48 protein-coding genes and 1 rRNA gene (1 of these 49 running past the window's edge) are annotated in these 43,921 nt (G+C 70.6%); 22 read left to right on the top strand and 27 right to left on the bottom strand.

The window, feature by feature from the left end:
* Both rrf and AB0K28_RS30485 read left to right on the top strand, forming a co-directional pair.
* Positions 1–82, top strand: a 5S ribosomal RNA gene (rrf, locus tag AB0K28_RS30490); the annotation flags it as partial.
* 493 nt (positions 83–575) lie between these two features.
* Entirely contained in the window at positions 576–1,436 is an 861-nt protein-coding gene (locus AB0K28_RS30485; RefSeq protein WP_364376831.1) for a serine hydrolase, read from the top strand.
* A 136-nt stretch (positions 1,437–1,572) separates the two neighbouring features.
* Here AB0K28_RS30485 and AB0K28_RS30480 read toward each other — a convergent pair whose 3' ends face one another.
* From AB0K28_RS30480 to pstS, 5 genes are read right to left on the bottom strand one after another with little or no spacing between them, the layout of a single operon-like run.
* On the bottom strand, positions 1,573–2,298 hold the full coding sequence (locus AB0K28_RS30480) for a response regulator transcription factor (RefSeq protein WP_364376828.1): 726 nt from the start codon (positions 2,296–2,298) through the stop codon (positions 1,573–1,575).
* Positions 2,298–3,074, bottom strand: coding sequence for a phosphate ABC transporter ATP-binding protein PstB (gene pstB / locus AB0K28_RS30475; protein ID WP_364376825.1), 777 nt, complete (start codon positions 3,072–3,074; stop codon positions 2,298–2,300). Before pstB ends, AB0K28_RS30480 begins: the two co-directional genes overlap by 1 nt.
* A 15-nt stretch (positions 3,075–3,089) precedes the next feature.
* Complete coding sequence (gene pstA, locus AB0K28_RS30470; protein ID WP_345389661.1) at positions 3,090–3,965, bottom strand: phosphate ABC transporter permease PstA; 876 nt, start codon at positions 3,963–3,965, stop codon at positions 3,090–3,092.
* The gene (pstC, locus tag AB0K28_RS30465) at positions 3,962–4,942 is read right to left on the bottom strand and encodes a phosphate ABC transporter permease subunit PstC (protein WP_345389658.1); all 981 of its coding nucleotides are present in this window, start codon (positions 4,940–4,942) and stop codon (positions 3,962–3,964) included. Before pstC ends, pstA begins: the two co-directional genes overlap by 4 nt.
* 7 nt (positions 4,943–4,949) lie before the next feature.
* A complete protein-coding gene (pstS, locus tag AB0K28_RS30460) occupies positions 4,950–6,062 on the bottom strand; it encodes a phosphate ABC transporter substrate-binding protein PstS (RefSeq protein ID WP_345389655.1) in 1,113 nt (370 codons plus the stop codon).
* A 176-nt stretch (positions 6,063–6,238) separates the two neighbouring features.
* Between pstS and AB0K28_RS30455 the strand changes: the two genes are divergently transcribed.
* On the top strand, positions 6,239–6,712 hold the full coding sequence (locus tag AB0K28_RS30455; protein ID WP_345389652.1) for a low molecular weight protein-tyrosine-phosphatase: 474 nt from the start codon (positions 6,239–6,241) through the stop codon (positions 6,710–6,712).
* Complete coding sequence (locus AB0K28_RS30450; RefSeq protein ID WP_364376819.1) at positions 6,699–7,484, top strand: fructosamine kinase family protein; 786 nt, start codon at positions 6,699–6,701, stop codon at positions 7,482–7,484. The genes AB0K28_RS30455 and AB0K28_RS30450 overlap by 14 nt, the downstream gene beginning before the upstream one ends.
* Here AB0K28_RS30450 and AB0K28_RS30445 read toward each other — a convergent pair.
* Complete coding sequence (locus AB0K28_RS30445; RefSeq protein ID WP_364376816.1) at positions 7,481–8,314, bottom strand: TetR/AcrR family transcriptional regulator; 834 nt, start codon at positions 8,312–8,314, stop codon at positions 7,481–7,483. The genes AB0K28_RS30450 and AB0K28_RS30445 overlap by 4 nt on opposite strands.
* 58 nt (positions 8,315–8,372) lie before the next feature.
* Between AB0K28_RS30445 and AB0K28_RS30440 the strand changes: the two genes are divergently transcribed.
* On the top strand, positions 8,373–10,073 hold the full coding sequence (locus AB0K28_RS30440; protein WP_364376813.1) for a right-handed parallel beta-helix repeat-containing protein: 1,701 nt from the start codon (positions 8,373–8,375) through the stop codon (positions 10,071–10,073).
* On the opposite strand, the gene hisN is transcribed toward AB0K28_RS30440, so the two are convergent.
* Complete coding sequence (hisN, locus tag AB0K28_RS30435) at positions 10,063–10,860, bottom strand: histidinol-phosphatase (RefSeq protein ID WP_364376846.1); 798 nt, start codon at positions 10,858–10,860, stop codon at positions 10,063–10,065. The two genes, AB0K28_RS30440 and hisN, sit on opposite strands and share 11 nt — an antisense overlap.
* 89 nt (positions 10,861–10,949) lie before the next feature.
* Between hisN and AB0K28_RS30430 the strand changes: the two genes are divergently transcribed.
* Complete coding sequence (locus tag AB0K28_RS30430; RefSeq protein ID WP_364376810.1) at positions 10,950–11,405, top strand: DUF4442 domain-containing protein; 456 nt, start codon at positions 10,950–10,952, stop codon at positions 11,403–11,405.
* A gap of 178 nt (positions 11,406–11,583) precedes the next feature.
* Here the strand turns inward: AB0K28_RS30430 and rsgA are convergent, their stop codons facing one another.
* Together rsgA and aroA are read right to left on the bottom strand one after the other, a co-directional pair.
* Positions 11,584–12,651 carry a ribosome small subunit-dependent GTPase A gene (gene rsgA / locus AB0K28_RS30425; protein WP_364376843.1) on the bottom strand — a complete coding sequence of 356 codons (1,068 nt, stop codon included), beginning with the start codon at positions 12,649–12,651 and terminating at the stop codon, positions 11,584–11,586.
* 383 nt (positions 12,652–13,034) lie between these two features.
* Positions 13,035–14,333 carry a 3-phosphoshikimate 1-carboxyvinyltransferase gene (gene aroA, locus AB0K28_RS30420; protein ID WP_364376840.1) on the bottom strand — a complete coding sequence of 433 codons (1,299 nt, stop codon included), beginning with the start codon at positions 14,331–14,333 and terminating at the stop codon, positions 13,035–13,037.
* Between the two features lie 140 nt (positions 14,334–14,473).
* Here aroA and AB0K28_RS30415 point away from each other — a divergent pair, with 140 nt between their 5' ends.
* Entirely contained in the window at positions 14,474–15,220 is a 747-nt protein-coding gene (locus tag AB0K28_RS30415) for an SOS response-associated peptidase (RefSeq protein WP_345389634.1), read from the top strand.
* A 156-nt stretch (positions 15,221–15,376) separates the two neighbouring features.
* Positions 15,377–15,709 carry a TraR/DksA C4-type zinc finger protein gene (locus AB0K28_RS30410; protein ID WP_345389631.1) on the top strand — a complete coding sequence of 111 codons (333 nt, stop codon included), beginning with the start codon at positions 15,377–15,379 and terminating at the stop codon, positions 15,707–15,709.
* 48 nt (positions 15,710–15,757) lie between these two features.
* On the opposite strand, the gene AB0K28_RS30405 is transcribed toward AB0K28_RS30410, so the two are convergent.
* The gene (locus AB0K28_RS30405; RefSeq protein ID WP_345389628.1) at positions 15,758–16,498 is read right to left on the bottom strand and encodes a methyltransferase domain-containing protein; all 741 of its coding nucleotides are present in this window, start codon (positions 16,496–16,498) and stop codon (positions 15,758–15,760) included.
* A gap of 233 nt (positions 16,499–16,731) precedes the next feature.
* Between AB0K28_RS30405 and AB0K28_RS30400 the strand changes: the two genes are divergently transcribed.
* The 7 genes from AB0K28_RS30400 (at position 16,732) to AB0K28_RS30370 (ending at position 23,163) form a co-directional block, all read left to right on the top strand.
* Positions 16,732–17,337 (top strand): sigma-70 family RNA polymerase sigma factor, encoded by a 606-nt coding sequence (locus AB0K28_RS30400; protein WP_345389625.1) that lies wholly within the window; start codon positions 16,732–16,734, stop codon positions 17,335–17,337.
* Entirely contained in the window at positions 17,334–17,600 is a 267-nt protein-coding gene (gene rsrA / locus AB0K28_RS30395; RefSeq protein WP_345389622.1) for a mycothiol system anti-sigma-R factor, read from the top strand. Before AB0K28_RS30400 ends, rsrA begins: the two co-directional genes overlap by 4 nt.
* A 10-nt stretch (positions 17,601–17,610) precedes the next feature.
* Complete coding sequence (locus tag AB0K28_RS30390; RefSeq protein ID WP_345389619.1) at positions 17,611–18,552, top strand: NAD-dependent epimerase/dehydratase family protein; 942 nt, start codon at positions 17,611–17,613, stop codon at positions 18,550–18,552.
* Positions 18,553–18,776: 224 nt separating this feature from the next.
* Complete coding sequence (locus tag AB0K28_RS30385) at positions 18,777–20,132, top strand: HD-GYP domain-containing protein (protein WP_355414767.1); 1,356 nt, start codon at positions 18,777–18,779, stop codon at positions 20,130–20,132.
* Positions 20,129–21,421 (top strand): HD domain-containing phosphohydrolase, encoded by a 1,293-nt coding sequence (locus tag AB0K28_RS30380; RefSeq protein WP_345389610.1) that lies wholly within the window; start codon positions 20,129–20,131, stop codon positions 21,419–21,421. Before AB0K28_RS30385 ends, AB0K28_RS30380 begins: the two co-directional genes overlap by 4 nt.
* Positions 21,422–21,553: 132 nt before the next feature.
* Positions 21,554–22,909: a biotin carboxylase N-terminal domain-containing protein gene (locus tag AB0K28_RS30375; RefSeq protein ID WP_345389607.1), complete on the top strand. Its 1,356-nt coding sequence runs from the start codon at positions 21,554–21,556 to the stop codon at positions 22,907–22,909.
* 41 nt (positions 22,910–22,950) lie between these two features.
* Positions 22,951–23,163 (top strand): biotin/lipoyl-binding carrier protein, encoded by a 213-nt coding sequence (locus tag AB0K28_RS30370; protein WP_345389604.1) that lies wholly within the window; start codon positions 22,951–22,953, stop codon positions 23,161–23,163.
* On the opposite strand, the gene AB0K28_RS30365 is transcribed toward AB0K28_RS30370, so the two are convergent.
* The gene (locus AB0K28_RS30365; RefSeq protein WP_345389600.1) at positions 23,153–23,536 is read right to left on the bottom strand and encodes a hotdog domain-containing protein; all 384 of its coding nucleotides are present in this window, start codon (positions 23,534–23,536) and stop codon (positions 23,153–23,155) included. The two genes, AB0K28_RS30370 and AB0K28_RS30365, sit on opposite strands and share 11 nt — an antisense overlap.
* Positions 23,537–23,780: 244 nt before the next feature.
* Between AB0K28_RS30365 and AB0K28_RS30360 the strand changes: the two genes are divergently transcribed.
* The gene (locus AB0K28_RS30360) at positions 23,781–25,436 is read left to right on the top strand and encodes a serine/threonine-protein kinase (RefSeq protein ID WP_364376801.1); all 1,656 of its coding nucleotides are present in this window, start codon (positions 23,781–23,783) and stop codon (positions 25,434–25,436) included.
* Between the two features lie 4 nt (positions 25,437–25,440).
* Here AB0K28_RS30360 and AB0K28_RS30355 read toward each other — a convergent pair whose 3' ends face one another.
* From AB0K28_RS30355 to AB0K28_RS30325, 7 genes are all read right to left on the bottom strand, one after another.
* Positions 25,441–27,087 carry an acetolactate synthase gene (locus AB0K28_RS30355; protein WP_364376798.1) on the bottom strand — a complete coding sequence of 549 codons (1,647 nt, stop codon included), beginning with the start codon at positions 27,085–27,087 and terminating at the stop codon, positions 25,441–25,443.
* A 59-nt stretch (positions 27,088–27,146) separates the two neighbouring features.
* Positions 27,147–27,938 (bottom strand): hypothetical protein, encoded by a 792-nt coding sequence (locus tag AB0K28_RS30350; protein WP_364376795.1) that lies wholly within the window; start codon positions 27,936–27,938, stop codon positions 27,147–27,149.
* Positions 27,935–28,591 carry a response regulator transcription factor gene (locus AB0K28_RS30345; RefSeq protein WP_345389588.1) on the bottom strand — a complete coding sequence of 219 codons (657 nt, stop codon included), beginning with the start codon at positions 28,589–28,591 and terminating at the stop codon, positions 27,935–27,937. Before AB0K28_RS30345 ends, AB0K28_RS30350 begins: the two co-directional genes overlap by 4 nt.
* Complete coding sequence (locus AB0K28_RS30340) at positions 28,582–29,742, bottom strand: histidine kinase (RefSeq protein ID WP_345389585.1); 1,161 nt, start codon at positions 29,740–29,742, stop codon at positions 28,582–28,584. The genes AB0K28_RS30345 and AB0K28_RS30340 overlap by 10 nt, the downstream gene beginning before the upstream one ends.
* A 79-nt stretch (positions 29,743–29,821) precedes the next feature.
* Positions 29,822–30,535 (bottom strand): dethiobiotin synthase, encoded by a 714-nt coding sequence (gene bioD, locus AB0K28_RS30335; RefSeq protein WP_364376791.1) that lies wholly within the window; start codon positions 30,533–30,535, stop codon positions 29,822–29,824.
* A gap of 24 nt (positions 30,536–30,559) precedes the next feature.
* Positions 30,560–31,279 carry a GntR family transcriptional regulator gene (locus tag AB0K28_RS30330; protein WP_364376788.1) on the bottom strand — a complete coding sequence of 240 codons (720 nt, stop codon included), beginning with the start codon at positions 31,277–31,279 and terminating at the stop codon, positions 30,560–30,562.
* Complete coding sequence (locus tag AB0K28_RS30325; RefSeq protein ID WP_364376785.1) at positions 31,276–31,671, bottom strand: hypothetical protein; 396 nt, start codon at positions 31,669–31,671, stop codon at positions 31,276–31,278. The genes AB0K28_RS30330 and AB0K28_RS30325 overlap by 4 nt, the downstream gene beginning before the upstream one ends.
* 58 nt (positions 31,672–31,729) lie before the next feature.
* Between AB0K28_RS30325 and AB0K28_RS30320 the strand changes: the two genes are divergently transcribed.
* Entirely contained in the window at positions 31,730–33,199 is a 1,470-nt protein-coding gene (locus tag AB0K28_RS30320; RefSeq protein WP_355414746.1) for a histidine kinase N-terminal domain-containing protein, read from the top strand.
* A gap of 47 nt (positions 33,200–33,246) precedes the next feature.
* Here AB0K28_RS30320 and AB0K28_RS30315 read toward each other — a convergent pair whose 3' ends face one another.
* Together AB0K28_RS30315 and AB0K28_RS30310 are read right to left on the bottom strand one after the other, a co-directional pair.
* The gene (locus AB0K28_RS30315; RefSeq protein ID WP_113705541.1) at positions 33,247–33,501 is read right to left on the bottom strand and encodes a WhiB family transcriptional regulator; all 255 of its coding nucleotides are present in this window, start codon (positions 33,499–33,501) and stop codon (positions 33,247–33,249) included.
* Between the two features lie 269 nt (positions 33,502–33,770).
* Entirely contained in the window at positions 33,771–34,736 is a 966-nt protein-coding gene (locus AB0K28_RS30310) for a diacylglycerol kinase family protein (protein WP_364376782.1), read from the bottom strand.
* Positions 34,737–34,826: 90 nt separating this feature from the next.
* Between AB0K28_RS30310 and AB0K28_RS30305 the strand changes: the two genes are divergently transcribed.
* Entirely contained in the window at positions 34,827–35,210 is a 384-nt protein-coding gene (locus AB0K28_RS30305; RefSeq protein ID WP_345389566.1) for a hypothetical protein, read from the top strand.
* A 43-nt stretch (positions 35,211–35,253) separates the two neighbouring features.
* On the opposite strand, the gene AB0K28_RS30300 is transcribed toward AB0K28_RS30305, so the two are convergent.
* The 3 genes from AB0K28_RS30300 to sodN form a co-directional block, all read right to left on the bottom strand.
* Positions 35,254–36,033, bottom strand: coding sequence for an RNA polymerase sigma factor SigF (locus AB0K28_RS30300; RefSeq protein WP_186404427.1), 780 nt, complete (start codon positions 36,031–36,033; stop codon positions 35,254–35,256).
* Positions 36,034–36,050: 17 nt separating this feature from the next.
* Complete coding sequence (locus tag AB0K28_RS30295) at positions 36,051–36,488, bottom strand: anti-sigma factor (protein ID WP_355414740.1); 438 nt, start codon at positions 36,486–36,488, stop codon at positions 36,051–36,053.
* 128 nt (positions 36,489–36,616) lie between these two features.
* Positions 36,617–37,018 (bottom strand): superoxide dismutase, Ni, encoded by a 402-nt coding sequence (gene sodN / locus AB0K28_RS30290; RefSeq protein ID WP_148442130.1) that lies wholly within the window; start codon positions 37,016–37,018, stop codon positions 36,617–36,619.
* 90 nt (positions 37,019–37,108) lie between these two features.
* Here sodN and AB0K28_RS30285 point away from each other — a divergent pair, with 90 nt between their 5' ends.
* Positions 37,109–37,438: a S24 family peptidase gene (locus tag AB0K28_RS30285; RefSeq protein ID WP_345389559.1), complete on the top strand. Its 330-nt coding sequence runs from the start codon at positions 37,109–37,111 to the stop codon at positions 37,436–37,438.
* On the opposite strand, the gene AB0K28_RS30280 is transcribed toward AB0K28_RS30285, so the two are convergent.
* The 4 genes from AB0K28_RS30280 to AB0K28_RS30265 all read right to left on the bottom strand — a co-directional run bounded on the left by AB0K28_RS30280 (position 37,375) and on the right by AB0K28_RS30265 (position 40,332).
* Positions 37,375–37,833, bottom strand: a complete 459-nt coding sequence (locus AB0K28_RS30280) for a CGNR zinc finger domain-containing protein (RefSeq protein WP_345389556.1) — start codon at positions 37,831–37,833, stop codon at positions 37,375–37,377. The two genes, AB0K28_RS30285 and AB0K28_RS30280, sit on opposite strands and share 64 nt — an antisense overlap.
* 67 nt (positions 37,834–37,900) lie before the next feature.
* Positions 37,901–38,644, bottom strand: a complete 744-nt coding sequence (locus AB0K28_RS30275; RefSeq protein ID WP_345389553.1) for an amino acid ABC transporter ATP-binding protein — start codon at positions 38,642–38,644, stop codon at positions 37,901–37,903.
* Positions 38,641–39,468, bottom strand: a complete 828-nt coding sequence (locus AB0K28_RS30270) for an amino acid ABC transporter permease (RefSeq protein WP_345389550.1) — start codon at positions 39,466–39,468, stop codon at positions 38,641–38,643. The genes AB0K28_RS30275 and AB0K28_RS30270 overlap by 4 nt, the downstream gene beginning before the upstream one ends.
* Positions 39,469–39,471: 3 nt before the next feature.
* On the bottom strand, positions 39,472–40,332 hold the full coding sequence (locus AB0K28_RS30265; protein ID WP_345389547.1) for an ABC transporter substrate-binding protein: 861 nt from the start codon (positions 40,330–40,332) through the stop codon (positions 39,472–39,474).
* A 559-nt stretch (positions 40,333–40,891) separates the two neighbouring features.
* Here AB0K28_RS30265 and AB0K28_RS30260 point away from each other — a divergent pair.
* The 3 genes from AB0K28_RS30260 to AB0K28_RS30250 all read left to right on the top strand — a co-directional run.
* Complete coding sequence (locus AB0K28_RS30260; RefSeq protein ID WP_345389541.1) at positions 40,892–42,076, top strand: transposase; 1,185 nt, start codon at positions 40,892–40,894, stop codon at positions 42,074–42,076.
* 184 nt (positions 42,077–42,260) lie between these two features.
* The gene (locus AB0K28_RS30255; protein WP_364376774.1) at positions 42,261–43,448 is read left to right on the top strand and encodes an NADP-dependent malic enzyme; all 1,188 of its coding nucleotides are present in this window, start codon (positions 42,261–42,263) and stop codon (positions 43,446–43,448) included.
* A gap of 265 nt (positions 43,449–43,713) precedes the next feature.
* Positions 43,714–43,921, top strand: the 5' portion of a protein-coding gene (locus tag AB0K28_RS30250) for a hypothetical protein (protein ID WP_364376771.1). The gene runs 1,151 nt beyond the window's last position; 208 of the gene's 1,359 nt are visible here — the first part of the coding sequence; it begins with the start codon at positions 43,714–43,716; its stop codon lies beyond the right edge, outside the window.

Below are 43,921 nucleotides of genomic sequence, written 5' to 3'. Positions count from 1 at the left end.
CATTCCGAACCCGGAAGTTAAGCTTCCCAGCGCCGATGGTACTGCACTCGGGAGGGTGTGGGAGAGTAGGTCACCGCCGCACAAACTTTCAAGGAAAGGGCTCCGACACCAGGTTCTGGTGTTGGGGCCCTTTCCGCATGTCCGGCCCCCCTTTTTTCTTCCGCATGCCCCGGGGTCTTTTGGGGGCTGGGGTCTTTCGGATGGCCGCTCATTCTCTTCGAGGGCCGGGACTTCTTCGGTGGTGCTGGGCTTGGGGCCGACCGTGCTGGAGACGGTTGGGGTGGCGGGTTGGTTGGTGATGTCGTGATAATGCTCGAATGGCCGGGGTTTGGGTGAAGGTGGTGGGGCTGCTTTTTGGGGTGGTGGGGTTGGTTGTGCCCTTAGCGGTGGCTGGTGAGGTGAGGGCGGCCAATGCTGGTGGGGAGCGGGAGCCGGTGAGTACGGGTCCAGTGGCGCCGGTGGGTGTGGGGCCGGTTCGGGGCAGTAAGGGGCCGAGTTCAGTGAGGGCTGTGCCAGGTCAGATGGGTGCTCGGGCGACTCAAGTTGGTGTTGGGGTGGGTCAGGTTGATGACCGGGTGAGCGTGGGGGTGGAAGGCGAGGCGGTGTTGCGGGTTGGGGGTGCTTGGGTGGGGTTAGGGAAGAAGGCGGCGGCCCGGCAACTGGTGGTGGGGCGGCGGCGGGTTGTTGAGAGGCCGGAGGTGCCGGCCAGGGTTATTTCGGAGCGGCTTGATCGGTATCTCGCGGGGCGGGTCGGGCGGGTTGCGGTGATGGTCGAGGAGATGGGGGCCGGGCGCAGTTATCGGTATCACGCGGGTGAGCGGATGATCACCGCCAGTGTGGCCAAGGTGCAGATACTTCTCGGGGTGTTGCTCAGGACCAGGTGGAAGGCGTTGCCGGCCGGGGTGCGGCGGGATGCTGAGCGGATGATTCGGTACAGCGACAACCATGCGGCCGATCGGTTGTGGGAGCGGATCGGCGGGGTGTCGGGGTTCGATGCGGTGGGCAGGAAGTTTGGGCTGCGGGACACGCGGGGGGTGGCGGGGACGTGCGTGGATCTGTACTGCTGGGGGATCACCCCGACGTCCGTCGACGATCAGGTGCGGCTCATGAGGGCGCTGGTCTCCAAGAAGGGGCCGCTTAAGGAGAAGGATCGCGCGCGGGTGCTGAGCCTTATGGGCGCCGTTGTGGACGGGCAGAACTGGGGGGTCAGTGCGGCCGCGTGCCGTGGGGAGGGGGTGGTGCTGAAGAACGGCTGGCTCAAGCGTGTGTCCAACAAGCGCTGGGCGACGGCCAGCGTCGGGCTGATCAGGAGCGACGGGCGGGACTTCGCGCTCGCGGTGCTGAGTGAGGGCAGCCCTCAGGTGGAGTACGGCATAGCGACCGTCGAAGGCGTCGCCGAGCGCGTCATGCGGGCTTTTCGGAACTGCCCGGAGTGACGGGACTGCCTGAGCCTGACGGGCTGCGCGGCCGGGTGCGCTGTGCGGGGTCCGCGGGCCTTCCCGGGGTGATGGGTATCGAGGTTCGGCGCTGTGCGGGGTTTTCGGAGGTGCCCGGGGTGCCGAGTTTTCGCTGTCAGGTGAGGGTTTTCGAGGTGGTTGGGGTGACGAGGCGGTAGCCGACGCCGCGGACCGTTTGGATGAGCTGGTCGTCCTCGTCGCCCAGGCGCGCTCGCAAACGTTTGACGTGGACCGCGATGGTGTTCGTCGAGGTGTTGGCGGCGGCGTGCCAGACGTGGCGCATGATCTGCTCGCGGGTGACCGTGCGGTCGGCGTTGCGCATGAGGTACTGCAGCAGCTCGAACTCGCGTAGCGGCAGGTGGACGGCGCGGCCGGCGACGCGTACCTGGTAGGCGTGGACGTCCAGCTCGACGCCGCCGACGGTGAGCACCTTGCGCGACTCGGGGGAGCTGGCCTGGATGAACGGCAGCAGTTCCGGCACCCGGTAGGGCCGGGCCACGCAGGCGGCGGCGCCGGCCGCGAGCGCGCGTACGGCCTGCTCGGCATGCCCCTCTCCGACGCCGAGCAGGACGGGTACGGTGCGCGCGCGGCGTACGGCGCGGACGAACTCGACCGGGTCGATGACCGGCAGTGTGGCCGCGACGAGCACCACGTCCGGCTGCAGGGCTCCGGCCTGCAGCAGCCCTTGGGCGCCGTCGGGCGCCCCGGTGACGGCCACGCCCTCGCGTTCGAGGGCGGTGGCGACGTCGTCCACCACGGAGCCGTCGGGGTCGGCGATGAGCAGTACGGGCTTGGCCCTCGTGTCCCCGTTCATCGTGGGCGCCGCCTGCTGGGGGGTCATCAGCCGAAGCGCCCCGTGATGTAGTCCTCGGTGGCCTTCTCTGAGGGGTTGGTGAACATGCGGGACGTCTCGTCCATCTCGATGACCTTGCCGGGCTTGCCCTGTTCGGCGAGGTTGAAGAAGGCGGTGCGGTCGCTGACCCGGGCGGCCTGCTGCATGTTGTGGGTGACGATGACGATCGTGTACTGGTCCTTCAGCTTGGCCATGAGGTCCTCGATGGCCAGCGTGGAGATCGGGTCGAGCGCCGAGCAGGGCTCGTCCATGAGCAGGACCTCGGGCTGGACGGCGATCGCGCGGGCGATGCAGAGCCGCTGCTGCTGGCCGCCGGACAGGCCGGCGCCGGGCTTGTTGAGGCGGTCCTTGACCTCGTTCCAGAGGTTGGCGCCCTTGAGCGACTCCTCCACGATGGCGTCGGTCTCGGATTTGCTGACGCGGCGGTTGAGGCGGAGCCCGGCGGCCACGTTCTCGTAGATCGACATCGTGGGGAACGGGTTCGGGCGCTGGAAGACCATGCCGATCATGCGGCGGACGGAGACGGGCTCGACGGTGGGGGCGTAGAGGTCGTCGCCGTCGAGCAGTACCTTGCCCTCCACGCGCGCGCCGGGGATGACCTCGTGCATGCGGTTGAGCGTGCGCAGGAACGTCGACTTGCCGCAGCCGGAAGGGCCGATGAACGCGGTGATCGACCGCGGCTCGATGGTCATCGACACGTCCTCGATCGCCTTGTGCGACCCGTAGTACGCGTCGAGGCCCGATACCTGGATCTGCTTGGACATTGTGGTGGTTACCCCCTATCGGCCCTTGGCGGGCGCACGCCACCAGGCGATGAGACGCGCCACCAGGTTGAGCAGCATGACGATCAGGATCAGCGTGAGGGCTCCGGTCCACGCCCGGTCGATGGCGGTGTCGTTGGGACGGGCCGCCTGGTCGAAGACGAAGAGGGGAAGGCCCATCTGCGGCCCGTTGAACGGGTCGTTGTTGATGGAGTTGGTGAAGAACACCGTCATCAGCAGCGGCGCGGTCTCGCCGGCGACGCGGGCCACGGCCAGCATGACGCCGGTGACGATGCCGGTGAACGCGGTCGGCAGCACGACCTTGACGATGGTGCGCCACTTGGGGACGCCCAGCGCGTACGCGGCCTCGCGCAGGTCGCCGGGCACCAGGCGCAGCATCTCCTCGGCGGACCTGACGACCGTCGGCATCATCAGGATGGACAGGGCGAGCGCGCCCGCCCAGCCGGAGTAGGGGAAGCCGAGGAACAGGATCCAGAACGCGAGGACGAACAGGCCGGCGACGACCGAGGGGATGCCGGTCATGACGTCCACGAAGAAGCTGATGGCCCGGCTGAGGCGGCCGCCCTGGCCGTACTCGACGAGGTAGATGGCGGTGAACAAGCCGATCGGGACCGAGATGACGGAGGCGAGCAGGACCTGTTCGAGGGTGCCGACGATGGCGTGGTACGCGCCGCCGCCGGCGTCCCTGGCGCCGATGCCGTTCATGGAGTGGGTGAGGAACTCCAGGTCGAACCGGGCCAGGCCGTTGGAGATGACCAGCCACAGCACGGAGACGAGCGGCACGACGGCGAGCGCGAACGCCAGGTAGACCAGGCCCTGGACGACCCGGTCCTTGATGCGGCGGCCGGTGGAGATGTGTTGGATCGAGGTCATGCGCCGGCCCTCGCGTACTCCTTGCGGCGGTTGATGACCACGCGCGCGCCCATGTTGACCAGCAACGTGATGAGGAACAGCACCAGGCCGGACGCGATCAGCGCGCCTCTGCCGATCTCGGTGGCCTCGCCGAAGCCGTTGGCGATGTTGGCGGCGATGCTGTTGGCGTGCGGGGTGAGGATCTCGAAGGTGATGTCGAAGGTGGCGGGGAAGATGAGCGCGACCGCGATGGTCTCGCCCATGGCGCGGCCGAGGCCGAGCATGGCGGCGCTGATGACGCCGGGGCGGCCGAACGGCAGGACGGCCATCCTGATCATCTCCCAGCGGGTCGCGCCGAGCGCGAGCGCCGCCTCCTCGTTCATCTTGGGCGCCTGGAGGAACACCTCGCGCGAGATGGCCGCGATGATCGGCAGGATCATGATGGCCAGCACGATGCCGCCGGCGAGCATGGTCTTGCCGCCGATCACGCCTTCGCCGGCGAACAGCGGGAACCAGCCGAGGTGCTCGTTCAGCCACTGCGACGGCGTCCGCATGAGCGGCACCAGGAACGCCAGGCCCCAGAGGCCGTAGACGACGCTGGGGACCGCGGCGAGCAGGTCGATGAGGTAGCCGAGGGGTGCGGCGAGCCTGCGGGGGGCGTAGTGCGAGATGAACAGCGCCACGCCGACGGCGATCGGGGTGGCGATGACCAGGGCGAGCGCGGAGCTGAGCACGGTGCCGAAGGCCAGCGCGGCGATGCCGAACACCTGCTGGCCGTTGGGGTCCCAGGTCAGCTCCGTGAGGAAGGACGCCTTGTTCGCCTGGAGCGCCGGGATGGCCTCGCCGATGAGGAACACGGCGATGGCCGCCATGATCCCCAGCAGGACGACGCCGGCGGCGGTGGAGGCGAAGCGGAAGGGGCCTTCACCGAGGCTGCGCCGCGAGGCGGACCGGCTGGTGTCCGGTCCGCCCTCACGGGTACGTACGTCGGTCGTCATCAGCTGCCTAGGAGATGGCCTCGACGGCGGTCCTGACCTTGGTGAGCAGCTCGCCCGAGAGCGGGGCGTAGCCCAGCTCCTTCAGCGCCGCCTGACCCTCGTCGCTGGCGGTGTAGGTGAGGAAGCTCTTGACGATCTTCTGCTGGTCGGCCGGCAGGCCCTTCTCGCAGGTGATCTCGTACGTCACCAGGACGATCGGGTAGGCGCCCGGGGTCTTGGTGGCGTAGTCGATGGACAGGGCGAGGTCGTTGCCGGTGCCCTTGACCTCGGCGGTCTCGACGGTCTTGGCCGCGCTCTCCGGGGTGAGCTCGACGTACTCGCCGGCACCGTTGGCGACCTTGGCCTTCTGCAGCGAGGAGTTCTCGGCGTAGGAGAGCTCGACGTAGCTGATCGCGCCCTCGGAGTCCTTCACGCTGGCGGCGATCTGGTCGGAGCCCTTGGCGCCCTGACCCTTGGCCTCGGCGGGCCAGGCCTTGCCCGGCTCGTACGGCCAGTCGCCGGTGGCCTTGAGGAACTTGGTGAAGTTGTCGCTGGTGCCCGACTCGTCCGAGCGGTGGACGGCCTGGATGGGCGTGGACGGGAGCTGGGCGTCCGGGTTCTCGGCCTTGATGGCCGGGTCGTCCCACTTCGTGATCTTGCTGTTGAAGATCCCGACCAGCGTCTTCGGCGACAGCTGCAGGCCGTCCACGCCGGGGAGGTTGTAGACAACGGCGACCGGGCCGGTGACCATCGGGATGTTGATGGCCTTGCCGGTCTTGCAGCGCGCGTCGGCCTGGGCGGGCTCGTCGTCCTTCAGCGCAGAGTCGGAGCCGGCGAAGGCGACCGTGCCCTGGATGAACGCCTGCACGCCCGCGCCGGAGCCGCTGGGCTGGTAGTTCAGGGTCACACCAGGGTTCGTGGCCGTGAAGTTCTTCGTCCACTCGGTGATCGCATTGGCCTGGGCAGAGGAGCCTGCGGCGTTGATCGAGCCACTCAGACCGTTGTCGTTGCCCGCGGCGGGCGCGGCGGCGGTCGCGGAGGTCGTGCCGCTGCCCGAGGGGTTGTTGTTGTCTGTGCCGCACGCAGCGAGCGAGAGCGCGCCGACGACGGCGACGGCGGCGAGCCGGCCTGCATACTTCACGGTTGGGTTCCTCCCACTTGATCCTTAGTCGCCATGAAGCTATGCAGCGAAGGTGACTCGCCTCCCGAGAGCGGATGAACGGACGGTGAACGCTGCGGGTCGGTGAGCTGCACCGATTCACCGTCAGGTGCCTCTTGGTGAACGGCTCACCACGGATCAATGGTGAGAATGGAGGCATGACGTATCGCGTGGTCGTGGTGTGCATGGGGAACATCTGCCGGTCTCCGATGGCGGAGGTGGTGCTGCGCGAGGTGCTCGCGGACCGCGGCCTCGGCGCGCAGGTCGTGGTCGACTCCGCCGGCACCGGCGGGTGGCACGTGGGCGATCCGATGGACGAGCGGGCGCTGGAGATCCTCACCCTGCGCGGCTACGACGGGTCGGCGCACCGGGCCAGGCAGTTCACCAAGGACTGGTTCGACCGGTACGACCTGGTGCTCGCCATGGATCGGGACAACCTGTCCAATCTGCGGCGGCTGGCGCCTGCTGGGGTGGAGGTGCGGTTGTTCCGGTCGTTCGATCCCGCCGCGCCTGAGGGGGCGGAGGTGCCTGATCCGTACTACGGGGGGCGTGAGGGGTTCGAGGAGGTGCTGGAGCTGGTCGAGTCGGCCGCTGAGGGCGTCGCCAAGCACATCGCCGATGAGATTCGCTGAGGAGCTCGGCACGTCGCACGGGCGGCGGCTGCGGCGGGGCGTGCTGGACGACGGGCGGGCGGTGTTCGTCAAGAGCGGGCCCGCCTCCGAGGTGCTGGTGTCGGAGGCCGCCGGGCTGCGCTGGCTGGGCGAGGTGGCCGCGGTGCCCGAGGTGATCGAGGCCGAGCCTGATCGGCTCGTGCTGGCCTGGGCCCGCGAGGAGCGGCCCGATCGGGCGGCGGCCGAGCGGTTCGGGCGCATGCTGGCGCGGATGCATCGGGCGGGGGCCGAGCGGTTCGGGGCTCCGTGGCCCGGGTTCATCGCCGAGTTGCCGATGGACAACGCGGACGCCCCTGACTGGGCGACGTTCTACGGGGAGCGGCGGGTGCTGCCGTTCCTGCGGGAGGCACGGTTGCCCGCCTCGGACGTCGCGCTGGTCGAGCGGGCCGTGGCGCGGCTGCCGGAGGTGGCGGGGCCGGCCGGGCCGCCCGCCCGGATCCATGGGGATCTGTGGAGCGGGAACGTGTTGTGGTCGTGCGGGCAGGGGGTGCTGATCGATCCGGCGGCGCACGGCGGGCATCGGGAGACGGATCTCGCGATGCTCGATCTGTTCGGGCTGCCGCGGCTCGATCGGGTGCTGGGGGCTTACCGGGAGGAGTGGCCGCTCGCCGAGGGATGGCGGGAGCGGGTGCCGGTGCATCAGCTGCATCCGCTGCTCGTCCATGTGGTGTTGTACGGGGGCGGCTATCGGGACAGCTTGATGGCGGCGGTGCGGCGGGTGCTCTCGCTCTAAGGGGTTCTTCTGCGGCGGTACGCGCGTTGCTGGCAGGCGCGGGAGCAGTAGACGCGGGGGCGGCCCGACGGGGCGGGGTCCAGCTTGTTGCCGCACTCCGCACATGTTTCGTCACGCTTTTCGTCTCGTTCTTGGATGAGGGCTTCGATGCCGTCGAGGATGCGGCGCAGGCCGAACTCGAAGGAGTCCTCGGGGGCGTCCCAGCCGCCCGTCTCCCAGAGGCGGGTGATCGTGGGGTAGGCGGGGAGGCGTTCGTACAGGGAGTCTCTGGCGCCCCACCACTCCTCCTCGGACACGCCGCTGCTGCGCTCCTCGCGCAGGGTCTCGACGAGGGTCAGCGCCTCGGCGTCCATGAAGCGGCCGACCAGGTTGACGGCGGCGATCACCTCGCGGGGGTGGAGCGGGGTGCCGGTGAGGGTGCTCAGCATGCGGTCGAAGAGCGCCACCGCGTTCGGTCCCGGGACGTTGCGGGTGCCTCTGACCTCGGCGAGCCACGGGTGCCGGCGGCGGCAGCGCCAGCCCTGCCTGATCATGGCCTCGAGCCTCGGGCGCCAGCCCGCGCCGGCCGGTTCCTCTTCGTCGGCCAGGTGCTCGCCGATGGCGGTGTCGCGCATCAGGGCGACGAGCTGGTCGCGGCCTGGCACGTGGCGGTAGAGGGACATCGTGGTGAAGCCGAGCCGGTCGGCGACCTTGCGCATCGACAGGCCGTCGAGCCCCTCGGCGTCGGCCAGCTCGATGCCCGCCCGCACGATCCGGTCGAGGTTGAGCCCGGCGCGCGGCGCGCTCTCGTCGTCCCTGTCGCGCCACAACAATTCGACACCGTCGTCCATGGGTCTAGTTTATGGTGTACAAATTCGTGTACGGCATAAACGACAGCAGAGGTGACTCATGGAACAGATCCACGTCTCGCCCGCCGGCGACGACTCCTGGCCCGGCTCGCAGGACCGGCCGTTCGCCACGCTCGAACGCGCCCGCGCGGCGGCTCGCGCGGCGGGTGGGAAGGCGGTCGTGCACCTGCGGGGCGGCGTCCACGTGCTGACCCGCCCGTTCGAGCTGGGGGCCGACGACTCGGGGACGGTCTATCAGGCGGCCGGTTACGGCACCCTGGAGCAGGAGGAGCCCGTCGTCAGCGGCGGGCGGGAGATCACCGGCTGGCGGGTGCGCGGCGACGGGGTCTGGCTGGCCGAGGTCGGCGACCTCGACACCCGGCAGCTCTACGTGAACGGCCGGCGGGCCCCGCGCGCCGCCGTCCCCGGCCTGCCCGGCACGGTCACGGCGACCGAGACCGGCTACGTCACCGACAGCCCTGAGCCGCTGAGCTGGCAGAACGTCGAGTTCGTGCACCGCGGCGTCTACCCGTGGACCGAGGCCAGGCTCCAGGTGGCCGGCATCGCGCGTGCGGGCGGCTCCACCGTGATCACCATGGCGCGGCCCGGGTACGCGTGGGCGTACGCGCTATACCGGTCCGTCTATGAGGGCAACGCCTCCGTCGGCCCCGGCCTGCCCACGTCCGTCGAGAACGACCCGAGCTTCCTGCGCGAGCCGGGCACCTTCGTGCTCGACCGGTCGCGGCCGGGCGCGCACGTGCTGATGTACCTGCCGCTGCCGGGGGAGGAGCCGGCGTCCGCGCGGGTGGTCGCGCCGGTGCTGGAGACGCTGGTACGGCTGGCGGGTGCGCGCGAGGTGGCCCTGCGCGGGCTGGTGTTCGCCGAGGCCACGTGGCTGCGGCCGGAGCGGCCCGAGGGGTTCGTGCACTATCACGGCAGCGGGTTCTACGAGGGCGGGCCGGTCGAGCGGGCCGAACTGGGCGAGGGGTCGTACGTGACGTATCCCTTGAGTTCCGTCACGGTTCCGGCGTGCGTGCAGATCGAGGACGCCGACGGCGTCGAGGTCACGGGGTGCCGGTTCACCCGGCTCGGGGCCACCGGGCTCGGCGTCAGCGGGGGCGGCGGTGTCACCGTACGGCGGTGCGCCTTCGACACGCTGGCCGGCGGCGGCGTCACCGTGACCGGCACCCGGGGCGCCGCGATCGAGGACAACCGGGTGCGCGGGACCGGGCTGGAGCTCAGCGGGTCGCCCGGCATCGCCATCTCCGGCACCCGGGGCTGCGTCGTCGCGCACAACGAGGTCACCGACGTGCCCCACTGCGGCATCGTGGCAGGCCCCGGCGAGGGCACCAGGATCCTGCACAACCTGACCGCCCGCACCCTGCAGGTGCTGGCCGACGGGGGTGGCGTCTACCTGTCGGGGCCGCAGGGCGACTCGGCGGACACCGGCGCCGTCATCCGGGGCAACGTCATCAAGGACACCGTGACGCCGTACAACTTCGGGCTCTACACCGACTACGGCGCCAGCTGGGTGCTCGTCGAGGAGAACGTCGTCATGCGGGCAGACAACACGGCCGTGCTGCACGTCGGGCCGCCGCTGGAGAACGTCACCTACCGGGGCAACTTCTGGGACGCCGACCCGGTGGGGCACGACGATCCGCCGAGCGGGGTGACGTACGAGGGGAACGTCACGATCGCCGACGAAGGCGCGCTGACCGCCGCGACCCAGACCATCCAGGACAGGGCGGGCGTCAGGTCCTGACCGTGGTGCCGTTGAGGCGGTCGATGACCTCGGCGTGCAGGTGACCGTTCGTGCAGACGAGGCTGCCGCCCTCGAGGCCCTTGACGCCGGCGACGTCGGTCCAGACGCCGCCGGCCTCCTCGACGATCACGGTGAGCGCCGCCATGTCCCACGGCGACAGCTCCGGCTCGGCCGACACATCGACCGAGCCCTCCGCGACCATCATGTGCGACCAGAAGTCACCGTACGCGCGGGTCCGCCAGCAGGCGCGGCTCAGGTCGAGGAAGTTGTCCAGCTTGCCGGTCTTCTCCCAGCCGCCGAAGCTCGAGTACGAGAACGACGCGTCCTCCAGGGAGGAGATCGAGGACACCCGCATGCGGGACGCCTTGGTCAGGCTCCTGCCCGTCCACGCCCCGCCCTCGGTCGCGGCCCACCAGCGGCGGCCCAGCGCGGGGGCCGACACCAGGCCGACGACGACCCTGCCGTACTCCATGAGCGCGATCAGGGTCGCCCAGACGGGCACGCCGCGTACGTAGTTCTTGGTGCCGTCGATGGGGTCGATGATCCACGAGCGGGCGCCCCAGCCGGTCTTCCCGAACTCCTCGCCGACCACCGCGTCACGCGGCCTGGCACGGCGCAGCGTGCCCCTGATGGCCTCCTCCACCGCGCGGTCGGCGTCGCTGACCGGCGTCAGATCGGGCTTGGTCTCGACCTTGAGGTCGACCGCCTTGAACCGCCGCATGGTCAGGTCATCGGCGGCGTCCGCCATGACATGCGCGAGGCGAAGATCATCGTTATAACCCTGCACGGTCGCCCACGCTACCGCGTCGGCCATACGGACATCAGTTACCAACGCCCCTTTTCTGGTAACTCTGCTTCCAGTTACTGACCAGTAGCATGTCTCGCATGTCGCAAGATGTCGGTGAGCTTCTGCTGGGGTCGGTCCCGTTCGCCCGGACGCTGGGCATCGTCTTCGAGTCGGTGGGGGACGGGCGGGCGGTCTGCCGCGTCCCTGAGCGGGCCGACCTGGCCAATCACGTCGGCGGGCCGCACGCGGGGGTGCTCTTCACGCTCGCCGAGTCGGCGTCGGGGGCCGCCGTACTGTCCGTCTTCGGTGACCAGCTCGTACGCGCGGTGCCGCTGCCCACCACGGCGACCATCGCCTTTCGCAAGGTCGCTCTGGGCGAGATCAGGGCCGAGGCCCGGCTGACGGTCTCCCGCGCGGACGTCCTGGCGCGGCTGGACGCGGGGGAACGGCCGGAGTTCGACGTGACGGTGGACCTGACGAACCCGGACGGCACCGTCGTCTCCACCTTCACCGTGACCTGGACCCTCCGCCCCAGCCGCGTGTGACGGCCCGCGGACCAGCGGGCGCCGTTGGGGGAAGGCGGGGACCGGCGGGCGCGCTCGCGCTGGCGCCGTCAGGGAGTGTCGCTGCGTCCTTGCGGACGTGTCCGGGGTGCACGGCGGTGGTCGTGGTCAGGGGGCGGGGCAGACCCTGGCGGGGAAGCGCTCCCCTCCATCATCACGGTCAGGGGGTGTCGGCGGGTTCTTCCGCGGGGCGGGGGTCGTCGGCGGTGCCTTCGCGGCTCCACAGGAGGCGGCGCAACGACTCCAGGCGGGCGGGGTCGGCGTTGCCGGCCGCCACCCAGGCGTCGAGGGCGCAGCCTTCGCCCAGGTGGGTGCAGCCCTTCGGGCAGTCGACCGTGCCCTCGACCAGGTCGGGGAAGGCCGCGAGCACCGTCTTCACGGACACGTGGGCCAGGCCGAAGCTGCGTACGCCGGGCGTGTCGATGATCCAGCCGCCCTCGGGCAGCTCAAGGGCGACGGCCGAGGTGGAGGTGTGGCGGCCGCGGCCGGTGACGGCGTTGACCTGGGAGACGGCCCGGTTGGCGTCGGGCACCAGAGCGTTGACCAGGGTGGACTTGCCCACCCCCGAGTGCCCGACCAGGACGCTGATGCGCCCGGCCAGGTGGTCGCGCAACGCGTCGAGCGAGCCGCCCTTGTGCACGACGACGTGCGGCACGCCCAGCGGCTCGTAGAGGGCCACCAGCTCGTCGGGCGGGGCGAGGTCGGACTTGGTGAGGCAGAGCAGGGTGTCGATCTCGGCGTCGAACGCCGCCACCAGGATGCGGTCGATCATGCGCGGCCTGGGCGGCGGGTCGGCCAGGGCGGTCACGATGACGAGCTGGTCGGCGTTGGCCACCACCGGGCGCTCGATGCCGTCGGTGTCCTCGACGTCGTCGGCCGAGCGGCGCAGCATCGACGTGCGGGGCTCGACCCGGACCACGCGGGCCAGCGTGTCGGGTCTGCCGGACACGTCGCCCACCAGCGCGACCCTGTCGCCCACGACGATGCCCTTGCGGCCCAGCTCGCGGGCCTTCATGGCGACCACGAGCCGGCGCTGCGGCGGCTTGCGCTTCTGCGCCGAGCCCTTGGGGCGCTCCGGCTCGACCAGCGTGGTGTAGCGGCCACGGTCGACGGCCACCACGAACCCTTCGACGGCGTCTTCGTGCGCAGGACGGATCCGGGTCCGCGGCCTGGAGCCCTTGCCCGGCCGGACCCTGACGTCGTCCTCGTCGTACTCCCGCTTCCTCAGCGGTCCGCTCCCATACGCTCGCTCCTTGTTGCTGCTGCTGACAGTGGGCAGACGTCCCACGCCCTGACGGGTGCCGTGTGCCGGCCGGACATTCCCGAGGTCATCGGTGTGCCGTGGGTCCGCGCTCGGACGGCCGCAGCACGGATCCGCCGGGCGGCAGGGTCATATGCAGGGTCATATGGGGAGCCAAGCCGGTGGCGGGACCGTGCTCCGGTCGTGATTCGTCGCCCGTGATCGGGCGGGTGGTGTCGTGCTGTTGGATCTCATGGTCGTGCGCATGGTCGAGCGGGGGGCGGCGCGTTATCACGTGTCACCCTTTTCCGACGTGCCCGGCGCTTCACCGGTGAAACCCGTCATACCGCCGAGGCGAAGGTCTGCCCAGCTCATCGCGATTCCAGCAGCGCCGTCCACATCTGGACGAACTCCGGCAGGGTCTTGGCGGTGGTCGCGATGTTCTCCACCTCGACGCCCGGCACCGCGAGGCCGATCACCGCGCCGGCCGTGGCCATGCGGTGGTCGTCGTAGCTGTGGAAGACGCCGCCGTGGAGCTGCCGGGGCCGGATGAGCAGGCCGTCATCGGTCTCCTCGGCGTCGCCGCCCAGGCGGTTGATCTCGGTGGCCAGCGCGGCGAGGCGGTCGGTCTCGTGGCCGCGCAGGTGGCTCACGCCCCTGATGCGGCTCGGAGAGCCGGCCAGCGCAGCCAGGGCGGCGATCGTGGGGGTCAGCTCGCCCACTTCGTGGAGGTCGGCGTCGAGGCCGGTGACCTGGCCGGTGCCGGTGACCACGAGGTCGGCGCCCGAGCGGGTGACCGTGGCGCCCATGGCGGTGAGCAGGCCGCGCAGCGCGTCGCCCGGCTGCGTGGTGCGCTCAGGCCAGCAAGGGATCGTCACCCTGCCGCCCGTGACCAGGGCCGCCGCCAGGAACGGGGCCGCGTTGGACAGGTCGGGCTCGACCGTCACGTCTCTAGCGGCGATGGGCCCGGGCTCGACCCGCCACACGTCGCGCTCGTGGTCATCGACCGTGACGCCCGCCGCCCTGAGCATCTCGACCGTCATCTCGATGTGCGGCTGCGACGGCACCGGCGGGCCGACGTGACGGATCGTGACACCCTTCTCGTAGCGCGCGGCGGTCAGCAGCAGCCCCGAGACGAACTGCGATGAACCGGACGCGTCGAGCGTCACCTCGCCGCCCGCCGGCGGCCCGCTGATGGTGAACGGCAGCGCGTCGTTGTCGATGCGGGCCCCGAGCGAGCGCAGCGCGTCGAGGATGGGCCCCATCGGGCGCTTGCGCGCATGGGGGTCGCCGTCGAACGAGACGGGCCCGTCGGCCAGCGCCGCCATCGGCGGCACGAACCGCATCACCGTGCCGGCCAGGCCGGCGTCGATGCGCGCGCCGCCGCGGATCGGGCCCGGCGTCACCGCCCAGTCGACCCCCGCCGAGGTCTCGCTCACGGCCTCCAGCGTGGTGCCCAGCGCGCGCAGGGCCGCCACCATGAGGTCGGCGTCGCGGCTGCGCAGGGCCTGCCGGACAGCTCCTGGACCGTCGGCGAGCGCGGCCAGCAGGAGCGCGCGGTTGGTCACCGACTTGGAGCCGGGCAGCGGGACGGTGGCGGCGACGGGAGCCGTCGCCGTCGGTGCGGGCCAGTGCGGAGCGGGCGTGGCGGCGGGCGTGGTGGCGGGCATGGTCAAAGAGTACTGGCCGTCGGCGGCGGGGGTCACAGCCTGTGGATGACGGCTGCCGTACGGTCGCTCCCCGTGGATGACGGCTGCCATGCGGTCGCTCCCTGTGGATGGACGTACCGAAGAGATGGCAGTGTGGGGGCATGTGCGGTAGATACGCCTCGGCGCGCAAGAAGCACGAGCTCCTCGAGGAGTTCCAGGTCGAGCAGGACGGCGACCCCGACAAGGAGCTCGGCGCCGACTACAACGTCGCGCCCACCAAGAACGTCTACGCCGTGCTGAGCCGGGTGCCCAAGGAGGCCGCGCGGGCGGTACGGCAGCTCAGGATCGTCAAGTGGGGCCTGGTGCCGGCCTGGGCCAAGGACCCGTCGATCGGCTCCCGGCTGATCAACGCCAGGGCCGAGACGCTGGCCGAGAAGCCGTCCTACCGGCAGGCGTTCGCCAAGCGCAGGTGCCTGCTGCCGGCGGACGGCTACTTCGAGTGGATGCCGGTCGAGGGAGAAAAGAAGAAGAAGCAGCCGTACTTCATCCATCCGGCCGACGGCGGGGTGCTGGCCATGGCGGGCCTGTACGAGTTCTGGAAGGACCCGTCCAGAGATGACGACGACCCGCTCAAGTGGCTGGTGACCTGCACCGTCATCACCACGGACGCCGAGGACCAGCTCGGCCGCATCCACGACAGGATGCCCATGATGATCGACAGGGACCACTGGGCGGAGTGGCTCGACCCCAAGCTCACCGACACCACGCAGGCGGGGCGGCTGCTGGTGCCCGCCGAGCCGGGACGGCTCACCGCGTACGCGGTCTCCACGGACGTCAACAACGTCCGGAACAACGGCCCCGACCTCATCAAACCTCTCCCGGAGGAGGAGGAAACCGCGCTTTTCTAAAGGTGTAAAAAGCTCGGCAAGTGGGCATCCGGTGAGGAAAGCGATGCAACCGTTCACTCGGTGTCACCGCCAACATTGCCCCTTGATCCACCGGGCGGGACATCCGGGGAGTCCTGGCCGCGGGTTTGCCCCCTTCTTACCCGGAGGTGCGGATTCGTGGACGTCACGACCGCTCGTGAGCGGCTGGAAGAAATGCTCGCCGACCTCGATCGCTCGATCGGGGTCCTGCGCGGCGAGCCCGTCGGAGTGCGCGACCGCTCGGCCGCCGACGCTGGCTCCGACCTGACCGACGCGGACCGGGCCCAGGCCATGCTGACCGTGGCCAACAGCCAGCGGCAGGCGATCGTCGAGGCGATCAGGCGCATCGACGAGGGCGCGTACGGCCGGTGCGTCGACTGCGCCAAGCCGGTGCCTGAGGGGAGGCTGGAGGCCCGCCCCGAGGCCGCGCGCTGCGTGCCCTGCCAGGGCAAGCGCGAACGCCGCCGCTGACCGGTGCGGAGGGCGCACTCGCCGGACACGAAGAACGGCGAGGTGGGCTCACTTCTTACGGGCGCTGGCCACCAGGTGGATGCCGACGGTGTCGTCGTCGTCGGGGTGGGCTTCGAGCTCGGTGCGCACGAGGTAGTTGAGCGCCCGCGCGTCGGAGCCGAGCACGTGGTCGACCGTGGAAGGCGACAGCACCGTACGGGGCCGCATCCACTCGATCTCCAGGCCGGCGCCCTGGAGCAGCTCGCGCAGCTGCGTGCTGCTGAAGCAGCGGGTGATGCTGCCGTCGGGCCACGGCACGAGCATGACCTCGCCGGTCTGCCGCAGGTGCTGCCACTGCCCCTGCTCGGCCAGGATCGCCATGCCGAGCACCAGGGAGTCGACGCACACCAGGGCGCGCCCGCCGGGCTTGAGCACCCGGGCGACGTCGTTCATGGCGGACTCGGCCATGAGCTCGATCGACATCACGCGCTCTTCCGCGAGCACGGCGTCGACGCTCTCGTCGGGCAGGAAGGCCAGATCGTCGGCGCGCACGTGGCGTACGCGGTCGGCGTCGCGCAGCCGCGACTGCCCGTCGACGGTACGGCGGAAGTCGAGCACCTCGATCACCCGGTGTCCGGCTCTGGCGGCCTGGCCTGACCATCGCCCGCGCCCGCCCGACAGGTCGAGGATGACGGAGGGCTGGGCGGGGAGCCATCGGTTGAGTTGTTCGGCGGCGACGGCGCGGTAGAAGGTCCAGTACGGCCCGAGCGTCCCTGAGCCGTTCAGTTCCTCGGCCGGAATGGGCAGCACACGCGACTCCTGGGTTCCGGAAAAAGGGCTACCAGCCGGTACGTATGACGTTCCCCGCACCGGGTCCTTCGTACCTTCTATCTTGCGGGAACAGACAAGGGCGCGGGCGTGTTGCGACGAGCATGCTCACATTGGCACACCCCCAGCCCGCTGACCGGGTGGTCGCGAGCCAGCGGGTATCCTCCCCTGAGTACGGTGTACCGCCACAGCCGGCCACCGGTGATCTTAGGGGGGTGGGTCCGGTGCCCGCGACAGGCGCGGAGACGCTGGAGCAGCGAAGCGAGCGATTCGAGCGCGACGTCATGCCGTATCTCGAGCAGCTCTACTCCGCCGCGCTCCGGATGACCCGAAATCCCGCGGACGCGGAGGACCTGCTGCAGGAGACCTTCGCCAAGGCGTTCGCGTCGTTCCACCAGTTCCAGCAGGGCACGAACCTGAAGGCGTGGCTCTACCGGATCCTCACCAACACCTTCATCAACAGCTATCGCAAGAAGCAGCGGGAGCCGAGGCAGTCCGGCACCGAGGAGATCGAGGACTGGCAGCTGGCGCGGGCCGAGTCCCACACCTCAAGTGGCCTGAAGTCCGCCGAGGTCGAGGCGCTGGAGCACCTGCCCGACGGTGACATCAAGCAGGCGCTGGCGGCTCTGCCGGAGGAGTTCAGGATCGCGGTCTACCTGGCCGACGTCGAAGGCTTCCCCTACAAGGAGATCGCCGACATCATGGGCACTCCCATCGGCACCGTGATGTCGAGGCTGCACAGAGGACGCAGGCAGCTGCGGGGCCTCCTTGAGGACTACGCCCGCGAGCGTGGCCTGGTCCCGTCGGAGGGATCGAAATGAGCTGTGGCAAGCCGCACGACACCGACTGTCGTGAAGTGCTCGACAAGGTCTACGCCTACCTCGACGGCGAGCTGACGGAGGGGGACGTCGCCGACATCAAGGTGCACCTTGACGAGTGCAGCCCGTGCCTCAAGGAATACGACCTGGACAAGGCAATCAAGGCGCTGGTCCACAAGCACTGCGGCTGCGACCCGGTCCCGGCCGACCTGCGCTCCAAGGTGCTCGATCGCATCGCGCAAGTGAGGTCGGAGCTGGCCGACTAAGATTCACTTCATGCGCGTGTTGGTCACCGGGGGTGCCGGGTTCATCGGATCGAATCTCGTCGATCGCCTGCTGGCCGACGGCCATGAGGTCGATGTGGTCGACGACCTGTCGTCCGGCAGTCGCGACAACCTGGCCGGAGCCGTGACCAGTGACCGGTTCCGGCTGCACGAGATGGACATCCGCGACCGCGCGCTCGTGGAGCTGATGACCGAGCTGCAGCCGGAGGTGGTCTGCCACCTGGCCGCGCAGATCAGCGTGCGCAAGAGCGTGGCCGACCCGGCGCACGACGCCAGGCTCAACGTCGAGGGCACGGCCGCGGTGCTGGCCGCGGCCCACGAGGGGCGCACGCGCAAGGTGGTGTTCGCCTCGTCGGTGGCCGTCTACGGGCGTCCTGCCACGATCCCGGTGCCGGGTGACGCGGCCACCGATCCGCGCTCGCCGTACGCGGCCTCGAAGCTGAGCGGCGAGATCTACCTCGCCACGTTCAAGGCTCTTTACGGCCTCGAATACACCACGCTGGTGCTGTCCAACGTCTATGGCCCCCGCCAGGCGCCCGAGGGCGAGGCGGGCGTGGTCTCCATCTTCACCGACGCGCTGCTCACCGGCCGGCCCACGGTCGTCTTCGGCGACGGCACCCAGACCCGCGACTACGTCTACGTCGAAGACGTGGTCGACGGCTTCGTGCGGGCGTGCGGGCCCGAGGGCAACGGCCGCCGCTTCAACCTCGGCACCGGCATCCAGACCACCGACCGCCGCCTGCACTCGCTCATCGCCGACGCCGCGGGCGCCCAGGACAAGCCAGGCTTCGCGCCGCCGCGCCCCGGCGACCTGCCCGCGATGGCGGTCGACCCGGTGCCGGCCCACGAGGGGCTCGGCTGGCAGCCCAGGGTCGACCTGGCGACCGGGGTGAAGAAGACCGTCGAGTGGGCCGCCACGCGTCGCGGCAAGTAGTGACTTGATTACGCTTTGCTTGCGATTTCCGACTCTCCCCATGCGGCCACCCCGTCTTCTGTAGCGTGAATCCCACAAGTCGACGTGGAGGCATGTGGATGTCGAAGGTTACGGTCGCCCGGCTGCTCACCGCCCTCGTGCTGATCGCCCCTGTGGTCGTGCTCATGAGCGGCGGCGTGGTGCCACCTGGGGTGTCCTGGACCTGATAACTATGGGGGGCCGCCATGCGTGATCTGCCGTGGCCCGCAAGGGTCTATCTGGTCGCCGTGATCGGTGCGGCGGCCGCTCTCATCGTTCGCGGCGTGATCGTGTCCGGCGCGCCCGTGGCCACGGAGGACCTTGACATCCTCCTGGTGCTCGCCCTGCTGTTCCTGGTCTGCGAGTCGATGCCGACGCTGCTCAACATGGAGCAGACCGCCGTGTCCGTCAGCTTCTCCGCCTCGCTGGCGGCCGTGGTGCTGATCGGGCCGGAGGGGGCGGCGCTGGTCGGGCTGACCGCGATGGTCAGCGTCCGGCCCGGCCTGCCGCTGGTCAAGCGGCTGTTCAACGGCGCGCAGTTCGCCATCTGCGGCTACACCGCGGGGCGGGTCTACGAGGCGCTCGACGGCCGGGTCGGCGTGCCCGACGTCAACGCCTTCGACGACCTCATCGGCCCGTACGTCGCCGCGACCGCCGTCTTCGTGCCGCTCAACATCGCGCTCACGCTCACCATGATCGGGCTGGCCACGCACGTGCGGGCCACCGAGATGCCGCGCCGCGGCATGGCCCAGTTCCTGCTGTCCTACCTGGGCTACGGCACGTTCGGGCTGCTCGTGGCCGGGCTGTGGGCCACGGTGGCGTCGATCTCGGCGGTGCTGGTGCTGGTGCCGCTGTTCGTGGCGCGGTGGGCGTTCGGGCAGTATCACGCGCAGCAGCGCTCGTACGACGCCACGATCGCCGCGCTCTGCCAGGCGGTCGAGACGAAGGACTACTACACCCGCGGCCACTGCACGCGCGTCTCGCACGCCTCGTCCATGATCGCGCAGGAGATCGGCATGGGCCACGAGCGGGTGCGGGCCATCCGCTACGCCGGCATGCTGCACGACGTCGGCAAGCTCGGCGTGCCCACCAAGGTGCTGCAGAAGGACGGGCCGCTGACCGAGGAGGAGTTCGCGGCGATCCAGCTCCACCCGATGCGGGGGCTGGAGATCGTGCGCGGCATCGGCTTCCTCGACGAGGCGTACGCCGGGATCATGCACCACCACGAGCGCCACGACGGCACCGGCTACCCGATGGGCCTGGCGGGCGATGAGATCCCCGAGTTCGCCAAGGTCATCGCGGTGGCCGACGCGTTCGACTCGATGACGTCCGACCGCTCCTACCGGGGGGCGCGGCCGGTGCCGGTGGCGCTCGACGAGCTGCGCAGGAGCGCCGGCACGCACTTCGACCCCGTCATGGTGGCGGCGTTCATCCGCGCGCTCGAGCGTGAGCCGTGGCAGCCGCCGCGCCGGGTCGACCCGCCGCCTCCCGAGGTCGCCGAGACGCAGATCAAGGACCACGACGACCCGACCATGCCCATCCAGGTCGTGACCGGGCCATGATCACCACCGAACGCGTCAGGCCGCGGGACCGCTCGCTGCACAAGGTCCTGCGCAGGCTCGACTCGGGGCAGCTGCTGCTCATCTGCGCGGCCGGGCTGGTCGCGCTGACCGGAGTGGCGTACACCGCGGCCCAAGGGCTGGACAAGCCGGAGATCGCGGTCGGGTTCGGCGCGCTGATCGCGGTCGGCGAGCTGGCCAGGCTGACCATGCCGGGCAACAGGGAGGTGGCGCCCATCGGGGCCGCCGCCGCGCTGGGCTACACGCTGCTGCTCGACCTCAGCCAGAACCAGCTGCGCCACTCGGCGCTGCAGGTCGTCGCGGTGATCGCGGTCGGCATGCTGGCAGGGGCGCTGCCGCACCTCGCCGTGGGCCGGCCGCCGCGCCTCGACGCGATGGCGCGCCGGCTGCTCACCAGCGCGCTGCTGGCCTTCGCCTTCCGGCCGCTCGCCGACCCGCTCTACCACCTCACCAAGCCGCCCACCAGCACCTGGTGGCCGGCGCTGGCCGTGATGGTGACGCTCATCACGATCACGCTGCTCATCGACGTGCTGATCGCCGCGCTGCTCCGGGCCGAGCAGGTGCGCACCGCGTTCAGGGTGGCCGTGCGCGACGAGCTCAACATGGCCTTCCCGCTGGGCGCCGCCGTGGGCTCGTCGGGCGTGCTGCTCGCGCTCGCCACGCACAGCATGGACCTCGTGGCGCTGCTGGTGTTCGCCGCGCCGCTGCTGGTCACGCAGGTGGCCTTCCGCAAGTACGCCGGCATCCGCGCCACCTACCTGCAGACCGTACGCGCCCTGTCCAGGGTCACCGAGGTCGGCGGCTACGTCGAGCCGGGCCACTCGCGCCGGGTCAGCCGTCTGGCCGTCGCCGTCGGCAGGGAGCTGGGCATGGCCGAGCCGGAGCTGCTGGAGCTGGAGTACGCCGCGCTCATGCACGACATCGGCCAGCTCTCGCTGCGCGACCCCATCCCGGGGGGAGCGACCGTGCTGACCGAGCCGGAGCAGGCCCGCCGCATCGCCGAGCTGGGCGCCGAGGTGATCAGGCAGACCGGCGTGCTCGACCGGGTGGCCGAGGTGGTCAGCAGGCAGTGCGACGCGATCGCCGACGACCCGCCGCTGTCGAGCCGCATCATCAAGGTCGCCAACGCCTACGACGACCTGGTGGGGCCCTCGACCGACCGCGACAGGAGCGGGGCGGCGCTGGAGCGCATCCGCCTGTCGGCGGGGAGCGCGTACGATGCCCATGCGGTGGAGGCGCTGGCCCGCGTGATCGACCGCGGCCGGATCTAGCAGCTACAGCCGCGCGTACGCCGCGGGGGTTTCCGGGCGTTCACTTTTGTGGGGTTCCTACAGATCGCGCTGGCCGGATCGGTGGTTTCGGGGGAAAGGGGTCAGGGCGTCGGCGGTCGTAGGGTGGTCGGCGTGCTTACTGAGACGCTCGGACCCGTTCTGATCGCCAACCGAGGGGAGATCGCGCGGCGGATCATCCGCACGGTCAAGCAGCTCGGCCTGCGCGCCATCGCGGTTCACTCCGAGGCCGACGCCGACCTGCCCTTCGTCCGCGAGGCCGACGAGGCCGTGCTGCTCGGACCGGCCAACCCGGCGCAGAGCTACCTCGACATCGTCAAGGTGCTGGAGGCGGCGCGGGCGACCGGCGCGAAGGCGGTCCACCCCGGCTACGGCTTCCTCGCCGAGAACGCCGCGTTCGCCAGGGCCGTGATCGAGGCCGGCATGGTGTGGATCGGGCCGTCGCCCGAGGCCATCGACAAGATGGGCGACAAGATCAACGCCCGTAACCTCATGGAGGCCGCCGGGGTGCCGGTCGCGGCGGGCACCCGCGAGCCGGTGACCGACCTGTCGCTGGCGCTGAGGGCCGCCGAGTCCATCGGCTACCCGGTCATGGTCAAGACCGCGGGCGGCGGCGGTGGCATCGGAATGAGCGTGGCCTACGACGACGAGGGGCTGGCCAAGGCGTACGAGCAGGCCGCGCGGGCGGCGGCGAGGTTCTCCGGCGACGCGCTCGACGGGCCCGCCGTGCTGCTCGAGCGCTACATCGCGCGGGCCCGCCACGTCGAGGTGCAGATCCTCGGCCTGCCCGACGGCAGGGTGGTGGCGCTGGGCGAGCGCGACTGCTCGGTGCAGCGCCGCCACCAGAAGGTCGTCGAGGAGTCTCCTTCGCCCGGCATCAGCCCCGAGCTGCGCGAGCGCATGCTGGCGGCGGCGGTGCGGGCCGGCGAGACAGTTGGCTACGTCGGCGCGGGCACGGTCGAGTGCCTGGTCGACGCCGACGCGCAGGACTTCGTGTTCCTGGAGATGAACACCAGGCTCCAGGTGGAGCACCCGGTCACCGAGCTGGTCACCGGCCTCGACCTGGTCGAGCTGCAGCTGCGGGTGGCGGCGGGCGAGAGCCCCGAGGTGCGGCCCGAGCCGCGCGGCCACGCGATCGAGTTCCGCGTCTACGCCGAGGACCCCAAGCGGTTCTTCCCCGGCCCCGGCACGATCACGGCCTGGGACGAGCCCGCGGGCGACGGCGTCCGCGTCGACTCGGGTTACACGGCGGGCAACACCGTCACGCCGTTCTACGACCCGCTGATGGCCAAGCTGTGCGTATACGGCTCGGACCGGGCAGAGGCGCTGGAGAAGGGCCGCAAGGCGGTGGCGGAGTTCGTCGTGGAGGGCCCGAAGAACAACCTGCCGTTCTGCGCGGAGCTGCTGGAGAACGCGGAGTTCGCCACCGGCGACTACGACACCGGCCTGGTCGCGCGGATGCGCGCCTGAGGCCCATGAGATTGTTGGTTCAGTGAAAGAGGGGAGTCCCGGTGGCTGAGGTACGCGCTGAGATGGTGGCGAACGTGTGGAAGGTGGTCGTCAAAGAAGGCGACACCGTCTCCGACGGCGACACGCTCGTCATCCTCGAGTCCATGAAGATGGAGATCCCGGTGATCGCCGAGGACGACGGCGTGGTGGCGCAGCTCAAGGTCGCCGAGGGAGACGTGATCCAGGAAGGCGACCTGATCGCGGTCATCGAGTAGTGCGGGCGAGGAACCTGGCACGGTCGACCACGACGCGCTCGATCGTGCCCTTGCCCACCACGGAGCCGCGCTCGTCGTGCGCCTCGAAGGCGAAGACCAGCCGCCGCCCGTCGACCTCGGTCAGCTCGACGCCGACCTGCACGCGGGCGCCGAGCGGGCTGGCGGCCAGGTGGTCGAGGGCGACCCGGGTGCCGACGGAGGTCTCGCCCGGTGCGAGGTGCCTGGCGACGGCGCGTACGGTGGCCGCCTCCGCGAGGGCGAGCAACCTGGGCGTGGCCAGCACCGGCACGTCACCGCTGCCGATCTCCTTGGCGGTGTCGGCCATCTCGACCACGGTCGGGAGCTGGGCGCGCAGGCCTGGTGCGAGCGTCATGGGGTCAGCCTACGGGTGGTGGAATGGGCCTGTTGACTTCCCGGGAAACGCGGACAAGTGCGGTTGCAAGGCCTCAGGATAGGCTTTGTACGGCTTGAGGCATTTGAGTGGCATGTGGGACAGGTGAGTCGTACACTCTCTGAGTTCCGTGACCACTGTGTTACCTCACCGCGACAAAACTTCGCTTTGTTGGAGATCCGCGGGGTGGGAGAGGTTTCGGACGTAGGGGGGTAGCGGGGGAATCATGGTGGCCCAAGGGACGACGCTGGCGGGGCGGTATCGACTGGATACCCGCATCGGCGCCGGTGGCATGGGCGAGGTGTGGCGAGGTGAGGACACCGTCCTCGCCCGCACCGTCGCCGTCAAAGTGCTGCTCCCAGGCCGCATGCAGGACCCCGGCTTCGTCGCCCGCTTCCAGGGGGAGGCGCGGGCGATGGCCACCATCAACCACTCCGGAGTCGTGGACGTCTACGACTACGGCGTCAGCGGCGACACCGTCTACCTGGTGATGAAGTTCGTCGACGGCGAGCCGCTCGACCGGCTGCTCGCCCGGCTGGGCCGCATCCCGCCGCAGGCGGCCATGGAGCTCATCGCGCAGGCCGCATCGGCTCTGCAGGCCGTCCACGACCAGGGCATCGTGCACCGCGACGTCAAGCCGGGCAACCTGCTCGTGCAGCGCGACGGCACGCTCGTCCTGACCGACTTCGGCATCGCGCGCTCCGACATCGCGAGCCGGCTCACCGACGCCGGCATGGTGCTCGGCACCGCCGCCTACTGCGCCCCCGAGCAGGCCGAAGGCGCTCCCGTCACGCCCGCCGTGGACATCTACGCGCTGGGCGTCGTGGCGTACGAGTGCCTGGTCGGCCAGCGGCCCTTCGACGGTGACAGCGCGGTCACGATCGCGCTCAAGCACATCCGCGAGGCGCCGCCGCCGTTGTCCCAGGACATCCCGCAGTCGGTACGCACGCTCGTCGACATCGCCCTGTCGAAGGACCCGGCGCGGCGCTACCCCAACGCGCGCGCGATGAGCGAGGCCGCCAGGGCGATCGCCAGCGGGCATACCCCGGCCGCCCTGCCGGAGCCGCCCTCCGCCGCGCCCGCCACGGGGGCCACGATGGCGCCGCCGCCGGAGGCGTACCAGCAATCCGGCCAGTCCTACCAGCAGCGCGACACCGACCCCTACCAGACCGGCGCCCGGATGGCCCACGAGGACACCGCGCTGTCCGAGCGCCGCGGCGGGAGCAGGCGCGCCGCGAAGGCGCCGCGCAGGACCGGGCTGGTCGCCGGCATCGCGGCGGCCGTCGTGCTCGGCGCCGGCGCCGGCGCGGTCGCGCTGAGCGGCATCGCCACCACCCCGGCCGAGCCGACGCAGTCCATCAGCGCCGCCGCCAACGCGGGCGACGGCAAGGAGGGCAAGCCCAAGACCAGCAAGCCTCCCAAGCCGACGACCAAGGAACCCGAGGTCACCGAGGAGCCTGAGCCCGTGCCGACCCGGGAGCAGACGGTCAACCGGCCGCACACCCCCAGACCCTCGGTCACGAAGACCACCCCGGAGCCCACGAAGACGCCCACCACCACGCCGTCCAGCAGCCCCACGCCGTCGAAGACGCCCACCAGCACCCCGACGGACAAGAAGGTGCCGGTGCCCAACGTGGTCGGCAAGCGTTTCCTCGAAGGTCAGGGCATCATCGAGGCGGCCGGGCTCCTGCCGCGCACCGACGACCGCACCACCACCACCGACGGGCGGCGCTGCGGGCGGATCAAGCAGACCACCCCGGGCCCGGGCAAGAGGGTGGAGAAGGGCACGGAGGTCGTGCTCGTCATCGTCGACAGCGCCTGCCCCGAGGACGAGCCGCCGCCCAGCCCCACGCCGACCCCCACACCCTCCAAGAACCAGTGACGGCTCAGACCCCCGTCGTGTTGCGGGGGTAGGCGACCTGCGGGTCCGTCGCGATGTTCACCATGTACGGCAGCCCCGAGTCGAACGCCCTGCGCAGCGCCGGACCGATCTCCGACGGCTTGGTCACCAGCTCGCCGCCGCCGCCCAGCGCGGTCACCACCTGGTCGTAGCGGCACTGCGGCTGCAGCTCGGCGGCCACGTCGTAGCCGTACAGCAGCTGCATGGGGTGCTTCTCCAGGCCCCACATGCCGTTGTTGCCGCAGATCATGACGACGGGCAGTCTGTGGCGGACGAGGGTGTCGACGTCCATCAGCGAGAAGCCCGCGGCGCCGTCGCCGAGCAGCAGCACGACCTGTGAGGACGGCCTGGCCAGGCGGGCGGCGATGGAGTAGCCGAGGCCGGTGCCGAGACAGCCGTACGGGCCCGGGTCGAGCCAGTTGCCCGGCTGCTTCGGCTCGACGTACTTGCCCGCGTACGAGACGAAGTCGCCGCCGTCGCCGATCACCACGGCGTCGTCGTCGAGGACCTTGGCCAGCTCGCCGTAGATGCGCATGGGGTGGATCGGGTCGGAGCCGGCGGCCAGCAGCTCGGCGTCGCTCGCGGTGGCGGCCGCGGCCGCACCGGACAGCTTCGTCACCCACGACGCGTACGCGTCGGGCTTGACCCCCGCCTCCCCGCACGCCGTGCCGAGGCTCCAGAACACCACCGACAGGTCACCGGCGGCGGACGCGGCCGGCTGCATGTGGGTGGCGAGCTGCGAGGGCGCGTCGGCGATGTGCACCACCCTGGCGAGCGGCGCGCCGTCCTTGCCGCCGAACCAGCCGTAGCCGAGCCGGAAGTCGAGCGGCGTGCCCACCACGATCACCAGGTCCGCCTGCCCGAACGCCATGCCCCTCGCCCTGGTCGCCAGCAGCTCGTGGCCCGCGGGCAGGATGCCGCGGCCCTGGCCGTTGGGGATGACCGGCAGCCGCCAGGTCTCCGCGAAGTCGCGGGCCGCCTCCTCGGCGCGGTCCATCCACACGTCGGAGCCGTAGACCAGGACCGGGCGCTCGGCCTCGGCCAGCAGACGCGCGATGCTCGCCAGGTCGTCGGGGTCGGGCTCCAGCGGGGACGGCGTCTGCGTGTGCACCTCGTGCACCGGGGAGGGCGAGAACAGGTGGTCCATGTAGACGTCGAGGAAGACCGGCCCGCGACGCGGCGCCACCGCCGTACGGAAGGCGACCTCGACGTCCTGCCCGACCGAGTCGGCGGCGCTCGCCGTGAACGCCAGCTTCGTGATCGGGTCGAGCAGCGGCGGATGGTCCATCTCCTGGAGCGCGCCGCTGCCCCAGCGCGACTGGGGCGCCCGCCCGCCGAGCACCACCACCGGTGAGCCGTTGAAGTGGGCCGTCGCCACGCCGCTCACCCCGTTGGTGATGCCGGGGCCCGCCGTCAGCACGGCCAGGCCGGGGCTCCTGGTCAGCCGGGCGGTCGCCTCCGCGGCGAAGACCGCGCTCTGCTCGTGGCGTACGTCGAGGATGCGCATGCCCTCGTGCACCGCGCCGTCGTAGAGGGGGAAGACGTGCCCTCCCGACAGGGTGAACATCGTCTCGACGCCATAGGCCTTGGACACGGCGACGGCGGCGTCACCGGCGTGCTTCGCAGACTCCATGCCGGGAACTTACCAACCAGTCACCCGAGTAAACAGGTCTCGACCGACGCGTTGATCGGTCATTGGCAACAGATCGTGACCAAGCCGTCCTCGGTGGTCGCGACGATCGTCTTGGGGGAGCCGGTGGTCTGCCGGACGTCGACCGTGGTGTTGGTGCCGGTCGCGGTGACGTCGTACGCGCTGTCGCGGCCCGCCTGCGGCGGCAGGTTCACCATCACGTCGCCGGTGGTGCGGACGACGGCCTTGACCTGCGACGGCGCTCCCGCGAAGCGCAGGTCGAGGTCGCCGGTGCCGACCTCGACGTCCGCCCGCTGCCCGCCGAGGTCGTCGGCGTCGACGCTGCCCGTGCCCGTGCGCGCCCACAGGTCGCCCGCGACCGCGTGCACGTCGAGGTCACCCGACACCGAGGTCAGGCGTACGTCGCCGAACAGCTCGGAAACCGCCAGACCGCCGCCCCTGGTGCTCGCGTCGAGGTTCGTCTCCGGCGGCACGAACAACGTGTAGTCGGCGTGGCAGAACGGCCCGTCGGGCTGGTCGCCTCCGGGACAGACCGCGTCGAGCAGGAGCGTGCGGGAGCCGGCGTCCCACTCCTCCGTCACCGTCGGGCGGTCCCTGGTCCAGCGCAGCGAGCGCTCGAGCAGCAGCTCGCCCGCCTTGCCCGGCAGCACGTACAGGCCGACCCTGCCCTTGCCGGTCTTCACCCGCAGGCTCTCGCCCTCGAACGGGATCGAGCGCATCGTGACCTCCGTCGGCGTGCGCGCCCGCGCGAACCCCCGCCAGAGCACGACCGTCGAGATCGTCAGCGCGATCACCGTGGCCGCCGCGCCCGCCATCAGCCAGACCGCTCTCACGGCAGGCTCCTGATCTTCAGGAACTGCAGCACCGCCAGCACCCGCCGGTGGTCGCCCTCGGCCGGCGACAGGTCGAGCTTGGTGAAGATGTTGCCGATGTGCTTGCCCACCGCGCCCTCGCTGAGCACCAGAGCCTGCCCGATGCCGGCGTTGGAGCGGCCCTCCGCCATCAGCTGGAGCACCTCGTGCTCGCGCGGCGTCAGGCGCTCAAGCGGGTCGTTGTTGCCGCGCAGCAGCAGCTGGGAGACCACCTCGGGGTCGAGCGCGGTGCCGCCCTGCCCCACCCGGCGCAGCGCGTCGATGAACTCCGTCACGTCGGCCACCCGGTCCTTCAGCAGGTAGCCGACCCCGCCGGTCGCGGCCGAGGCCAGCAGCTGGGCGGCGTAGCGCTCCTCGACGTACTGCGAGAGCACCAGCACCGCCAGCTTCGGCTGCTGGCGGCGCAGCACCAGCGCGGCGCGCAGGCCCTCGTCGGTGTGCGTGGGCGGCATGCGCACGTCGGTGATGACCAGCTCGGGCTGATGCTCCTCGACCGCGCGCAGTAACCCCTCGGCCTCGTCAACGGCCGCCACCACCTGCATGCCGGCCGCGTCGAGCAGCCGGATCAGCCCCTCGCGCAGCAGCACGGAATCCTCTGCGAGCACTACTCGCACGGCAGCTCCACCTCGATCGTCGTCGGTCCCCCGAGAGGGCTGGACAGCCGCAGGGCGCCGTCCACGGAGTCGACCCGCTGGGCCAGGCCGCGCAGCCCGGTGCCGCCGTCCATCCTCGCACCACCGCAGCCGTCGTCCCACACGAGCAGATGCAGGCGGTCTCGTTCCCGCCGCACGCTCACCTCGGCCTTGGTGGCCGCCGCGTGCTTGGCGATGTTCGTCAGCGCCTCCGACACGATGAAGAACGCCACCGCCTCGATCGTCGGCGTGGTCCGCCGCTCGATGTCCACGCGCAGCTTCACCGGGAACGGCGCGCGGGCCGCCACGCCCGACAGCGCCGCGTCCAGGCCCTGGTCGTTGAGCACCGCCGGGTGCAGGCCGCGGACGAAGTCGCGCAGCTCCTTGAGCGCCTGCTTGGCCTCCTCGTGGGCCTGCTCGATGGCCTCGCGCGCCGGGTCAGGCAGGTCGGTCAGCGTCGCCCTGGCCAGGCCCAGGTTCATCGCCAGCGACACCAGCCGCTGCTGGGCGCCGTCGTGCAGGTCGCGCTCGATCCTGCGGCGCTCGGCGTCGGCCGCGTCGATCACGCCGGCCCGGCTCTCGGTCAGCGTCTCGATGCGCTGGCCCAGCTCGCTGCGGCTCGGGCCGAGCAGCGCACGCGCCACCGACAGGTCCAGCACCGCCATGCCGCGCGCCAGCAGCGGCGCGAGCAGCGCCAGGCTCAGGCCCACGAGCATGTAGACGAACACGACCTTGCCGTCCCTGAGATCGAACTCGAACTCCAGCGGCGGCGGCTGCAGCTTGGGCGGCAGAAACGCCAGCAGCCCCACGACGGCGCCACCCCACGCCAGCGCCACCAGGAACACGCCCACCAGGCTCACCCAGGGGGAGAGCAGGTGGTAGCAGATCTGCCGCCACGTCGCGGTGGCGCGCAGGTTCGCAGGAGAGCGTACGGGCGGGATGCGGGAGCCCAGGAACGCCTCGAACCTCGACCGCTGCACCCCCGTGAACCTCGGGACCGCCCGCACCAGCAGCGGCGGCGCCACGGCCAGGGCCAGCGTGAGCGCGCCGAGCAGCATGGCCAGGGGCAGGCCCACCATCACGTGCGCCGTGTCCAGCCAGGCACGGGCCGACCAGGGACGGGGGACTTTCATGTCGTCAACGGTAATGATCGGCGGCGGGGCCGTGAAATGGGCCTGGTGTGCCGGTGGATGGTAGGGCTAACCCCACCCTTCAGGCGGTCTGGCGGAAGCGGGCCGGGTCGAAGGCGCCGCCCAGCGCGGCACCGAGGCCACGCCTGGCCACGTCCAGGAACGTCTCAGGCCCGGGCAGCGCACCGGCCCCGTCGGGCAGCGCGCCGGCCAGGGGCCGCGCCGCCAGCATCTCCAGGTCGGCGACGGCGGAGCGCTCCGCGAGCCCGGGCGCGGCAGGCCACCGCCCGATGACGACCCCCGCGAGGTCGAGCCCCCGATGCGCGAGCGCCTCCAGGGTGAGCGCGGTGTCGTTCACCGTGCCGGCGCCGGGGCTCACCACCACGAGCACCTGGGCACGCAGCGTACGCGCGAGGTCGGCCACGGTGGCGCCGTCCTCGTCGTAGCGATCGAGCAGCCCGCCCGTCCCCTCCACGAGCACCAGCCGGTTGCTCTCCGACAGCTCCCGCACGAGGGTGACCGCCGCCGACATGGACACGGGCGGCAGCCCGGCGGCCCGAGCGGCCGCGGCGGGCGGCAACGCGTCGGGGAACCGCCCCAGCTCGAACGTCGTCCTGACCCCGGAGAGCCGCATCACCCGATCGACGTCACCGTCGTCCCCGGCGCCGACTCCGGTCTGCGCCGCCTTGACCACGGCCACCTCGGCTTTCCGAGCGACCGCCAGCGCCGCCACCGCCGCGGTCACCACGCTCTTCCCCACACCGCTGCCGGTACCCGCGACGACGAGAACGCTCATGACTCAAGCGTAGGGAAAGGGCGGTCAGGGGCGGCGGAGGCGGGTGACGAACTTGTAGCGGTCGCCGCGGTAGAGGCTCTGGGCCCACTCCACCGGGTTGCCGTCGGCGTCGAAGGCGTGCCGGGTGAGCAGGAGCATGGGGAGGCCGACGTCCACGCCCAGGGCCTTGGCGTCGTAGGGGGTGGCGAGGACGGTCTCGATGATCTCCTCGGCGTCCGTCAGGCGCACGTTGTAGGCGTTGTGCAGCGTCTCGTACAGGGAGGCGTGCACTTCGAGCTCGCGGCGCAGGCGGGGGAAGCGGCGGGCGGACAGGTGGGTGGTGTCGATGGAGACGGGCTCGCCGTTGGCCAGGCGGAGGCGGTGGATGCGCAGGACGCGGCCGCCGGGGTTGATGGCCAGGCGGCGGGCGAGTGCCTCGTCGGCGGTGATGTAGCCGATCTCGAGGATCTTGGTGTCGGGTTCGAGGCCGGCGGTGCGCAGGTCCCCGATGTACGAGGTGAGCTGCAGCACCTGGGCCACCTTGGGCTGCGCGACGAAGGTGCCCTTGCCCTGGATGCGCAGCAGCCGCCCCTCGACGACCAGCTCGGTCAGGGCTTGGCGGACGGTGGTGCGCGAGGTCTCGAACCGGACGGCGAGCGTGCGTTCCGGCGGGAGCGCGGTGCCGGGGGAGAGGGTCTTGGTGAGTTCGAGCAGGGCCCGTTTCACGTCGTAGTACTTCGGCACGCGGGGGCTGTCGTCGCTCACGCTCTCACCTTCACTTCTGCCACGGCGGTGAGGGCGTGTCTGGTCACCGCGAGATCATCGGAACTCACTTCGGCCCGAGTGGTCAACCGCGGGCCGCGGCGGCCGACCGGCGCCGGGCGCGTGCGGGTGTGGGCACGCGCGGATCCGGGCAGCTCAGGTTGATGGTGAAGGATATCCACAGCAGCGTGCGCGATCGCAACCGAGACGGGCTCGCGCGCCGTGTCGCGCCGGTGCCGGGAGGACGTCGCGCTCGTGTGGATCACCTCCGGCTCGCCGCGGAGCGGCTCGTTCTCGGTGGCTCGCGGCTTCGGCGGTATGACGCTTCTCACAGTATGAGATTTCGTGACAAGTCCAGCTATGTGGGCGATGTCGTCACCCTTGTCGTCAAACATGCCCGCCTGCCCGGGGGTCGGTTTGGTTGTTGCGGGGGAAAGCACGCATGATGCACTCGTGCCGACTCTCAGCGACCTCGTAGCCCGCCACACCGCGCTCGACGAAGCGGATCTCGACTGGCTGCACTCGCTGGTCTCCGACTGGCAGCTGCTGGCCGACCTGTCGTTCGCCGACCTCGTGCTGTGGGCGCCGCTGCTGGGAGAGAACGGCTGGATCGCCATCGCCCAGATGCGCCCCACGACGGGCCCGACGGTCTACCACGACGACATCGTCGGCACGGTCGCGGCCAAGGGCGAGCGCCAGCTCATCGACACCGCATGGAACGAGCGGCGCATCTGCCGCGAGGGCGACCCCGACTGGTCCACGGGCGTGCCGGTCAGGGAGGAGACCATCCCCGTACGCCGGGCGGTCGAGGACGGCGAGGCCCGCTTCCTCGCGGTCATCCAGCGCTCGACGAACCTCTCCTCGGCCCGCACCCCCTCCCGCCTGGAGCTGACCTACCTGCAGAGCGCCTCCGACCTGGCGCAGATGGTGGCGGAGGGGCGCTTCCCCTTCTCGGGCGACGAGCCGATCCTGGTCCGCTCGCCACGCGTGGGCGACGGCCTGCTCAGGCTCGACAGGGCCGGACGCGTCACCTACGCCTCCCCCAACGCGCTGTCGGCCTACCGCAGGCTCGGCCTGCACGCCGACCTCGTGGGCGCCGAGCTGGGCCGGGTCACCGCCCAGCTGTGCTACTCCGACGAGCCCATCAACGAAGACCTCATGATCGTGGCCAGCGGGCGCGCGGCCAAGGAGACCGAGGTCGAGTCGGGCGGCACGATCGTGCAGCTGCGCGCGATCCCGCTGATCGTCGGCGGCGGCCGCATCGGCGCGCTCGTCCTCATCAGGGACGTCACCGAGCTGCGCAGGCGCGAGCGCGAGCTGATGACGAAGGACGCCACCATCCGCGAGATCCACCACCGGGTCAAGAACAACCTGCAGACCGTGGCCGCGCTGCTGCGCCTGCAGGCCAGGCGGCTTCAGGTGCCGGAGGGCCGCGAGGCGCTGGAGGAGGCCGTACGCCGGGTCGGCTCGATCGCGATCGTGCACGAGACGCTCTCGCACGCGCCGGAGGAGTTCGTCGACTTCGACGAGATCGCCGACAGGGTGATCGCCATGGCGGGCGAGGTCTCGTCCCCCGAGGTGGCGGTCACGCCGCGGCGGGTGGGGGAGTTCGGCGTGCTGCCGTCGCTGATCGCCACCCCGCTGGCGATGGCGCTGACCGAGCTGTTGCAGAACGCGTTGCAGCATGGGCGGCCCAAGCGGCTGGAGGTGATGGTCGAGTCCGCGCACGAGCGGCTCAACGTGACCGTCTGGGACGACGGCCGCGGGCTGCCCGACGGCTTCGATCTCGACAGTTCCACCAGCCTGGGGTTGCAGATCGTGCGCACGCTGGTGGAAGGGGAGCTGTCCGGGCGGCTCACCGTCGAGCCGCGCCTGGAAGGCGGCACGGAGGTCGTTCTGTCGATCCCGCTTCCGCCCTGCTGACAGCGCCGTCGTAGGGTGGGGAGACTATGAAGGTTTCTGGCGGGTCTTCAGGCGGAGGCGCGGGCACGGGCGCGGGCGGTGCGGCGCTTGAGCGCGCGACGCTCGTCCTCGCTCAGGCCGCCCCAGACGCCGGCGTCCTGGCCGGACTCGAGGGCCCACTTCAGGCAGGCGTCGACGGCCGGGCAGGAACGACAGACCTGCTTGGCCTCTTCGATCTGCATGAGTGCCGGGCCGGTGTTGCCGATCGGGAAGAACAGCTCGGGGTCCACGTCACGGCAGGCAGCTCGGTGGCGCCAGTCCATGCGTCCACTCCTTAGTAGATGGAGCCTTCGGTCGGGCTCCGTGCGGCTACTTTGTGAAGAGTTTCACTAACTCGCGCGAACAATGACCCGCATCCTGTGAGGACCGGGGTTGCCCGCCGCCCGTCGAGGACCCTGGGGTTGTTAAAGGTCCTACGTTCGGACGTCATGGTTGAGCCTGTCAGCCACGCAGAGTGCACGCAAGGGGGTTGGCGGTAAGTTTTGGCGGTTATGGATGTCGGATGCGTCACACAATGACCGAATGTAACCGGCTAGACCAGAACTTGTAACGCGTTCGGTGTAGACCGGAACGTCACCCGCTCGCGTTCGCCCAGGTAGTCACCGTCCAGCTGGAAGGCCACGGGACGGTCGGCGGTGAGCGTGAACTCGGCCTCGTCGTGGAGCTGGACGAGGTTCCGGCCGGACGGAAGGGCGTCGCTCTCCGTGAGGATGTGCCTGATCACCGGTGCGAGTGTGATAGGGCTCATCCTGCGCAGGCCGAGGAGGTCCAGGCCGGTCTCGAAGCTCGCCCACGGGGTGGGGCGCACGGGGCGGCTGCCGACGTACGTCCAGGGCGAGGTGTTGGAGATGATCGCCATGAACACCCCGCCGGCCGCCGGGATGCCAGGACCGGTCACCGTCATCGCGGGACGCCGCTTGTCCGTGGCCAGATAGTGCCTCAGAGCCGTGTTCACATACCGTGTGGGGGTTGCTTTACGGCCGGTGCCCCTCAGGCCCTCCACGGCCCGTACAACCTCGGCGTCGTACCCCATCCCCGAGCAGAACGTGAAGTAGCGGCTCTGGCCCTCCCACAGGGCCTGCCCCAAACCCACGGTCCTGCGCCGGCCCTCCCTGAGCGCCTCCAGCACCTGGCCCGTCGACTCCACCGGGTCGTTGGGCAGGCCGAGCGCGCGGGCGAAGACGTTGGCGCTGCCGCCGGGGATGACGATCACCCCAGGGCGTCCGGTGCTGGGGTCGTCGAGCGGCGGAGCCTCGCCGCCGTTGACGGGATTGAGCAGGCCGTTGACGGTCTCGTTGATGGTGCCGTCGCCGCCCAGCACGGCCACCACGTCGTAGCCCTTGGCGCGGGCGGTGGCCGCCAGTGACGCCGCGTGACCCCGGTAGCGGGTCTCTTCGACGGCGAGCTCCACGGCCGCCCCGAGTGCGCGGATGAGCACGTCGCGCGTACGGGCGTTCGTGGTCGTGGCCTTGGGGTTGACCAGCAGCATGGCGCGCATGCCGCCAGCGTATCCGGTGGAGCTTGTCCGGCTTATCGGCCGAACGTCCTGTTTCCCGCGCCGCGCGTCCCGGGAGGTAGGGTACGGACCGTGAACGGTCGCCCGCTTACCCTCCTCATCGCCGCCGCGGTCGTCGCCGTCGAGGGCCTCGTGGCGCTCGGGCTCGGCGTCTTCGTCGCCGTGGAGACCCTGACCGGCACGCCGGACGACATGACCACCGCCGTGGCGGAGGCGGTCTTCGGGCTGCTGGTGGGCGCCGGGCTGCTCTGGGTGGCCTGGGGCGGGCTGTTCAGGATGGAGCGGTGGGGGAGGTCGCCCGCGGTGCTGACCCAGATCTTCATGCTGCCGGTCTCCGTCACGCTGATCCAGTCGGACCAGCTGCAGCTCGGCATCCCGCTGATCGTGGTGGCCCTGGCCGGGCTGGTGACGCTGCTCGCTCCTCCCACCACCCACGCGCTCTACGGCGACGGTTAGCCGCGTTTTCCGCACGTCGCGCCGGGCGGGTGCGGAAAACCGGTCAGTCGTCGGCCGTCAGGCCCTCGCGCAGCTGGGCCAGGGTGCGGGCCAGCAGGCGCGAGACGTGCATCTGGGAGATGCCCAGCTCGGTGGCGATCTGCGACTGCGTCATGTTGCCGAAGAAGCGCAGCAGCAGGATGCGCTTCTCGCGCGGCGGGAGCCGCTCCAGCAACGGCTTGAGCGACTCGCGATATTCGACGCCCTCGAGCGACTCGTCCACGATGCCGAGCGAGTCGGAGACCGCGGGCGCGTCGTCGTCGCCAGAGTCGGGCGCGTCGAGCGAGACCGTGGAGTAGGCGTTGGCCGACTCGAGCCCCTCCAGCACCTCCTCCTCGGTCATCTTGAGGTAGGTGGCCAGCTCGGCCACCGTCGGGGCGCGCCCCTCGCGCTGCGACAGGTCGCTGATCGCCTTGGTCAGCGAGAGCTTGAGCTCCTGCAGCCTGCGCGGCACGCGGACCGCCCAGCCCTTGTCACGGAAGTGCCGCTTGATCTCGCCGACGATGGTGGGCGTGGCGTAGGTGGAGAACTCCACGCCGCGGTTGAGGTCGAACCGGTCGATGGACTTGATCAGACCGATGGTGGCGACCTGGGTGAGGTCGTCGAGCCACTCGCCCCTGTTGCGGAAGCGGCGCGCCAGGTATTCGACCAGGGGAAGGTGAAGCTCGACCAGCTCGTCCCTGATGCGCTGGCGGCGCGGCTCCTCGGGGCCCAGCTCGGCCAGCTCGGCGAAGAGCATGCGGGCACGCACCCGGTCGGGCACGGCGTGTTCGCTGGTGGCCATGGCTCCAGTCCTTTCCGTCACGCCGGCCCCGCCGCATTCTGGGCAGCGCCTCGGCGCTTACGCAGGACGATCGCCATACGGTCGGGGGAGCCGGTCACCGCGTCGACGTCGTCGGCCAGGGCGGTCAGGACCATCCAGGCGAAGTCATCGCGTTTGGGCGCGGAGCTGCCGACGGTGGTCACCTCCACTCTGACCTGCATCTCCTGCCCCGTCAGCTCGAACTCGGCGGTCAGGTCGGTGCCCGGCACCGCCTCGCTGAGCAGCATGGCGCAGGCCTCGTCGACCGCGATGCGCAGGTCCTCGATCTCGTCCAGGGTGAAGTCAAGCCGCGCGGCCAGGCCGGCGGTAGCCGTACGCAGCACAGACAGGTAGGCACTCGCCGCGGGGAGCCTGATGCTCACCACGTCGCGGATGCCGGCCACGCCTTCCGCGCGCGTCTCGGTTTCCTCGGTCACGTTCCTCCTCGCGAATCCGCCGCTGACTGCAACTTACCGCCCCTGAGCGGTGCTTGGACGATTCAGACTCGCCATCAACGGAAAAGGCTCTGTGCGGCCGGGGACCGCACAGAGCCTTATGTGCCGTTTTAGGCGGCCTTGGTCTCCCAGAAGATCTTGGAGATTTCGTCGATCTTGCCCAGCAGGTCCTCGGCCTTGGCCACCTCGACGGTGCCCTTGGCGCCGGCCGCGCCGGCCAGCTTCGTGGCGTCCCAGAAGAGCTGGTGCAGCTGCGGGTACTGCTCCAGGTGCGGCGGCTTGAAGTAGTCGGTCCAGAGCACCCAGAGGTGGTGCTTGACCAGCTCGGCGCGCTCTTCCTTGATCTTGATGGCGCGGGCGCGGAAGACCGGGTCCTCGTTGGCCGCGTACTTCTCCATGATCGCCTTGACCGACTCGGCCTCGATGCGGGCCTGAGCGGGGTCGTAGACCCCACAGGGCAGGTCGCAGTGTGCGGAAGCGACATGCTTGGGTCGTAGCAGTCGTGCGAGCATCAGAAAGTCCTTCCTGGATGCTGAATCAGCTTGGTCCACTAACCGACCTTACTCGGGTCCCGACGCCTGCGGAGTAGGGGGTCACAGCCGATGAGAGTGCGTGTCGAAGGGGATTCGATGCGGCCCGCGCTGCAGCCGGGCGACTGGCTGCTGGTCCGGCGGGGCGCCGCCGTACGTCCTGGCGACCTCGTCGTCGCCCGCCTGCCCGGCGACCCCGACCGGCTGATCGTCAAACGCGCCCAATGGCACGGCGCCGACGGCTGGTGGCTGGAGAGCGACAACCAGCGGGCCAGCGGCCGCCGCGACAGCTGGGACTTCGGGCCGGTCCAGGACGTCGTGGGCCGCGTCGTGCTGCGCTACTGGCCGCTGATCCGCCGCCCGCCGGCCGGCCGGGCGGCGTCGCGGCGGCGGGCGCGGTAGGCGGCCACGTTGGCGCGGCTGGCGCAGCGGGCCGAGCAGTAGCGGCGCGAGCGGTTGGACGAGGTGTCGAGGAAGGCATGGCGGCAGCGCGGCTCGTGGCAGCGCCCCAGCCGGTCGACGCCCAGCTCCGCCACGACGGCGGCCAGGCCCATCACGGCCGTCGCCGCCGGGTCGTCGGCCAGGTGCAGGTGCCAGCCGTGGCCGTCGTGGTCGGACAGCTGCGGGCGTACGGGATAGCGCTCCAGCAGGGCGTTGAGCCGCGACGCCACCGCGCGCTCGTCACCGGCGGCGTCGAACACGGCGGCCAGCTCGTCGCGCAGCCCGCGCAGCTCGGCCGGCGGCGCGGGGTCGTTGGCCAGCCGGACCGCCCACTCCGCGTAAGAGGTCAGGTCCATGCCGGTGTATTACACCAGAAGGGCGGGCGCGCCGCGCGCGTCCCGCCCTCCGGCCCTGACAAAGACGTCAGTCCTCCGGGTGCAGGACGCGGTGCAGGAACGTCCGCGTGCGCTCCTGCTGCGGATCGCCGATCACCTGGGACGACGGCCCGTCCTCGACGACCACGCCGCCGTCCATGAACACCACCCGGTCGGCCACCTGGCGGGCGAAGCCCATCTCGTGGGTGACGACCAGCATCGTCATGCCCTCCTCCGCCAGCTTGCGCATGACGGTGAGCACGTCGCCGACCAGCTCGGGGTCGAGCGCCGAGGTGGGCTCGTCGAAGAGCATCAGGTCGGGGCTCATGGCCAGCGCCCTGGCGATGGCGACCCGCTGCTGCTGGCCGCCGGAGAGCTGGGTCGGCAGGGCGTCGCACTTGGCGCCGACGCCCACCTTGTCCAGGTTCTCCCGGGCGATGACCTCGGCCTCCTTCCTGCCCCGCTTGAGCACCCGCCGCTGGGCGATCATCACGTTCTCCAGCGCGGTCATGTGCGGGAACAGGTTGAACTGCTGGAAGACCATGCCGATGCGGCGGCGTACGGCGTCGATGTCCACGTCGGGGTCGGTCACCTCGACGCCCTCCACGAACACCTTGCCCCTGGTCGGCGTCTCCAGCAGGTTCACGCAGCGCAGCAGCGTGGACTTGCCGGAGCCTGAGGGCCCGATCACGCAGACCACCTGGCCGGTGTCCACGGTCATGTCGATGCCCTTGAGCACCTCGTTCTGGCCGAAGTACTTGTGCAGGTCGCGCACTTCGATGGCGTGCGTCATCGCGTCCTCCCCTTACGTCCCTCCAGCCGGGACGCGAGGTAGCCCAGCGGGATGGTGACGATCAGGTACGTCACGCCGGCGACCATGATGGGCGTGGCGTTGGCGAACTGGGAGGCCAGGTCGTTGCCGAACTTGGCCAGCTCGACGTACTCGCCGGAGACGCCGAGGAACAGCACCAGCGACGAGTCCTTCAGCAGGGCCACGAACTGGTTGGTCGTCGGCGGGATGACCATCCTGATCGCCTGCGGGATCACCACCGTGACCTGCGCCCTGGTGGCGGACATGCCGAGCGAGCGCGCGGCCTCCGTCTGCCCCTTGGGCACGGCCTGCAGGCCCGCGCGGAACACCTCCGCCTGGTAGGCCGCGCCTACCAGGCCGAGGCCCAGGATGCCCTGTCCGTACGTGCCGCCGGGGACGGCGAAGCCGGGCAGCGCCAGCGGCAGGAACGTGATCATCAGGAAGATCAGCAGCGCGGGCAGGCCGCGGAAGATCTCGATGTAGACGATCGCGATCCACCGGTACGGCAGCACCTGCGACAGCCGCATCAGCGCCAGCACCAGACCCAGCAGGAACGAGAACAGGAACCCGCCGACCGCGTAGATGATGGTGTTGCGCAGCGCGACCGTGAACAGGTCGGGCAGGGCCTCGCGCGCCACGTCGCCCTTCGCGAAGTTCTGGGCGAGGCTGCCCCAGTCGGCGTAGAGGACGACGCCGACCAGCGCGAGGACCAGGACGGCGTACTGGATGCCCCGGCTGATCCGCTGCTTCTTGCGCGGGCTGAGCCTGGCGCGAGCAGGCTCAGCCGTCTTGGGCTGCTCGGCCATGGATCAGCTGCCCAGCTCGCCGGGCTTCTTGCCGAACCACTTCACGTAGATCTTCTCGTAGGTGCCGTCCTGCTTGGCCTTGGCGATCTCCTCGTTGATCGTCTTGAGCAGGGTCGGGTCGGCGTTCTTCTTCAGGCCGATGCCGTACTGCTCGCCGGTGTCGAGGCTGGCGATCAGCTCGAACTTCTCGGCGATGTCGGACTTCTTCAGCCAGGTGAGCACGACCGGCAGGTCCTGGACGACGACGTCGGCCTGGCCCGCCTGCAGGGCGAGCAGCTCCTTGGCGGAGTCGGCGTACTCGGTGGGGTCGAAGCCCTGCTTCTTGACGTAGTCGAGGCCGGTGGTGCTGGCCTGCGCGCCCAGCTTGAGACCCTTGGCCTTGACGTCCTCGAGCGACTTGGCGCCGGTGCCCTTCTTGGCCAGCAGCGCCTGCGTGGCGTCGAAGTAGGGCTCGGAGAAGTCGATGTTCTGCTGCCGCTCGGGGGTGATGGTCATGCCGGCGGCGGCGACGTCGCACTTGCCCGCGGCCATCGCGGCGCCGCTCTTGATGACGGCGAAGTCGATGTCGACGATGTTCTGCTCGACGCCGAGCTTCTTCGCGGCCAGGTCGACGATGTCCACGTCGAAGCCGACGACCTTGCCGCTGTCGTCCTTGAACTGGAACGGCTCGTACGGGATGTTCGTGCAGACGGTGAGCTTGCCGGGCTGCACCAGCTTGACGCCGGCGGCCGCGCCGGTGGCGCTCGCGCTGGTGGTGCCGGAGCTCGAGCCGCTCTCGCCGCCGCACGCGGACAGCGCGAGGGCGGCGGTCAGGGCGAGCGCGCCGGCGGCGTAGCCGCGGCGGCCCTTGGGGCTGAGGGCCATGTACGGCCTCCTCGAGAAGTGAAATGCCTTGACGTGCGTTTTGTGCAGTTTAAATGGGGTTTTGTGCGTATCTGTCATCGGACGTTTAACGATGCGTCAACGGAACGGCGTCAGAGCCGACACCAGGCCGTGTTCCGATGCCGAAGGCCCGGCGCGACCGGCCAACCGGCCCCGGCGTACCCGCCAACGATATCGATCACCATCAGGTTCTCCCAGAGGGCCATCGCCTTCGGGCGACGGGGGAATCGGGACTGGGTGGGTCGCCGAAATCCTGAGCGTGCAGTGACCTGTCTGGTCTGCACATGAGAGATCTCCGTTCGTCGGGCATGAGAGGGAGGGCGCTGTTATAACGATCGTGTGACTCGGCAGGTGCGCACTTCTCCCGGTGCGGCGTATGACCTCGGGCACCACGTGGTGCGGGCCCGAGTACCGCCGCCCGGTCCTTGGCGGTCGGGTGAACGACCGCCTTCCAGGAGTTGCACGGCCGGCGCGGTGCCGGCCGAGAAGGTGCAGCGCTACTTCGAGACGCGGGACGAGCGGCCGTCCAAGGGTGGTGGCCGTGCGTAGGTCGTACAGGTTCCTGCTGCGCCCCACCAGCAAGCAGGCCGCCGCGCTGGCGGCGTGCCTGGAGAACCACCGCATGTTGTACAACGCCGCGCTGGAGCACCGCCGTACGGCCTACGCCAAGGCCGGGGTGAGCGTCCGGTACGGTGACCAGTCGGCCGAGTTGAAGCACATCCGCGCCGATGACCCCGGTGGGCAGGGCCGGTGGTCGTTCTCCTCCCAGCAGGCCACGCTGCGCCGCCTGGACAAGGCGTTCCGCGCGTTCTTCGACCGCGTCAAGGCCAGGCGTACCCCAGGCTATCCGCGTTTCAAGGGGCGGGGCTGGTTCGACAGCGTGGAGTGGCCGAAGGACGGCGATGGCTGCCGGTGGGACTCCCAGCCCGAGCACCCCTCGGCCACGTTCGTGCGGCTTCAAGGCATCGGGCACGTCCGCGTCCATCAGCACCGCCCGGTGCTCGGCCGGGTGAAGACGATCAGCGTGAAGCGGGAGGGAAAGCGCTGGTATGTGGTCCTGTCGTGCGATGAGGTGCCAGCCGGGCCGCTGCCCGCCACGGGCGCGGTGGCCGGGATCGACCTGGGCGTCGCCTCGCTGGTCACCACCTCCGGCGGTGTGCATCTGGCGAACCCGCGCCACCTGGCCGCGACCGCCGATCGTCTCGCGGAAGCTCAGCGCGACCTGGCCCGCAAGAAACGCGGGTCCAAGCGCCGCCGCAAGGCCGTCGCACGGGTAGCCGCACTGCACGGCAAGGTCCGCCGCCAGCGCCTCGACCACGCACACAAGGCTGCGCTCGTGCTGGTCCGCGATTACGACGTGATCGTGCACGAGGACCTGCGGATCGCGAACATGACCCGCTCGGCCGCGGGCACCGTCGGCCAGCCCGGCCGCAACGTCGCTGCCAAGGCCGGTCTCAACCGTTCGATTCTCGACGCGGGCTGGGGGGTGTTCCTGCGGATCCTCGCGTACAAGGCTGAAAGCGCCGGTCGAGAGCTGATCGCGGTGAACCCCGCCGGCACCTCCCGCACGTGCGCCTGCTGCGGGCACGGCGCGAAGGAGAACCGCGTCAGCCAGGCCGCGTTCGCGTGTACGGCGTGCGGGCATGCCGCGCACGCCGACGTGAACGCGGCGGTCAACATCCTCAGGGCAGGGCTTGCCCTTCGCCGGGCTGCGGAAGCGGCTTAGCGAGAAGCCGCTCCCTTCAGGGAGCGGGGGAGTCACCTCACCATGTGGCACTATGGGGACACGGGTGACCCCCGAACCCCCTCAACGAGACGATCGGCGAGGGGACTCTGGCAGCTACCGAAGCCAGCCCGCTCGCGCTCGTACGCCGAAGGTTTCTCCGCTACCAATCACTACAGGGGTCGCTGTGGCTGCCACGCCCGCTTCTGATTCCACCGCACTCGACGCCGATCCTGCCTTCGCGCTGCATCGCGGCGGCAAGATCGAGATCCGCTCCACCGTGCCCGTCCGCGACGCGGACGACCTGTCGCTCGCCTACACGCCGGGCGTCGCCCGGGTCTGCTCAGGCATCGCCGACGATCCCGCGCTCGCCGCCGACTACACGTGGGTCTCCCGCGTGGTCGCGGTGGTCTCCGACGGCACCGCCGTGCTCGGGCTCGGCGACATCGGCCCGTCGGCCGCCATGCCGGTCATGGAGGGCAAGGCGCTGCTGTTCAAGGAGTTCGCGAACGTCGACGCCGTCCCGCTCTGCCTCGACTGCACCGACGTCGACGCGCTGGTCGAGACCGTCACCAGGCTCGCGCCCTCGTTCGGCGGCATCAACCTCGAGGACATCAGCGCCCCCCGCTGCTTCGAGGTCGAGCAGCGGCTGCGCGACGCGCTCGACATCCCCGTCTTCCACGACGACCAGCACGGCACCGCCATCGTCGTGCTGGCCGCGCTGAAGAACGCGGCCCGCCTCACCGGCCGCACGCTGGGCGACCTGCGTGCCGTCGTGGCGGGAGCCGGCGCGTCCGGCGTCGCCGTCACCCGCATCCTGCTGGAGGCGGGCATCGGCGACATCGCGGTCTCCGACTCCAAGGGCCTCATCTACGACGGCCGCGACGGGCTCAACCCGGTCAAGCAGGCGCTCGCCCGCGACACCAACAAGGCGGGGCACACCGGCTCGACGGAGGAGGCGCTGGCGGGCGCCGACGTGTTCGTGGGGCTGTCGGGCTCGACGGTCTCCGAGGAGGCCATCGCGTCCATGGCGCCGGGCTCCATCGTCTTCGCGCTGTCCAACCCGACGCCCGAGGTGCACCCCGACGTGGCCGCCAGGCACGCCACGGTGGTGGCCACCGGCCGCTCCGACTTCCCCAATCAGATCAACAACGTGCTCGCCTTCCCCGGCGTCTTCCGCGGCGCGCTCGACGTGCGGGCCGGATCGATCACCGAGAACATGAAGGTGGCCGCCGCCGACGCGCTGGCCGGCGTCGTGGGCGACGACCTGTCGGCGACGTACGTCATCCCGAGCCCCTTCGACGAGCGGGTGGCGCCGGCCGTCATCGCCGCGGTGGCCGCACAGGCCAGGGCGGACGGCGTCGCACGCCTCTGACCTCCGCTAGGGGCGGGTGCGGGCCTTTCGGCCCGCGCCCGCCCCTTTTCGCGCTCGTCGGCGCGCTGATTACCCGACCGTTTCGCGGGTAGGTGAAGTCGCCGTCCAGGAGCAGGGCCACCGGTACGACCAGGCGCGACACCGGCGGTGGGGTGGGATGGAGTTGGGGTGACCTTCGGGAACCGTCAAAAATCCTTTACTCAAGGTGCTATAACAGTAGCTCTCTGTAAGGATGTGGGCGCCGACTCCTGTGACGAGGAGAGCGATGGAACGCGAGCCGAACCGACTGCTGCAGCAGCTCATCGCAGAGGCGGGCTTCTCCCACAAGGGACTGGCCAGGCGCCTCAATGATCTCGGAGCCGCCCGTGGCACCCCGGGCCTCAAGTACGACCACAGCTCCGTGCTGCGCTGGATCGGCGGTCAACGGCCGCGCGACCCGGTTCCCAGCCTGCTCAGCGAGATCTTCGCGCTGC

It is taken from the genome of Nonomuraea sp. NPDC049504, from assembly GCF_040676845.1.
GTDB lineage: Bacteria > Actinomycetota > Actinomycetes > Streptosporangiales > Streptosporangiaceae > Nonomuraea > Nonomuraea salmonea.
This window is presented reverse-complemented; position numbering and strand designations above follow the sequence as displayed.

Excerpts from the sequence above, each read along its gene's own strand:
- AB0K28_RS30480 (WP_364376828.1), bottom strand. The coding sequence starts at position 2,298 with ATGACCCCCCAGCAGGCGGCGCCCACGATGAACGGGGACACGAGGGCC.
- pstB (WP_364376825.1), bottom strand. The coding sequence starts at position 3,074 with ATGTCCAAGCAGATCCAGGTATCGGGCCTCGACGCGTACTACGGGTCG.
- pstA (WP_345389661.1), bottom strand. The coding sequence starts at position 3,965 with ATGACCTCGATCCAACACATCTCCACCGGCCGCCGCATCAAGGACCGG.
- pstC (WP_345389658.1), bottom strand. The coding sequence starts at position 4,942 with ATGACGACCGACGTACGTACCCGTGAGGGCGGACCGGACACCAGCCGG.
- AB0K28_RS30455 (WP_345389652.1), top strand. The coding sequence starts at position 6,239 with ATGACGTATCGCGTGGTCGTGGTGTGCATGGGGAACATCTGCCGGTCT.
- AB0K28_RS30450 (WP_364376819.1), top strand. The coding sequence starts at position 6,699 with ATGAGATTCGCTGAGGAGCTCGGCACGTCGCACGGGCGGCGGCTGCGG.
- AB0K28_RS30445 (WP_364376816.1), bottom strand. The coding sequence starts at position 8,314 with ATGGACGACGGTGTCGAATTGTTGTGGCGCGACAGGGACGACGAGAGC.
- AB0K28_RS30440 (WP_364376813.1), top strand. The coding sequence starts at position 8,373 with ATGGAACAGATCCACGTCTCGCCCGCCGGCGACGACTCCTGGCCCGGC.
- AB0K28_RS30430 (WP_364376810.1), top strand. The coding sequence starts at position 10,950 with ATGTCTCGCATGTCGCAAGATGTCGGTGAGCTTCTGCTGGGGTCGGTC.
- aroA (WP_364376840.1), bottom strand. The coding sequence starts at position 14,333 with ATGCCCGCCACCACGCCCGCCGCCACGCCCGCTCCGCACTGGCCCGCA.
- AB0K28_RS30415 (WP_345389634.1), top strand. The coding sequence starts at position 14,474 with ATGTGCGGTAGATACGCCTCGGCGCGCAAGAAGCACGAGCTCCTCGAG.
- rsrA (WP_345389622.1), top strand. The coding sequence starts at position 17,334 with ATGAGCTGTGGCAAGCCGCACGACACCGACTGTCGTGAAGTGCTCGAC.
- AB0K28_RS30390 (WP_345389619.1), top strand. The coding sequence starts at position 17,611 with ATGCGCGTGTTGGTCACCGGGGGTGCCGGGTTCATCGGATCGAATCTC.
- AB0K28_RS30385 (WP_355414767.1), top strand. The coding sequence starts at position 18,777 with ATGCGTGATCTGCCGTGGCCCGCAAGGGTCTATCTGGTCGCCGTGATC.
- AB0K28_RS30380 (WP_345389610.1), top strand. The coding sequence starts at position 20,129 with ATGATCACCACCGAACGCGTCAGGCCGCGGGACCGCTCGCTGCACAAG.
- AB0K28_RS30365 (WP_345389600.1), bottom strand. The coding sequence starts at position 23,536 with ATGACGCTCGCACCAGGCCTGCGCGCCCAGCTCCCGACCGTGGTCGAG.
- AB0K28_RS30360 (WP_364376801.1), top strand. The coding sequence starts at position 23,781 with ATGGTGGCCCAAGGGACGACGCTGGCGGGGCGGTATCGACTGGATACC.
- AB0K28_RS30355 (WP_364376798.1), bottom strand. The coding sequence starts at position 27,087 with ATGGAGTCTGCGAAGCACGCCGGTGACGCCGCCGTCGCCGTGTCCAAG.
- AB0K28_RS30340 (WP_345389585.1), bottom strand. The coding sequence starts at position 29,742 with ATGAAAGTCCCCCGTCCCTGGTCGGCCCGTGCCTGGCTGGACACGGCG.
- bioD (WP_364376791.1), bottom strand. The coding sequence starts at position 30,535 with ATGAGCGTTCTCGTCGTCGCGGGTACCGGCAGCGGTGTGGGGAAGAGC.
- AB0K28_RS30325 (WP_364376785.1), bottom strand. The coding sequence starts at position 31,671 with ATGTTTGACGACAAGGGTGACGACATCGCCCACATAGCTGGACTTGTC.
- AB0K28_RS30315 (WP_113705541.1), bottom strand. The coding sequence starts at position 33,501 with ATGGACTGGCGCCACCGAGCTGCCTGCCGTGACGTGGACCCCGAGCTG.
- AB0K28_RS30310 (WP_364376782.1), bottom strand. The coding sequence starts at position 34,736 with ATGCGCGCCATGCTGCTGGTCAACCCCAAGGCCACGACCACGAACGCC.
- AB0K28_RS30300 (WP_186404427.1), bottom strand. The coding sequence starts at position 36,033 with ATGGCCACCAGCGAACACGCCGTGCCCGACCGGGTGCGTGCCCGCATG.
- sodN (WP_148442130.1), bottom strand. The coding sequence starts at position 37,018 with ATGCTCGCACGACTGCTACGACCCAAGCATGTCGCTTCCGCACACTGC.
- AB0K28_RS30285 (WP_345389559.1), top strand. The coding sequence starts at position 37,109 with ATGAGAGTGCGTGTCGAAGGGGATTCGATGCGGCCCGCGCTGCAGCCG.
- AB0K28_RS30280 (WP_345389556.1), bottom strand. The coding sequence starts at position 37,833 with ATGGACCTGACCTCTTACGCGGAGTGGGCGGTCCGGCTGGCCAACGAC.
- AB0K28_RS30275 (WP_345389553.1), bottom strand. The coding sequence starts at position 38,644 with ATGACGCACGCCATCGAAGTGCGCGACCTGCACAAGTACTTCGGCCAG.
- AB0K28_RS30270 (WP_345389550.1), bottom strand. The coding sequence starts at position 39,468 with ATGGCCGAGCAGCCCAAGACGGCTGAGCCTGCTCGCGCCAGGCTCAGC.
- AB0K28_RS30265 (WP_345389547.1), bottom strand. The coding sequence starts at position 40,332 with ATGGCCCTCAGCCCCAAGGGCCGCCGCGGCTACGCCGCCGGCGCGCTC.